We start from the raw sequence: 52,549 nt of genomic DNA, 5'->3' as shown, positions 1-52,549 counted from the left end.
GTCGACCCACCCGGACGGAACAGGACGACCAACGACGACGTCGCCGGGCCCCGGCCGACACGTTTCCCGGGTCAGTGGCCGCCTCCNGGGACGGCCGCACTCCGCACCCCGTACGGCGGCGGGACCACCGACTCCGCCGCCGCGCCGCGCGGGGACGCGAGCCGTCCGTCGTCCTGGGACGCGGGCCGCCGAGCTGTCCAGGGGCGCGGGCCGCCGCGCTGTCCAGGGGCGCGGGCCGTCCGTCGTCCTGGGACGCGGGCCGCCGCGCTGTCCAGGGACGCGAGCCGTCCGTCGTCCAGGGACGCGGGCCGCCGCGCCGCGCGGGGACGCGAGCCGCCGGGTCGGCCGCCGAGGGGGCTGACAGCGTTGTCGTCCGCGCGCCGGCGCCCCCGCGCGTCGTTTGTCCGGACAACAGAACTTCACGACTTCCCGTCATGTGCTCATCCGGATACCCTCGGCCCGTGGCTATGGAGGAAGAAGACTCTTCGGGCGGGGCGGAGGCGCTCCAGCTGAGTGTCGACCGCAGCAGTCCGGTCCCGCTGTACTTCCAGCTGTCCCAGCAGCTCGAGGCGGCGATCGAGCAGGGGCGGCTGGCGCCCGGGAGCCTGCTCGGCAATGAGATCGAGCTGGCCGGACGGCTCGGACTGTCCCGCCCCACCGTCCGCCAGGCCATCCAGTCACTGGTCGACAAGGGGCTGCTGGTGCGCCGCCGGGGCGTGGGCACCCAGGTGGTGCACAGCCAGGTCAAGCGTCCGCTGGAGCTGAGCAGTCTCTACGACGATCTGGAGGCGGCCGGTCAGCGCCCCGCCACCCGGGTGCTGCGGAACACCACCGAGCCCGCGACCGCCGAGGTCGCCGCCGCGCTCGGCGTCGCCGAGGGCGCCGAGGTGGCGCTGATCGAGCGGCTGCGGCTGGCGCACGGCGAGCCCATGGCCCATCTGCGCAACCACCTCCCGGTGGGCCTGCTCGCGCTGGACAGCGCCGAGCTGGAGGGCACCGGGCTCTACCGGCTGATGCGCGCGGCCGGGATCACCCTGCACAGCGCCCGCCAGGCGGTCGGCGCCCGTGCGGCCACGGCCGAGGAGGGGGAGCGGCTCGGCGAGCCGGCGGGGGCGCCGCTGCTGACCATGGAGCGTACGACCTTCGACGACACCGGCCGGGCGGTGGAGTTCGGCTCGCACACCTACCGGGCCTCGCGCTACGCCTTCGAGTTCCAGCTGCTGGTGCGGCCCTGAGCGGCTGCCCCGGACCCCCGTGAGCGGGCGGGGCCGGAAGCGTCGCCGGGCGGGCGACGGCGGCAGCCGTCCCCGCCACCCGCTTGACGTGGCCCGCGCCCCCGGCTACAAGTCCCCCAGCCGCCATGGGGCGGCCGGGAGGGGAGGCGGACCCAGCTGAGTCCGGCACCTTCGGCACCTCCGGCCCGAACGCCGGAGGGCGGCCGGCCGGCGCACCCGGCCCGCCGGCACCCGCCGACCACCCGGGACGTCCCGGCGGTGACCGGTGACGGATACTTGGCGGCGGCCGGGCCCGATCTTGCGGTGCCCGGCCGCGAAGGTGACAGCGGGACGAACACACAGTGAGAAGGGCGGGTCTTCGTGGCGAAGGTGCGGAGAGGAGCACGCGCGATGACCGCGGCCGTGCTCGCGGCGGTGCTGGGTACGGCCCTGGCCGGCTGCAGCAGTACGGGCGGCAAGCGTGCCGAGGAACGGGCCGCCCGGGAGGCGGCCGCCGGCGGCCGGGCGGCGGTCAACACCCCGAAGTGGACCTTCGCCATGGTCACCCACTCCGGCGACGGTGACACCTTCTGGGACATCGTGCAGAGCGGCGCCAAGCAGGCCGCCGTCAAGGACAACATCCGGTTCCTCTACGCCCACAACGAGGAGGGCAAGGAGCAGGCCCAGCTGGTCCAGTCCTACCTCGACCAGAAGGTGGACGGCCTGATCGTCACCCTCGCCAAGCCGGACGCGATGAAGGCCGTGATGAAGAAGGCCCGGAAGGCCGGGATACCGGTGATCACCGTGAACTCCGGCTCCGAGGAGTCCAAGGCGTTCGGCGCGCTCACCCACGTCGGCCAGGACGAGACGATCGCGGGCGAGGCCGTCGGCGACGAGCTGAACAAGCGGGGCCGCAAGAAGGCCCTGTGCGTGCTCCACGAACAGGGCAACGTCGGCCACGAGCAGCGCTGCGACGGTGCGGCCAAGACCTTCGACGGCAAGCTGGAGAAGATCTACGTCGAGGGCACCAACATGCCCGATGTGCAGTCCTCGATCGAGGCCAAGCTCCAGTCGGACAAGGACATCGACACCGTGCTCACCCTCGGCGCGCCCTTCGCGGACACCGCCGTCAAGGCGGCCGGCCAGGCGGGCAGCAAGGCCGAGATCGACACCTTCGACCTCAACGCCAAGGTCGCCGCCGGGCTCCAGAGCGGCACCCTCGGCTTCGCCGTGGACCAGCAGCCGTACCTCCAGGGCTACGAGGCCGTGGACCTGCTGTGGCTCAACCGCTACAACGCCGATGTGCTCGGTGGCGGCAAGCCGGTGCTGACCGGGCCGCAGATCGTCACCAAGGACGACGCCGCCGAGCTGGCGGCGTACACCAAGCGGGGGACCCGATGAGCGCACAGGCACCACCCGCCGGCGAGGACCTCACGGCCGGCCGGCCGGTGCGCGGCTCGCTGCCGCGCCGGCTCGCCGGCCGGCCGGAGCTGGGCGCGGTCGTCGGCGCCGTCGCCGTCTTCGTCTTCTTCTCGGTCGTCGCCGACGCCTTCCTCCAGTGGTCGAGCTTCAGCACCGTGCTGTACGCCTCCTCGACCATCGGGATCATGGCGGTGCCGGTCGCGCTGCTGATGATCGGCGGGGAGTTCGACCTGTCGACCGGGGTCCTGGTGACCAGCTCGGCGCTGATCTCCTCGATGTTCTCGTACCAGATGACGGCGAATGTCTGGGTCGGCGTCGGGGTGTCCCTGCTGGCCACCCTCGCGATCGGCTTCTTCAACGGCTATCTGCTGGTCCGTACCAACCTGCCGAGCTTCATCATCACGCTCGGCACCTTCCTGATCCTCCAGGGCTGCAACCTGGGCTTCACCAAGCTGATCAGCGACACGGTCTCCACCAAGAGCATCTCCGACATGGAGGGCTTCCCCTCCGCGCGCAAGGTCTTCGCCTCGCATCTGACCATCGGCGACGTCGAGGTGCAGATCACCGTTGTGTGGTGGTTCGCCCTGATCGCGCTCGCCACCTGGATCCTGCTGCGCACCCGCGCCGGGAACTGGATCTTCGCGGTGGGCGGTGCCAAGGAGGCGGCGCGGGCGGTCGGCGTACCGGTGGAGCGCACCAAGATCGGCCTCTATATGGGGGTCGCGCTGGCCGCCTGGATCTCCGGACAGCATCTGCTGTTCAACTACGACGTCGTCCAGTCCGGCGAGGGCGTGGGCAATGAGCTGCTCTACATCATCGCGGCCGTCATCGGCGGCTGTCTGCTGACCGGCGGCTACGGTTCGGCGGTCGGCGCGGCCGTCGGCGCGTTCATCTTCGGCATGACCAACAAGGGCATCGTGTACGCGCAGTGGGGCGCCGACTGGTTCAAGTTCTTCCTCGGGGCGATGCTGCTGCTCGCCACGCTGCTCAACTGGTGGGTCCGCAAGCGGGCGGAGGAGAGCAAATGAGCGAGAACCAGGCATCCCAGGAATCCCAGGAATCCCAGGAATCCCAGGTGTCCGAGGCGTCCCCGGCGTCCGAGGCATCCCCGGCGTCCCGGACGGCCCTGGTCGCGCTGCGCGAGATCAGCAAGTACTACGGCAACGTCAAGGCCCTGGACGGCGTCTCCCTCGAGGTGCACGCCGGGGAGATCACCTGCGTCCTCGGGGACAACGGCGCGGGCAAGTCCACCCTCATCAAGATCGTCGCGGGGCTGCACCAGCACGACGGCGGCACCTTCACCATCGAGGGGGAGGAGACCCGGCTCGGCTCCCCGCGCGAGGCCCTCGACCGGGGTATCGCCACGGTCTACCAGGACCTCGCCGTGGTCCCGCTGATGCCGGTGTGGCGGAACTTCTTCCTCGGCTCCGAACTCCACAAGGGCCGCGGACCGCTCCGGCGCCTGGACGTGGAGACGATGCGCGCCACGACCCACCGGGAACTGCTGCGCATGGGCATCGACCTGCGCGATGTCGACCAGCCCATCGGCACCCTCTCCGGCGGTCAGCGCCAGTGCGTGGCCATCGCCCGCGCGGTCCACTTCGGCGCGAAGGTGCTCATCCTGGACGAGCCGACCGCCGCGCTGGGCGTCAAGCAGTCGGGCGTGGTGCTCAAGTACGTCGCGGCCGCCCGGGACGCGGGCCTCGGCGTGGTGCTCATCACCCACAACCCGCACCACGCCTATCTCGTCGGCGACCGCTTCGTGCTGCTCAAGCGCGGCACCATGGCGGGCAGCCACGCCAAGGACGAGATCGCCCTGGAGGAGCTGACCCGGCAGATGGCGGGCGGCAGCGAGCTGGAACAGCTCAGCCACGAGCTGGCCCGCACCCCCGCCCCCGACCTGTCGGAAGGTGTCGCCAAGGGCTGACCGGCCGGGTCCGCGGCCGCGTCCGGTGTCTCCCCGCGGGCCGGGCGCCGTAGGCTCGCCATGCGGCGTGAGGCACGGGTGAGGCACAATCGCACGGCGGGCCACACCCGCCACGACCGACGCACCCGAGGCCCCGGCCTCCCGAGACCCCCGCAGGGACGACGAACTCTTGCGAGCACGCACCCGCAGCGACCGCACCCCCCACACCGGCGAGGGGGCCGGCCGATGAGCATCTACCGCGAACGAGTGCACCGGGGCTCGGCCCGGGCCACCGTGCTGCGGACCGTGGGCACCCGCGAGCGCCGCTCGCACCTCACCGCGCCCCGGGTGCCCACGGTCGGTATCGACATCGGCGGCACCAAGGTGATGGCCGGGGTGGTCGACGCCGACGGCAACATCCTGGAGAAGCGGCGCGCCGAGACACCGGACAAGTCCAAGAGCCCCAAGGTCGTCGAGGACACCATCACCGAACTGGTCCTGGACCTCTCCGACCGGCACGATGTGCACGCCGTGGGCATCGGCGCCGCGGGCTGGGTGGACGCCGACCGCAACCGCGTGCTGTTCGCGCCGCATCTGTCCTGGCGCAACGAGCCGCTGCGCGACCGGCTCGCGGCGCGGCTCGCCGTCCCGGTCATGGTGGACAACGACGCCAACGCCGCCGCGTGGGCGGAGTGGCGGTTCGGCGCCGGACGCGGCGAGGACCATCTGGTCATGATCACCCTGGGCACCGGGATCGGCGGTGCGATCCTGGAGGACGGCCAGGTCAAGCGGGGCAAGTACGGGGTCGCGGGGGAGTTCGGCCATATGCAGGTCGTCCCGGCCGGGCACCGCTGCCCCTGCGGCAACCGCGGCTGCTGGGAGCAGTACAGCTCCGGCAACGCCCTGGTCCGCGAGGCGCGCGAACTGGCCGCCGCCGAATCGCCGGTGGCGTACGGGATCACCGACCGGGTCGGCGGCAACATCCAGGAGATCACCGGACCGCTGATCACCGAGCTGGCCCGGCAGGGCGACGCCATGTGCGTCGAACTGCTCCAGGACATCGGCCAGTGGCTCGGCGTCGGCATCGCCAACCTGGCCGCCGCCCTCGACCCCTCCTGCTTCGTCATCGGCGGCGGCGTCAGCGCCGCCGACGACCTGCTGATCGGCCCCGCCCGGGACGCCTTCCGGCGCACCCTCACCGGCCGCGGCTACCGCCCGGAGGCCCGGATCGTCAAGGCGCAGCTCGGCCCGGAGGCCGGGATGGTCGGCGCCGCCGACCTCGCCCGGCTCGTCGCCCGCCGCTTCCGCCGCGCCAACCGCCGCCGCGTCGAGCGGTACGAGCGCGCCGGGTCCTCCTCCCCGCTGCGGCTGGCGCCGCGCAGCCAGGCAGGCCGCGAATGACCGCCGCCGAGCAGCGCCCCGCGCCGGGCGCCGTCCCGCCGGACCGCGGCAGCGGCGCCGCCGAGCGCCCCGGACCGGCCGGCGGCGCGGGGGGACGTGCGCCCCGCCGCTGGCTCAAGGCCCTGGCGATCTTCCTGCTGATCACGATCCCGGCGGGCTATCTGGTGATCTCCGCCATCCAGAGCCGCAACGGCGGTGAGGACAAGGCGGAGGCGGCGTCGGCCAAGGGGCTCACCGAGGGCTGGCCCACCAGGGTGCAGCGGCGCATCTACGACGTACCGATCCCGGCCTACTCGGCGGACGTGGCCTTCTACGAGACCAACTCCTGGGACACCAGCCGGCTGTATGTGCAGTTCATCACCTCCCGCGACGGCCTCGGCCGGTTCCTGGACCGGATCGGCACCGAGCCGTCCGCCCTGCGGGACGGTGAGGTGACCATCGGCGTCAAGCAGGCCGAAAAGGTCGGCTGGCGGCTGGGCTCCGGACAGGACTGGTCAGGAATGGTCTTCAAACAGAAGGAGCCCCAGCCCGAGCTGGCGATCACGGTCAACCGCGATAACCCAGCGCATCCGAAGGTGTACGTCGTCTCCACGGTGACGCCGTAGCCCACGCGCCTCGGTCGCCCGCGAGGCGACCCGTGTGCGCCACTCCGTACCTCGCCTCCCGCCTCACACGCCGGCGGGAACCGGTTCGGGGACCGACGAGTGGAGGACCACGTCGACGCGCCGGCCGAGAGGCCACTGGTCAACGCGGACCTCATGGGCCAGGCACCCGACGATGGCCATCCCCCGGCCGTGCTCCTCCAGGTCGGCGGCCCGGGGACGGGACGAGCCGGCCGGGGCGCCGGAGTCGGTTACGGAGATCCGCAGCACCCCGGGGAGCACACACAGGTGGACGGTCATCTCGCGGCGGCCGTGCTGAGCGGCGTTCGCGGCGAGTTCGGCGACGATGAGTTCCGCGGCTTCCCGGTCGTCGGCGGGCAGCCGCCACTGGGCCAGGATCGCCCGGACGCAGTGGCGCGCCACCGGCACCCATGAGATCTCGGCGGGCAGCGCCAGGACGGCCCGGCCACCGGAGGTGGCGCGGGAGCCGCCGGTAACAGGGGCCGGCGGTGCCTGCTCACCGAAGCCGGCGGGCGGGGAAGCGGGCCGGACCGCCGGGTGGGGCCTGGCGGCGCGATCCCCGGTGGACCAGTGTTCGCGTCCGCGGGGACCGGTGATGGTCACGGGGAGGAGGGAAGTGTTCATGATCGGTCCTGGGACAGGCTGGAAGCGATATGGCGTGCGTGGCCTGATCGCTGCCTCCCACGCTATGCGGGGCGGGCGCGCTCCGTAGCTAGGCGTCGGGGCACCAGCCACCCCTCCTTTCGGAGGGGGAGACCCTGGTGCCGAAGCACGGGCGAGGGGCCGGACACCAGGTGACGCCGTTGGCAGGTGCCCGGCCCCGCTGCCACCACCCCCTGTGCCGGCGCGGTGGCCGTCGCGCCCTCGGTGTGCCCCCGGCGCGCCGCCCCGCCGGGTCACCCCGCGATGTCCGCCCCGGTCGGCAGGGGCGGCTCCGCCAGGACGCGTTCCCATTCCTCGTCGGTGAGGACCCGGGACCGGAGCAGGAAGCGCACGCCCTCGGGGGCTTCGAGGGAGAAGCCGCTGCCCCGGCCGGGCACCACGTCGATGGTGAGGTGGGTGTGCCGCCAGTAGGCGTACTGATCGGCGCTCATCCAGAACGGTGTGTCCCCGGCGACCTCGCCCAGCAGGACGTCCGCGGCGCCGACCCGGAACTCGCCGCGCGGGTAGCACATGGGGGCGCTGCCGTCACAGCAGCCGCCGGACTGGTGGAACATCAACGGGCCGTGACGTGCGGTCAGGAGCCGCACCAAGGTCTGGGCGGCATCGGTCAGGGCCACTCGCGTCACCCGGGTGCCCATCAGAACAGGCCGAGCTTCCGCTCCGAGTAACTGACCAGGAGGTTCTTGGTCTGCTGGTAGTGGTCGAGCATCATCTTGTGGGTCTCGCGGCCGATACCGGAGCCCTTGTAGCCGCCGAAGGCCGCGTGGGCCGGGTAGGCGTGGTAGCAGTTGGTCCACACCCGGCCGGCCTTGATCTCACGGCCGAGGCGGTAGGCGTGGTTGCCGTTGCGGGACCAGACGCCGGCACCGAGGCCGTAGAGCGTGTCGTTGGCGATCTTGATGGCCTCTTCGGGGGAGTCGAAGGTGGTGACCGAGACCACCGGGCCGAAGATCTCCTCCTGGAAGATCCGCATGTCGTTGGTGCCCCTGAAGACGGTCGGCTCGACGTAGAAGCCGCCCTCCAGGCCGGGCACGCTGCGCGGCGTGCCGCCGGTGAGGAGTTCGGCCCCCTCCTTCTTGCCGATGTCGATGTAGGACAGGATCTTCTCGAACTGGTCGTTGCTGGCCTGGGCGCCGATCATGGTTTGCGGATCGAGCGGGTCACCGCCCTTGATGGCCTTGGTGCGCTCCAGAGCGCGGGACATGAACTCGTCGTAGATGGAGGAGGCGATCAGGGCCCGGGAAGGGCAGGTGCATACCTCGCCCTGGTTCACCGCGAACATCACGAAGCCCTCGACGGCCTTGTCCAGATAGCTGTCGTCGGCGGCCAGCACGTCGGGCAGGAAGATGTTCGGGCTCTTGCCGCCCAGTTCCAGGGTGACCGGGATGATGTTCTCGGACGCGTACTGCATGATCAGCCGGCCGGTGGTGGTCTCACCGGTGAAGGCGATCTTGGCGATCCGCGGGCTGGAGGCGAGCGGCTTGCCGGCCTCGACGCCGAAGCCGTTGACCACGTTGACCACGCCCGGCGGAAGCAGGTCGGCGATCAGCTCGATGACCTTCAGCAGGCTGACCGGGGTCTGCTCGGCCGGCTTGATCACCACGCAGTTGCCGGCCGCCAGGGCGGGGGCGAGTTTCCACGCCGCCATCAGGATCGGGAAGTTCCACGGGATGATCTGTCCGACCACGCCGAGGGGCTCGTGAAAGTGGTAGGCGACGGTGTCCTCGTCGATTTGGCCGACGGTGCCCTCCTGGCCGCGCACCACGCCCGCGAAGTAGCGGAAATGATCGGCGGCGAGTGGGATGTCGACGTTCAGGGTCTCCCGGACGGGCTTGCCGTTCTCCCAGGTCTCGGCAACGGCGATCTTCTCCAGGTTCTCTTCGATGCGGTCCGCGATCCGGTTGAGGACGCCGGCCCGCTCGGCGACGGAGGTACGGCCCCAGCGGTCGGCCGCGGCGTGGGCGGCGTCCAGCGCGAGTTCGACATCGGCGGCCGAGGAACGGGCGACCTCGCAGAAGACCTTGCCGTCCACCGGCGACGGGTTCTCGAAGTAGCGGCCCTCCACGGGAGCGACCCAGTCTCCTCCGATGAAGTTGTCGTAGCGGCGGGCGAAGTCGACGATGCTGCCCGCTGTTCCCGGCTGCGCGTACACCATGGCGGCTCTCCTCGGAGGTGGGTGCGAGTGTGGTGGTGCGAACGGCCCGCGCCGCCCGCGCCGGCGCTCACTGTGGCCCCCGGGGGTTGGCACGAGGTTGGCACGGCCGTCCCGGCACGCTGGTTGCGCGGCTCACCGCGGTGACCGCGCCGCCGACCGCCGCATACGATCACCGGTGACCGAGCCGGACGCGAGCCCCGGCCGGCGGCAGGCGCCGCGGATCAGTCGCGCAGCGCCGTGCTCAGCCGCCCGGCCGCGATCGCGCGGCGTGTGTCACCCCGGCCGAGCATGCGCAGCGCGTGCTCGTGCACCTCCGCGTCGTACGGGGCACGCTCGCCGTAGCGCAGGGCGTGCTCCGGGCGGGTGCTCGCCAGCACCGCCTCTCGTACGGCCACTTCCAGGTGCGTACGCCACTCCTCGATACCCGGCGCCGCCGAGCGCGGAAGCAGCGGGCCGCGGTAGAGGCGCAGAGCGGTCTCCACGTCACCGTTCTCCAGGGCGCGCAACACGTCCACGGCATCGCAGGACACGGGCGTGGTCAGCGCGTAGCGGCGGGTGGCGATGCCGCCTCCGAGGGCCCGGCGCAGGTGGGAGATCTCCGCCTTGAACGTGGAGGCGCTGACGGGTCGCTCACCGTACAGGGCCTCGCGCAGCCGCTCCGGCGGGAATCCGTCCGGTTCGAGGGCGAGCAGGGTCAGGATCTCCAACTGCCTGGGCCGCACCCGAAGGGGCCGGCCATCACACCGGGCCTGCTCCGCACCCAGGCAGGTCAGGCGTACCTGGTCCGGAGTGCCGTGGGTCCGGCGGGGCGGCTCGGCGTGGAGCCGGGCCTCGATGGCGGACACCAGCGAGCGCACGGTGGACATGGCCAGGGGGTTCGAGCGGTCCCATGTGGTGGACATGTCCAGAACACCGAGGACGCGACCGTCCGGCCCGTGGACGGGGGCGCAGTAGCAGACCCAGCCGTGCAGGGCCGTCACCAGGTGTTCGGCGGAGAAGACGGAGCTGGGACGACCGGTGCGCAGGGCGAGGGAGAGCGCGTTCGTACCCATGGCCTGCTCGTGCCACCATCCGCCGGGCGCGAAGTTGACACGCTCGGCCCGGTGGCGCATGGTCCGGCCGCCGCATGTCCACAGGATGGTGCCGGACTCGTCGGTGACCGCGGTGACGAACCCGGCGTCGTCGGCGACACCGCGCAGTTCGTCGGCGAGATCGTGGACCGGCTCGCGCAGCGGCGAGTTGGCCCAACGGTGCGCCACCGTGCCGCCGTCGGTGACCGGGGCGCTGTCACGGCCGGGGTCCACGCTGCTGAGCGAGCGCGCCCAGGACTCGGTCACCTCATGGCGCAACGCGTCGGCGCCGCCCGGCGCCGGCCCGGCGGTCCTCAGCCGCGGTACCAGGCGGGACCACTCGCTCTCCAGCGCGGCCCGGCGCTGCCGGAGGTCACTGCGGTGTGACATGGGTGTTTCCCCTGTCGTCGAACGGGGACTGTCGGCATATTCTCCGCGAGAACTCCGTCGGCGCACCTCTCCGGTCGGACGGTTTTCCCTGTGCCGACGGACAGGTGCCCTGCCCGGACAGCCGCGCCTACCTTGGCCTTCTTGTCCGACGAGAGTGTTATGGGGCCGTCGAGTGTTAGGGTTCACATGGAGTCTGCGTTGGGGTTGGAGCGTCCCTGGGAGGCAGTATGTCGCTCGCGTCCAGCGCTGTGAGGGTCGGCAACAGTGATTGCAGCGCCGATTGGAGCACGGCCGAGCGCCACGGTGAGCTGCTGGGGCCCCAGGAGACGAACACCGATGTGGCGCCCCGGACCACCCGGCTGGCCAAGTTCCACGTTCCCGAGATCGTATTCGGGCCCGGATCGCTCGCTGAGCTGGGGCACTGTACGCAGCGTCTCGGCAGCCGCCGCCCGTTTCTGGTCACCGACCCCGGACTGATCGAGGCCGGCTGGACGGACGAGGCGGTCGGACATCTGCGGCGGGTGGGCTTGCGGCCCGTCGTCTGGTCCGGCCTCACTCCCAACCCCAAGGACCACGAGGTCCAGGCCGCCTTCGAGCGGTATGCGGAGAGCGGCTGCGACGTGATCGTCGGGGTGGGCGGTGGCTCGGTCATCGATGCCGCCAAGGGCGTGGCCATCCTGTCCGGCAACGGCGGGCACATTCTCGACTACGCGGGTGTGGACCAGGTCGTGCAGCCCATCCCGCCGACCGTGATGGTGCCGTCCACGTCCGGCACCGGGGCGGACGTGTCACAGTTCGCCATCGTCACCGACACCACCCAGCACATCAAGATCAGTATCGTCAGCCGCACGCTGGTTCCGGACATCTCGGTGATCGATCCGCGTCTGCTGACCACCATGCCGGAGTGGCTCAACGCGGCGACCGGTCTGGACGCCCTGACCCACGCCATCGAGGCGTTCGTGTCCCGGGCGCACAACCCCCTGACGGACAACCACGCCCTCTACGCGGTGAAGCTGATCACCGGCAACCTGATACGGACCCAGGTACAGCCGAAGAACGTCGCCGCCCGGCTGGCCATGGCCCAGGCCGCCCTGGAGGCCGGCATGGCCTTCACCAACGCGATCCTGGGCGCGACCCATGCCATGAGCCACCAGGTCGGCGGACTGCTGGACGCCCCGCACGGCGTGGTCAACGGCGTCCTGCTGCCCCATGTCATCCGGTTCAACGCCGAGGCGTGGCCGGAACGGTTCGTGGCGCTGGGCGCGGCGGCCGGCCTGCCGACCGCCGGTGTTCCCCCGCGCGAGGTGGCCGGGCAGCTCGCGGACCTGGTGCGCGCGCTCGCGGACGACCTCGGCGTTCCGAAGAGTCTGGCGAGCCTGGGGGTCGCCGGAGGCGACGTGCCCGTGCTGGCCCGCACCACGTTGAAGGACGCCTGCATGGCCACCAATCCCCGGGATGTCGGCCTGCGGGACGTCGAGCAACTGTTCCGCGAAGCCCTGTGAGGCGATCCGAGTGAGCCTCCCCGAAAGGTCCTCCCAGGACGCCGACCTGGGGGTGCTCACCGGACTGCGGTCCGGTAAGCGGTCGTTCTACCCGGCGTACGTCCGCTCGGCCGAGCGGCTGGAGCGGACGGTGGAGGCGCTCGACGGGATCTCCCGGGCCCTGGTGCGCACCGCGGAGGGCCCGCGTGCCCTGGTCGAGGCGGTCGTACGGACGGCGGCCGAGCACCTGCAGGCCCGCTGGCTGCTGCTGGCGGTCGCGGACGGGGCGTTGCGCGCGGCCCGCCCGCGGTTCCTGCTCTACGCCGACGACGTGCTGATCGACAACGAGACCCGGATGCCCGCCGAGGTGCGGGAGCATCTGGTCGTGCTGCGCAGCCGCCCCTGGGAGGCCGGCACACCGGACCGGGGCCGGGACTGGGTACGTGCGCCGATGACCCTCGACGACGAGCCGGTCGGCGGGATCGCGGCGGTGCCCGGCCCCGGTGTCGAGGTGGCCGACACCGATCTGGCGATCCTGCGGGTGCTGGCCAACCAGGCCGCGGTGGCGCTGCACCACACCTTTCTGTTCCACGCGGCGACCACCCTGCGGGGGCGGGCGGAGGAGTTGTCCGAGGCGGCCGAGAGGCAGGCCCGGGACCTGGCCGCGCGCAGCGCCGAGCTGGCCGAGACACAGGCACGGCTGCTGGACGTGCTGCAACGACAGGCGCTCGACGACGAGCGGCGCCGCATCGCCCGCGAACTGCACGACAGCGTCTCCCAGTACGTCCTCAGCGCGGGGATGACCGTCGAGGTGTGCCGGGCGGAGCTGGAGGCGCTGGGCGGACCGGCCGCGGACATCGCCGAGCGGCTGGTCGGCGCCAAAGACCTCAACCGGCAGGCCGTGGAGCGGCTGCGCGCCGCGATCTACGCCCTCCAGCACACGTCGCAGGAGCCCACCGGGCCCCTCCCGGTGATGCTGGAGCACCTGTCGACGGTCCATCTGACCACGGATCTCGATGTGCGGGTACAGGTGACGGGCACCCCGGTGCCGTTGCCGCCGGAGGCGGAGCAGTCGGTCCTGCGGATGACCGGAGAGGCCCTGTTCAACTCCGCCACGCACGGCAAGGCCGGGCGGGCCCGGGTGCGGCTGCGGTATCTGTCCGAGGCCCTCGTGCTGACCGTGTCCGACGACGGCTGCGGCGATCCGGCCCAACTGCGCCGGGCGCTGCGGCTGTCCAGGGCCACCGATCTGGCCGGCCGGCACCGGGGACTGGCGAACATGGTCGCCAGAGCGGAGCAGCTCGGCGGCAGACTGTCCATCCGCCGGTCGGGCATGGGCGGCGTGCTGCTGCGGGTCGACATCCCGCTGCCGGCGAACCATTCTCAGGAGGCAGTGGATGACCACTGAACAGCGAGCCACGGTGCCCACACAGGTCCAGCGGATCGTCCTGGTGGACGACCACGCGATCGTCCGGCAGGGCCTGAGGACGATTCTGGAGCGAGAGGACGACCTGGAGGTGGTCGGGGAGGCGAGCACGGCCACCGAGGCGGCAGCCGTCATCGAGCGGACCGGCCCGTCGATCGTGCTGCTCGACCTGAAACTGTCCACGGCCGCCGACACCGAGGGCCTGGACCTGTGCGCCCGGCTCACCCAGCGGCACCCGGGCCTGGCGGTGCTGGTGCTCACCACGTTCCTCGACGACTCCCTGGTGGTGGAGGCGATCCAGCACGGTGCGCGCGGATACGTCGTCAAGGACGTGGACACCACCGAGCTGCTGCGCTCCATCCGCGCGGTCGCCCGTAACGAGAGTGCCTTCGACTCGCACGCGGCGGCGGCGATGGTGCGGTCGATGCGCGTGCAGCCGGACCGGCCGAAGTTCACCGAACGGGAGCTCAAGGTGGTGCGGCTGCTCGCCCACGGGCTGAGCAACCGGGCGATCGGCGCGGAGCTGTACATATCCGAGACCACGGTGAAGTTCCATGTGCGCAACATCATGCGAAAGACGGAGGCGGGCAGCCGCGCGGAAGTGGTCTACGAGGCCAGCAAGCTGGGCGTGATCTGAGACGGGCAAGGAGGGGGCCGGAACCGGTCCGGGCCGGTCCCGGCCCCCTTGACCGGGCAGGGCCCGGGTCAGCTCACGTCGAGGACCAGCCAGCCGCCGTGGCAGGAGGCGACGGAGAAGCGGTGGCCGGTGCGGCGGCCCAGCGCCGCGAGCCGGCCGGGGTCGAAACACCGCACATGCCCGTACGCGGCCGTGGGCTCGTCCTCGTACGGCACGGCCACCACCACGCGCTGCCGGGCGAGGCGCAGGGCCTCCGTCACGAGGGCGTCGCCGTGTCGGGGCTCGAGGTGCTCCAGGACGTGGATGACGGTGACGACGTCCACCGAACCGTCCGGCAGGGGCACCCGCGCCGCGTCGCAGACCAGCGTGTCCAGGGGGAGACCCCGTGCGCGGGCCACGGTGTCCAGCAGCCGCATGGTGCCCTGTGCCAGGTCCGACGCGATCACCGAGTGCGGGCGCCTTTCCCGGGCTCGGTCCGGGCGGACCCCCGTCTCGCCCCGCTCGGCGAGCAGCAGGGGCAGGAAGCCGAAGCAGGAGCCCATGTCCAGGACCGTGCCCGGGACGATGAGGTCCAGCGTGTGGCGGTAGACGGGAGCGAACCCCGCGATCGACGAGTGACCGGCCGGCTTCGGAGTCCGCCAGCACTCCCGGATGCGGGCCAGTGTGTTGTCGTAGAACGTGGTCCAGGCGGGCAGCGCTCCGTCCACGCAGGAGCGCACGACCCCGGTGAAGACCCGCTCGAAGATGTCGTTGCCCGACAGCCAGCCGGGGGCGAACAACTCCTCGGCGAGCAGGCCGGCCAGGTCGTTGTCCAGCTGCTTGGGGCGCAGCGAGTGGCCCAGCTCGACGCGGCGGCCGCGGCGGCGCAGGGTGAAGTGTTCGGTGCGGACGATCGGCCGGGGTGTGGCGTCGCCGGTCCGGGGGCTGTCGCGGATCACTCGGACCAGATGGTCGGCGTACGCGCCGTTCGGGCACGGTGCCAAGGGGTCGATGCGGCGCGCGGCGATGGCGCTCCGGAGGCCGGTGACGCTCATGAAGACGCCCCCCGGCGCCTGCGCGGGTCCGTGTTCATCGTCCGGTCACCTCCGTGGCCATGCGGTGAGCGGTCCGCTCCAGACCTGCGAGGTCGGCGACGATCTGGACACGGTCGCAGTACTCGGCATAGCGCGGCAGGTCGCAGGCGCCCAGGCCCCAGGAGAACCGGGGTTCGGGGGTCAGCCAGATCGTCTCCCGCACCCTGCGGGTGATTTCCTCGAAGGCGGACAGCCCAGGGGGGGTGCCATTGCCGCGTCCGTCGCCCAGGACCAGCAGGGTGGTGCGGCGGCCCAAGGCGGGGGCGTGCTCCGCGAGCAACAGCTCGAACGTCCGGCCGTAGTCGGAGTTCGCGTCCACATCGAGCAGGCCGCCGGCCGGGAGGCCGTCGAAGACCAGGCCCAGCGCCCGTTCCAGGGGGTGCGCGCTGAACAGCTCGGTGATCTCGGTCGGTTCGTCGACGAAGGCGAAGGAACGGACCTGCCCGAACAGCGACTGCAGCCCGTGCGCCAGGTGCAGGGTGAAGCGGGCGGTGGCCCGCACCGACAGCGAGACGTCGGTCAGGATCACCAGGCGGGGCCGGTCCTCGGCCCGGGTGACGGTGACCGGCCGGAACGGTACGCCGTCGTAGCGCATGTTGCGGCGCATGGTGCGGCCCGCGTGGACGTGCCCGCGCGGGGTCTCGCGCCGGCGGCTGGTCGGGGCGCCGTGCAGGGAGCGGCCGATCCGGCGAAGGGCCTCCTCCAGTTGGGCGCGTTCGTCCTCGTCGACGGTTTCCGCGCGAGCGCGGGCGGCGATCTGCGCGGATTCCACTGCCACGGACCGGAGTCGGGCGAGGCGGTCCAGGTGGCGTTTCAGCAACTCGGGCAGGTTGTCCACGACGCCTGCCGACTGCTGCCGGACCGGCCCGCGTTCGGGTTCGTCGAACCGGTCGGAGCCGTGCGCGAGGCCCAGCAGGGCGTCCTGCTGGGCGACGGTCAGTGTGGTGTCGATCGGGCGTCCGGCCGCGACCGCCAGCTGCCCGGGGATACCGGCGCCGTGCAGCCGTTCGGTTTCCAGCTGGACGGACGGGGCGCCGGCGGCGCCGGTGCCGCCGTCCTCGGACAGCACGATCTCGTCGGTCATCGAGGCCAGGTCGAGCTTGTTGGCCTCCTGGTGGAGGTTGTACCGCTGGGCCAGGTCCTGCTGGTCGAACAGGTCGCGGATGTCGTCCGGCTCGCCGTGGCTGTGTCCCTGCTGCGGGGTCTCGGACGGCTCGTCGGAGACGGTGTACGACCGCAGGTCGCCGGTGTCCGCCAGGCCGTCGTGCTCGTGGCCGTGACCGTGTCCATCGGCCGCGTCGGTCACCGGACGCAGCGAGAAGAACGCGGCGAACAGCTCGTCGAACAGCTCGTCGTCGCGGCGGTCCTTCACCAGCGTCATGCGCAGGGCCTCACACAGCGTTTCGCGCCCGCCGAGCACCCCGGGCTGGGAGGCCGCGCGCATGGCGTCCATGGCCTCCGACACGGACACCCGCAGCCCGAACAGCCGCAGTACCCGGACGAATCGGTGCACACCGGTTTCCATTCCGCCTCCTGTGGTCCGTGTCAGACCGCGCGGCGGCGGGCCATGGCGGCGAAGGCGCGGGCACCCTGGCCGGCACCGGGTGCGGTGCGGCGCGTGGGGCCGGGGCCCGGCGCGCCGTAGTAGCCCTTGTCGTGACGGCCCTGCCGGTCCATGGCCGTCCTGAGCGCGCGCCCGTCCGCCTCGTGACGGTCGTCGTGGTGGTGACGGTCGTGGTGGTGACGGTCGTCGTGGTCGTGGTCGTCGTGGTGGTGGTGAGGGTGGCCGTGGCCGTCGTGGTGGTGCCCCGGCTCGGGAAGCGTGCGGTTGGGGTCGACGAGGCGTGGCAGGACGTCCAGGGCGCGGCCCAGGTCGCGCTCGTACTTGAGGACGACGTTGACGGTGTCGGCGAGCACCTCGGGACCGAGCTCCTCGACCCCCAGCACGGCCAGGGTGCGGGCCCAGTCGACCGTTTCGGAGATGCTGGGATTCTTGCGCAGCCGCAGCTCGCGCAGACCCCGCACCACCTCGACCAGATGGCGGGCGGTGGCTTCGGGCAGCCCGGTGTCCTTGGAGCGCAGGATCTCCAGCTCGCGCTCGGCATCGGGGTAGCCGAGGGAGAGATGCAGGCAGCGGCGCTTGAGCGCGGCGGACAGATCGCGGGAGTTGTTGGAGGTCAGGACGATGTACGGCGGAGTCTTCGCGGTGTACGTGCCGATCTCGGGGACCGATACCTGGTACTCGGCGAGGCACTCCAGGAGTACGGCCTCCAGCGCCTCGTCGGCCCGGTCGACCTCGTCGATCAGCAGCACCGAGGGCTCCTCGCCGCGGACCGCCTCCAGCAGCGGGCGCGGCGCGAGGAACCGGTCCGAGAAGAACACGCTGTCCTGCTCCTCGATCCTCCGGACGGCCGAGACCAGATCGGGGGCGCCGGCGGTCAGCTCGCCGATCTTGTCCCGCAGCATCTGCGTGTACAGCAGCTGCTTGCCGTAGTCCCACTCGTACAGGGCGCGGCTCTCGTCCTGGCCCTCGTAGCACTGCAGGCGCAGCAGCCTGCGTCCCGTGGTGGCGGCGAGTGTTTTGGCCAGCTCGGTCTTGCCGACGCCGGCCGGCCCCTCCAGCAGCACCGGCTTGTCGAGCCTGGTCAGCAGGAACACGGTCGTGGCGAGCCGGCGGTCGGCGATGTAGCCGTGGGCGGCGAAGCGTTCGGTGACGTCCTCGACCGAGGTGAACTCGGCGGGATGGGCGGGTGTGGCGGGCACGGGTCCTCCGTCGGGGCGAGGAGAGGCAGGGGGAGACGGGGAGGGGCGGCGGGGCGGGGGACGGTGAGGGTCGTCCGTCCCCCGCCCCGGTCCGGGAGCGCTCGACGGAAGCGGATCAGCCGAGCAGATCGTCCAGGTCGCCGTTCATGCAGTGCTCCACGACGGGCCGGACGGTGTCGAACGTGCACTCCTTGGCGTTGCCCGGGGTGCAGGCGTCACCGAGGACGTGGTGTGTGATGCGGTCGACGTCGGCGGCGTCGCCCTTGATCACGTCGGACTGCTGGTAGTACCTGGTCGGGCCCTGACCGAGCCGGTTCTTCGCGTACGAGTCCTGGTGGACATCGGTGAACTTCTCCGGGATACCGACGTCGCGCAGCAGCCGGATGCCCGCGGCCAGGGCCGCCTCGGCCGCCTGGACCTTCGTCATGCCGTGCGTGTCCACGCCCATCGCCTCGGCGATGTCCGCGAACCGCTCGTACCGCGCCGGCATGTTGAACGCCCACACCCGGGGCAGCGCGATGGCGTTGTTGAGCCCGTGGTGCGTGTCGTAGAACGCGCTGACCGCGTGCGAGATGGAATGGATGATGCCCAGGCCACCGGAGTTGAACGCCTGTGCCGCGATGTACTGCGCGTACATCATGCCCTCGCGCCCGGCCAGGTCCTGGCCGTTCCACACCGCCTGCCGCAGGTGGCGGGCCGTCAGCCGGACGGCGTGCAGGGCGTTGCCCAGCGACGGCTGGAAGTCGAGCCGGGAGACATAGGGCTCGGAGGCGTGCGCCAGCACGTCGAAACCGCACTGCGCGGTGTAGTCGAGCGGGCAGTCGTAGTACAGCGTCGGGTCGTCGATGGCGAGGGAGGCCACCGAGGCATCGTCGAAGGCGACGTACTTGTGGGGGTTGTCGGGATCGGTGGTGGTGTCGGTGACGACGTACGCCCACGATGTCTCCGAGCCCGTGCCCGCCGTCGTCGACACCGCGATATGCGGCGGGTTCTCGGGGTTCTCGGACTTGTTGAAGCCCTCGAAGTCGTTGACGGTGCGGCCGTCGTGGGCCACCGAGATGCGGGCGCCCTTGCACGCGTCGTGCGAGGAGCCGCCGCCGATGGAGACGAAGGAGTCGCACGTGTTCTCCTGGTACAGCGCCACGGCGTCCATGACGTTGTAGTCCTTGGGGTTGGACTCGACCTTGTCGTACACCACGACTTCCAGGCCGTGGTACTTCATCGACTCGACGATCTTGTGAACGGTGTCGCTGCCCCGCAGCCCCGTGGTCATCACCAGTGTGCGCCTGAACCCGAGTTTCCTGGCCTCGGGACCGATCAGCTCGTGGGCTCCCGGGCCCATCAGCGCCCGCGGGAAGGGGTGGGATTCCTTGATCGGGAACGGCTTGAGAAGTTCTTCGACCTGCATGATCGCGACTTTCCTCTCCGCGCGGTGGACCGCGCGTGCTGCGTCGGCTGCTCCGTCGCCGGCGGCCCAGATGTCCGGGTGGAGCACGGACGTGCCGAACCATTGCGGCGTTGCTCACCCTCCGCCGAACGCGCGGCGGCGCGATACCGGCCACTCGGACGGCGGCTGGGCGCGGAAGGAGGGGATGCGCCCTGCCCGATCGGCAGGGCGAGCGCCGCTGACCAGCGGCGGACGGGTCGTACCTGTCCGACCGGGCAGGGCGAGGAGGGCCGGAAGCAGGGCGAGACGCGGGGCCGCCCGGCCTAGCGTCGAGTGGTGTCCGGACCGGGTGCCGTGGTCCGGATTCCCTCCCTTGCCCTCATCGCCTTTTGCTCCAGGAGGAGTGCCATGCACGCAGTGCAGGACGAACCCCGTTCCGTCCACCGGGAAGCCGAGGCCGCCGAGGCCGTCGCCACCGCGGTGGACGATGTGGCCGAGGAGGTCCTCGTCGAGGAGGTCTCCATCGACGGCATGTGCGGCGTCTACTGAGTGGCCGTCATGCCCGCCCCACTCGACCCGGCCCGGCCCTACCGGCTCAGCCCTGGTGTGGCGTTGCGCCCCGAACCGTTCGGGGCGCTGGCCTACCACTTCGGCAACCGTCGGCTGTCGTTCCTCAAGGCACCCGAACTCGTCCACCTCGTCGTCGAGCTGGACCAGTACGCCAGCGTCCATCAGGCGCTGGCCGGAGTGTCCGAGCGACACCGGGACGCCTTCCGGCGCGCACTGGCCACGCTGGCCGCCGCCGACATGATCATCCCTCAGTGACTTCAGCGAAGCGGAGCCGCAGCCGTGACCGACACCCGCGAAGCCGCGCCCGTACCCGCCCTCGTCGAGCAGTTCAAGGGCGGGTTGCACGCCCCGATCTGCCTGACGTGGGAGTGGACGTACGCGTGCAACCTCTCCTGTGTGCACTGCCTGTCCTCCTCCGGACGGCGCGATCCGGCGGAGCTTTCGACGGACGAGATCAGGTCCGTGATCGACGAGTTGCAGCGTCTCCAGGTCTTCTACGTCAACGTCGGCGGCGGCGAGCCCACAGTCCGCCCCGACTTCTGGGAGCTGCTGGACTACGCGATCGCCCACCAGGTCGGGGTGAAGTTCTCCACCAACGGGCTGCGGCTGACCAGGGAGCGGGCGCGGCGGCTGGCCGCCACCGACTACGTCGACGTCCAGATCTCCCTCGACGGCGCCACCCGCGAGGTGAACGACGCGGTGCGCGGCCGGGGATCGTACGACATGGCGGTGCGGGCGATGGAGAACCTGGCCGCCGCGGGCCTGGCCGGCTTCAAGGTGTCGGTCGTGATGACCCGGCAGAACGTCGCGCAGCTGGATGACTTCGCGGCCCTGGCCGACCGCTACGGAGCACAGCTGCGCATCACGCGGCTCCGGCCCTCCGGCCGCGGCGCCGACGTCTGGGACGACCTGCACCCCACCGCCCATCAGCAGCGCGAGCTGTATGCCTGGCTCCTCGGCCACGGCGAGAAGGTGCTGACCGGTGACTCCTTCTTCCACCTCAACGCACTGGGATCGGATCCCCTGCCCGGCCTGAACCTGTGCGGAGCCGGGCGTGTGGTCTGCCTGATCGACCCGGTGGGTGACGTGTACGCCTGCCCGTTCGCCATCCACGACGCCTTCAAGGCGGGCAACGTGCGTACCCCGGGCGGTTTCGAGCGGGTGTGGCGCGACTCCGAGCTCTTCGCCGAGCTGCGCCGGCCCGCCTCCGGCGGTGCCTGCTCGGGCTGTTCGGCGTACGACGCCTGCCAGGGCGGCTGCATGGCCGCGAAGTTCTTCACCGGCCTGCCGCTGGACGGCCCGGACCCCGAATGCGTCAAGGGCCATGGCGTCACCGCGCTCGCGGCCACCGATCGTTCCGCGCCTCCGCCCCAGGGCAACGACCACTCGCACCGCACCGTGCCGCTGGGCATGCCCGCCGTCCGGACTCACCGCCCCGACCGCTTCTGCGACGTCAGTCCGCTGGCCGGCGCCGACCTGGGCGGTGCCCGCGCCGTACCCGACGAGAGAGGAACGTCATGAGCAAGTGGATCGAGACGGTCGCCGAGGCACAGCGGCTGGCGAGGAAGCGGCTGCCGAAGTCCGTCTACAGCGCGCTGCTCGCCGGCTCGGAGAAGGGCGTCTCCTATGACGACAACACCGCCGCCTTCGCCGAGCTGGGCTTCGCCCCGCACGTGGCCGGACTGTCGGCCAAGCGCGACCTGGCGACGACCGTCATGGGACAGCAGATCGCACTGCCGGTGATCATCTCCCCGACGGGCGTACAGGCCGTCCACCCGGACGGAGAGGTGGCCGTCGCCCGTGCCGCGGCGGCGCGCGGCACCGCGATCGGGCTCAGCTCCTTCGCCAGCAAGCCGCTGTCCGAGGTCGTGGCCGCCAATCCGCGGACGTTCTTCCAGATGTACTGGATGGGCTCCAAGGACGCGATGCGGCGGAGGGTCGACTACGCCCGCGAGGCCGGGGCCAAGGGGCTCATCGTCACCCTGGACTGGTCCTTCTCCTACGGACGCGACTGGGGCAGCCCGAAGATACCCGAGCGGCTGAACCTGAAGGCCATGGCGCAGTTCGCACCCGAGGCGCTGACTCGTCCACGCTGGCTGTGGGAATTCGCCAGGTCCCGCAGCCTTCCGGATCTGACCACCCCGAACCTCGCCGAGTCCGGCCACGACGCGCCCACGTTCTTCGGCGCGTACGGCGCGTGGATGCAGACTCCGCCACCCTCCTGGGACGATGTGCGCTGGCTGCGCGAGCAGTGGGACGGGCCGTTCCTCCTCAAGGGCGTCTGCCGGGTGGACGACGCCCGGCGCGCGGTCGACGCCGGGGTCACCGCGATCTCGGTGTCCAACCACGGCGGCAACAACCTCGACGCCACCCCGGCGCCGATCCGGGCCCTGCCCGCCATCGCGGACGCGGTCGGCGACCAGGTCGAACTGCTGCTGGACGGCGGTGTCCGGCGCGGCAGCGACGTGGTCAAGGCCCTGGCACTGGGCGCCAGGGCCGTGATGATCGGCCGCGCCTACCTGTGGGGCCTGGCGGCGGGCGGCCAGGCCGGCGTGGAGAACGTCCTCGACATCCTCAGCCGCGGCATCGACTCCGCCCTGCTCGGCCTCGGACGCTCCTCCGTCCACGAACCGACCCGGGACGACCTGGTGGTGCCGCCCGGGTTCACTCGCACCCTGGGCGCGGTCTGACATGGCGCCCCCTCCCGCCCCGGCAGCCAGGGCATGGCCGCGGCACCGGACGGCGGCCCGGCTCGCCGACCTGACCTGGCCGGACCTGGACGACCGTCGCCCCCTGGTGCTGCTGCCGCTCGGCTCCTGCGAACAGCACGGTCCGCATCTCCCGCTCGACACCGACACGGCGGTGGCCACCGCCGTCGCCGAGCGAGCCGCCACCCGGCTGCACGGCACCCTGGACGTGCTGGTCGCGCCCGCGCAGCCGTACGCGGCCAGCGGCGAGCACGAGGGGTTCCCCGGTACCGTGTCCATCGGGCACACCGCGCTGAGCCTGCTGGTCACGGAGATCGGCCGTTCGATACTGCGCTGGGCCGGACGCCTGCTCGTGGTCAACGGACATGGATCCAACCTGACCAGCCTCTCCACGGCGGTGGCCGGACTGCGCGCAGAGGAACGGGACGTGGCCTGGTGGCCGTGCGCCCCGAAGAACTCCGACGCCCACGCCGGCCGTACCGAGACCTCCCTGATGCTGCGGCTGCGGCACTCGGCCGTCCGCGGTGAGCGGGCCGTCGCGGGGCCCACCGACCCCGTCCATCTGCTGATGGACCGCCTCGTCGCCGAGTCCGTCCGCGGGGTCAGCCCGTCCGGTGTCCTGGGCGACCCGTCCGGAGCCCGCGCGAGCGAGGGCGAACGGCTCCTGGACCGCATGGCGGACCGCCTCGCCGAGGACATCCGTGCTTGGCGGGTCTCGGAGCGGGGCCGGCTCGGCCTGCCCGAACGGCGGCCGGTCATCGCCCCTGCGGGGGGTGGACGATGACCGGCCGCCGGGTCGCCCTGGTCACCGGCGCGGCCCGGGGCATAGGAGCCGCGACCGTACGGCGCCTGGCACGCACCGGCTGGGCGGTGGTCGCCATGGACCGCTGCGCCGACGATCCCGACGTGCCCTACCCGCTGGCCGGAACCGGCCAACTGGACGCCCTGGCAGCGGAGTTCCCCCTGGTGCGTACCGTCCGGGCGGACGTGAGGGACACGGCCGCGACCCGCGGCGCCGTGGAACTCGCCGAGGGCGAGTTCGGCGGGCTCGACGCCGCCGTGGCCGCGGCGGCGGTCATGCTCGGCGGCGGCCCGGTGTGGGAGCAGACCGACGCGCAGTGGCGGACGCTGCTCGACGTGGACGTGCTGGGGGTGGCCAACCTCGCCCGTGCCGCGGTGCCCGCCCTGCTGCGCCGGCCGCGGCCCCGCGGCGGCCGGTTCGTCGCCCTCGCCTCGGCCGCCGCGCACCGCGGGCTGTGGGGTCTGGGCGCCTACTGCGCCGCCAAGCACGCCGTGGTCGGTCTGGTCCGCGGCCTCGCCTGTGATCTTCGGGACACCGGCGTGAACGCGGTCGCCGTGTCGCCCGGTTCCACCCGCACGGACATGCTGCGGGCCACGGCCGACCTCTACGCGCTGCCCGAGGTCGACAAGCTCGCCGAGCAGCAGCTGTCCGGGCGCCCTCTGGAGCCGGAGGAGGTGGCCGCGGTGGTGGCCTGGGCGTGCTCGGCCGACTCCTTCGCCGTCACCGGTTCGGTACTCCACGCCGACGGGGGGTTCACCGCATGACAGGGTTCCCGGGGGACGCGGACACCTCCCGTTCCGGACGGCACATGAGGCTCTTCCGGCTCCTGCCGCAGGTGGGCGGCATCCTGTTCGGCGGGCCCGGGGGCACGTTCCGGTTCGCCGGGCACGCGGGCCCGCCACCGCGGCCCGCCCCGCTGCCGTCCCCGCCCCGGGACCGGCTCCCCGACGGGTTCGCGGTCGAACTCGCCGCCACCACCCACCGGTCCCGGGACGGTCACCTCATGCTCGGCGGCTCCCCTCCGCGGCTGCTGCGCCTCGGTGCCGCTGCCGTCCGGCTGCTGGAGGACGGCGGATTCGTGGTGACGGACGCCGCGAGCGCCGCGCTGGCCCGCCGGCTCCTGGACGCGGGCCTGGCCCACCCCCGCCCCCCGATGCCCCCGGTCCACGACACCACGGTCGCCATTCCGATCCGTGACCGGGCCGACCAGCTCGACGCACTGCTGACCGCGTTGCGCGCCGACCCGCCCACCTCCCCCCTGCCGGTCCTGGTGGTGGACGACGGCTCCCAGGACCCGGACGCCCTCGCCCGCGTGGCCCGGCGGCACGGCGCCCGGCTGCTCGCGCACCCGCGCAACCTCGGCCCGGCCGCCGCCCGCAACACCGCACTGCGCGAGGCGGAGACGGCGTACGTGGCGTTCTGCGACTCCGACGTCATCCCCGAACCCGGCTGGCTCGCCGGGCTGCTGGCGCACTTCGGCGACCCCGCGGTGGCTCTCGTCGCCCCCCGGATCGTCGCCCTGCCCCCTGCCGTCCCCCGGCCGCTGGACCGCTATGAGCAGGTCCGCTCGCCGCTGGACATGGGGTCGCGGGAGGGGCCGGTCGTACCGGTGTCGATGCTCTCCTACGTGCCGAGCGCGACCATCGTGGTCCGCCGGTCCGCCGTCGGCGCCGGGTTCGCCCCCGGGATGCGGGTGGGAGAGGACGTGGACCTGTGCATGCGGCTGCACGAGGCGGGCTGGCGACTGCGCTACGTCCCCTCGGTGCGCGTGGCCCACCGGCACCGCACCGACCTGCGCCGCTGGCTCGCCCAGCGGGCCGGATACGGCACCGGCGCGGCCGACCTGTCCCTGCGTCACCCCGGCCGGGTGCCGCCGCTGTACGCCGCCCCCTGGTCGCTCGCCGCCTGCGCCCTGCTCCTGCGCGGCAGGCCGGCCCCGGCGGTCACGGCGCTGGCCCTGACCGCGATGACCGCGGTGAAGGTGGCCCGGCGGATGCCGGACGCCGATCACCCCCAACGGGCCGGGGCCCTGCTGTCGCTGGCCGCGCTGCGGGGCACCGCCGAGCAGCTGCTGCGCTGCGCCACCCGGCACCACTGGCCGATCGCCGTGGCTGCCGCCGCCGTCAGTCGCCGTGCCCGCTACACCCTTGCGACGGCGGCCCTTGCCGAGGGGCTGGTCGACCACTACCGCTCCCGCACCCCACTCGATCCGCTCACCTACACGGCGATCCGCCGTCTGGACGACCTCGCCTACGGCTGGGGTGTGTGGCAGGGCGCGCTCCGCCGCCGTACCGCGGCACCGCTGCTGCCCCGCCTTGCCCTGCCCGTACGCGGTGGCGCCGCGAAGCGCCCCTGGGAGCCCCGCCCCCTCACGCCAACCTCGCACCAACCCGCCACGGCCACCGTGGAGACCTGGTGACGGGCGTGTCGTCCGGCTCGCCGAGAGCCGCCCGCCACCGACCACCCGCACCCGCAGGAGGAATCAGCATGACCCCGCGCTCCGATCTCCGCCCCGCGCCCGGCAGCCCGTTCGCGGGAGCGGAGGGGACGCCGTCCCGCCCATCCGAGCCGACGGCGGCCGACCGCCTGGCGTTCTGGGCGCGGGAGGCCGAACACCTGGACTGGGAGACCCCGTGGTCCCAGGTCCTGGACTGGACGGACGCGCCCTTCGCCCGCTGGTTCACCGGCGGGCGCCTGAACGTCGCCTACAACTGCGTCGACCGCCACGTCGAGGCCGGTCACGGCGATCAGGTCGCCTTCCACTGGGAGGGCGAGCCGGGTGACACCCGGACCATCACCTACGCGGACCTGAAGCGCGAGGTGTGCAGGACGGCCAACGCCCTGCTCTCGCTGGGGCTCTCGGCCGGCGACCGGGTCGCCATCCAGCTGCCGATGATCCCCGAGGCCGTGTTCGCCATGTTGGCCTGCGCCCGGCTCGGGCTGCCGCACAGCGTGGTCTTCGGCGGCTTCTCGCCGGCCGCCCTGCAGTCCCGCATCGAGGACGCCGAGGCCCGTCTCCTGATCACATCGGACGGCCAGTACCGCCGGGGCCGGGCCGAGCCCATGAAGGCGAACACCGACGAGGCGACCCGGCACACTCCGAGCGTCGAACACGTCCTGGTGGTCCGCCGCACCGGAATCGAGGTGCCCTGGACCGAGGGCCGCGACCTGTGGTGGCACGACCTGGTCGATGCCCGGCCGGACGAGCACAGGCCGGAGTCCTTCGACGCCGAGCACCCGCTGTTCATCCTCTACACCTCCGGTACGACCGGAAAACCGAAGGGCATCCTGCACACCTCCGGCGGCTACCTCACCCAGGTCGCGTACACCCACCGCACCGCCTTCGACCTCGCCCCGGACACCGACGTCTACTGGTGCACCGCCGACATCGGATGGATCACCGGTCACTCCTACATCGTCTACGGGCCGCTCGCCAACCGCGCCACCTCGGTGATGTACGAGGGCACGCCCAACACCCCGCACCAGGGACGGCACTTCGAGATCATCCAGCGGTTCGGGGTGTCGGTCTATTACACCGCTCCCACCCTCATCCGCACGTTCATGAAGTGGGGCGAGCACATCCCGGCCCGCTACGACCTGTCATCGATCCGTGTGCTCGGCAGCGTCGGTGAACCGATCAACCCGGAGGCGTGGCGCTGGTACCGCACGCACCTCGGCGCCGAGCGGGCGCCGGTCGTGGACACGTGGTGGCAGACCGAGACCGGCGCGGTCATGATCGCTCCCGTGCCGGGAGCCGCCCCCGCCAAGCCGGGCTCGGCGCAGCAACCGGTGCCGGGTATCTCGGCCAAGGTGGTCGACGACCAGGGCGATGAGGTCGGCCGGGGGGAGAGCGGCTACCTGGTGCTCGATCAGCCCTGGCCGTCCATGCTGCGCGGCATCTGGGGCGACGACGAGCGGTATCGCGAGACCTACTGGTCGCGCTTCGCCCATCTCGGCTACTACTTCGCCGGCGACGGCGCCCGCTACGACGAGGACGGCGACATCTGGCTGCTGGGGCGCGTGGACGATGTCATGAACGTCTCCGGGCACCGCATCTCCACCGCCGAGGTCGAGTCGGCACTCGTGTCCTGCCCCGCGGTCGCCGAGGCCGCGGTGGTGGGGGCGTCGGACACGACGACCGGGCAGGCCATCGTCGCCTTCGTGATCCTGCGTGGCGGCACGGCCGGTGCGGCGGAGGACGTGACCGCGGCCCTGCGCGAGCACGTGGCCCGGGAGATAGGCCCCATCGCCAAGCCCCGCCAGATCATGGTGGTCCCCGAACTGCCCAAGACCCGGTCCGGGAAGATCATGCGGCGGCTGCTGCGCGATGTCGCGGAGAGGCGTGAGGTCGGCGACGTCACGACGCTCGCCGACGCCTCGGTGATGGATCTCATCGACGCCGGGCTCGCCGGCAGCCTCCCGCGGGCCGACTGACCGCGGACCGTGGCACACGGAGGAAGGGGACGTGGATATGGAACGCAGTGGTCCGCTGTCCGGCCGGGCCGTGCTTCTCACCGGGGCGGACGGCCCCGGCGAAGCGGTGACCCGAGGGCTCCTCGCCCAGGGTGCCCGCGTCGCGGTGGCGGGCCCCACCGCCGGAGCCGGACTCCGGGTGCTCGCCCTGGGGTGCGACCCCGACGACCCGGTCGATCTCAGCCGGGCGGTCGACACGGTCGTCCGCCGGTTCGGCCGGCTCGACCACGTGGTGAACCTGATGGCCGTCCGGCCTTCGGCGCATCCGCTCATGGAACTGGACCCCCTGGCCCTGCGGGGCTCCCTGCAACACCACCTGGTCACCCCCCTGGCCTGGATCCAGCGGAGCTACTGGCGCTGGATGGCCGAGCACGGCGGAACAGTCGTCAACGTGGTGGCCGATGTGGTCCGGGAGGGGGCGCAGGGCGCGGCACTGGCCGCACTCACCGAGCTCACCGAGTGGCTGTCGGCCGAACTCGCGCCCCGCGTCGACGTCTGCTCCGTCGTACCCAGCCCACTGCTCGGCGCGGTCAGGTACCGCGCGATGCTCCCCGATGTGCTGACCGGCCTCCTGGCCCGGCCCGGGTGCTCCGGCGAAGCGGGGGCATGCCCGGACCTCGTGCACGGTCCGGTACTCGTCCTGACCGATCAGTCCGCAGGACCGCGCCGTGCCGCCTGACCCCCGGGCGGGGCCAACCGGCACGGCCCCCGTCCCTCGACGCAACTCATCACTCCGCCCCGCACACGGCAACGACTGGAAAGGCGTACCCCCTGATGCGACTCGTCCTCATCGGCCCTCCCGGGGCGGGCAAGGGCACTCAGGCCACCCTTCTCGGCGACCGGTTCGGCATCCCGCACATCTCCACCGGCGATCTGTTCAGGGAGCACGTGACCCGCGGGACGCGACTGGGGCAGGAGGCCCGGCGATACCTGGACGCGGGCGAGCTCGTGCCCGACCACGTCACCGGCGGCATGGTCCGCCGGCGCCTGGAGGAACCGGATGCCCGGCCTGGCTTCCTGCTCGACGGCTTCCCCCGCACCATCGAGCAGGCGCGGGCGCTCGCCACCATCCTGGCCCGTACCGGAGCGGACCTGGACGCCGTCCTGGAGCTGGACGCCCCCGAAGACGTCGTGGTGGAACGTCTGCGCGGCCGAGGCCGGTCCGACGACACCGAGGAGATCATCCGGCACCGCCAGCGGGTCTACCGCCGGCAGACGGCCGCTCTCCTCGCCCATTACGCGGACATCGTGGTGACCGTACGCGCCGTCGGGACCGTCGAGGAGGTCGCCGACAGGGCCCTGGCGGCTCTCGCGAAGCTGTCCGGAGCGGCGTGAGGCCGAGTTGCCCGACGCCGGCTTGCGACCCGGCCCCGCTCCGCCATGAGGGGTACCGAGCAGGGGCATCCCCGGGAGCGGTGCAGGAATCCTGCCTGAGCAACCGACCCGCCGCACGACGGCACGCCCCGGTGCGAAATACTCTCCCGATGAGTTCACGCACTTCCCCGACCGGCCAGCCGATCACGATACGGAGGGCCGTCGCGCGGGATGTCAAACGGCTCACGCGGCTCGTGCGTGGCTCAGGCGCCTACGAGGGTAAGTACGCAGCCGCAGTCGCGGGCTACCGGGTCGGTCCTGATTACATCGAGGCCCACCGCGCCTTTGTGGCCGTCGGCGCCGACGAGCATGGAGGCCGGGTCCTCGGGTTCTACTCGCTCGTCCTCGCTCCACCGGAGCTCGACCTGCTGTTCGTCGCTGACGAAGCGCAAGGACGGGGTATTGGACGGCTGCTCGTCGCGCACATGCAGTCCGAGGCCCGTGCCGCCGGGCTCGACCGTGTCAAGGTCGTGTCGCATCTTCCCGCCGAGGGCTTCTACCACCGCGCTGGTGCAGTGCGGACCGGGACCGCGTACGCGAACCCGCCCGCCGTGCCGTGGGACCGTCCCGAATTCGAGTTTCGCGTTACTTCGGAATGACGCGGTGTGCCGGTTCGCAGACTGCCCGAGGCCGCGTGCCTCGGGCAGCAGTAGACGCGCCCGCTCGGCACCGACCCGGAACAGGTTCCGCAGCGCGGACTGCCAAAAGAAACGTCCCAATGGGTCGTGCGTCGCGAAACCTCAGCGGCAGGGCCACAGCGGCCTCTACCCTTACGCTGGGCGCGCCCCCGAAGCTTCCCGAAACGTTGCGCTCCGGCTGGGGCAAAATCTGTTCCCGCGAGCTGAGGTTTCAACGGTACAGGCAGACAGATTCTCTACCGCATTAAGTGGGGTGGGATTCTTCACCCTACACAGGCCGCTTCGGCGTGCTACTGTCGATCTCAGTTGCAGTTGTGGTTCCCAAAACTTCAAGTGCTCTCCGGGCGGCGCCTGTGCCACTGGAAGCGCTTTTGTTATCCGGTCTTTTTCCGGCGGGGTGCTCATCGCGGCTACACGGGGTCCGTGCAGTGCGGATCCCGATGCACTGCCTCAAAGGAGAAATGATATGGCTGCTGGTACTGTGAAGTGGTTCAACGCGGAAAAGGGCTTCGGCTTCATCGAGCAGGACGGTGGCGGCGCTGATGTGTTCGCCCACTACTCGAACATTGCCGCCCAGGGCTTCCGTGAGCTGCTGGAAGGCCAGAAGGTGACCTTCGACATCGCGCAGGGCCAGAAGGGCCCGACGGCCGAGAACATCGTTCTCGCCTGACGCTGACTGTCGCGTAGTTGTAGCTGGGGCCCGCGTCCTTCGGGGTGCGGGCCCCAGCTACTCACATTTTTCCGCAGTGGTTTCGCCTGCGGACGACAACCAGGAAACCCGTAGGCTCACCGCATACGGGGCATCCTTCGGGGGTGCACGCATCCCTTTCGTAGCTTCATCGCGGCGGACGCCCGAACATTGCGTCCCGCTTTGCGCCACTCATTCCAGCTTCTGCGCCGCACGGATTTTTCGTCGGTCAGATTCGCTTTCGCATTCCACCGGCCCATTCTTGCAATTCTCTGTGCTGCTGATCGCTGCGGGAATTCCTTGATATGTGCCGCATCGAGGAAGGTTCCGCATGAACCGCACACGCACGAACGACCGCTTCACCCGCACCCGTAACGGCAGTGCCGAATCCGGAAGGGGTGGCAGCCGAGTCGGTTCGTCGGCCAGGAGCCGCTCCGCCGGGTCGAGCCGTTCCGGTGGTTACGGCCGCAGGCGCGCCGCGCTCCAGGGGGAGTTCGAGCTGCCCAGGACGATCACTCCCGCGCTCCCCGCCGTGGAGGGCTTCGCCGATCTCGACATGCCCGCGGCGCTGCTGGGCGCACTCAGTTCGCAAGGCGTGACCGTACCCTTCCCGATCCAGGCCGCGACCCTGCCGAATTCCCTCGCCGGCCGGGACGTACTGGGCCGTGGCCGCACCGGCTCCGGCAAGACCCTCGCCTTCGGGCTGGCGCTGCTGGCCCGTACGGCCGGGCAGCGCGCCGAGGCGAGGCAGCCGCTGGGGCTGATCCTCGTACCCACGCGTGAGCTGGCGCAGCAGGTCACAGACGCGCTCGCCCCGTACGCCCGCTCCGTGAGGCTGCGGCTGGCCACGGTGGTGGGCGGAATGCCGATCGGCCGACAGGCGAGCGCGCTGCGCGCTGGCGCCGAGATCGTCGTCGCCACGCCGGGACGCCTCAAAGACCTCATCGACCGTGGCGACTGCCGACTGAACCAGGTTTCCATCACTGTCCTCGACGAGGCCGACCAGATGGCCGACATGGGCTTCATGCCGCAGGTCACCGCCCTCCTCGACCAGGTCCGCCCCGAAGGCCAGCGCATGCTGTTCTCCGCCACTCTCGACCGCAACGTCGACCTGCTCGTGCGCCGCTACCTCAGCGATCCCGTCGTGCACTCCGTCGACCCCTCGGCCGGCGCGGTCACGACGATGGAGCACCACGTGCTCCACATTCACGGTGCCGACAAGCACACGGCAACCACCCAGATCGCCGCACGCGACGGCCGCGTGATCATGTTCCTCGACACCAAGCACGCCGTCGACGGCCTCACCGAACACCTCCTGAACAGCGGGGTACGGGCCGCCGCCCTGCACGGCGGGAAGTCACAGCCACAGCGCACCCGCACGCTGGCACAGTTCAAGACCGGACACGTCAACGTGCTGGTAGCGACCAACGTCGCGGCGCGCGGCATCCACGTCGACAACCTCGACCTCGTCGTCAACGTCGACCCGCCGACCGACCACAAGGACTACCTCCACCGCGGCGGCCGTACCGCCCGCGCAGGAGAGTCCGGCAGCGTCGTCACCCTGGTCACCCCCAACCAGCGCCGCGGCATGACCCGCCTCATGGCAGCGGCCGGCATCGTCCCGCAGACCACCCAGGTCCGCGTCGGCGAAGAGGCCCTGCACCGCATCACCGGCGCCCAGGCCCCCTCTGGCATCCCGGTCGTCATCACCGCACCGGTGGTCGAACGCCCCAAGAAGCGCGGCGCCACGTCACGTGGCCGACGCCGCCCCGTCTCGGCGGCCCGCCGCGCGCTCGTACGGCAGTCCACCGCCGGTGCGGCGGCATAGAACCTTCGTGTCAGGAAGCCCGCCCAACTTCGCAGGAGGCACCCTTTGACGCTGGACCAGACGCCGTTCCGCTCAACACGTACCAACGCCGTGCAGACGACGGCCGATCCCGCGGACGCGGCCGGACCGCAGGTCTGGGAGGACATGACCGTGGAGGTGGCACTGTCCGTGATGGCCGCCGCCCGTACAGGTCAGGTGGTCGTCCGCGACGAGGACGGTATGTGCACCGGCCTGGTCACCCGGGACCGGCTCACGGCTCGCTGAGCCGTCTCGAGACGGCCTCGCCCATCGGCCCCCAGGTACCCAGGTGGTAGACGGCGCTCGTCCCGAACAGCAGCCAGGCACTCGCCGAGTCCGACCACCTCCCTGACCTCAAAACACAGGTCATCGGCGAACTTTGGCTCCGGGACCTGGAACTCACCGCCTGGCGCGTCCTTCATGCGGAGCACAAGTCGCCCGATGCGGCCGGACGTAACGCCTTCATCGAAGCATGGACGAGTGTCTGACCCCGGCCGAGCCGGCTGGCACTGCTGTACACCGAGCGGCCCAGCGGCGAGGCGCACCAGGAGGCCGCGGAGGCCGGCCACCACGACAGGGGCACGAGATCTTCGCCGGCACCACCGGGCTCACGGCTGACCCACCGAAGGCGGTCCGGCCTTGACCCCTCCCTGCCCGGCCGCCGGCGTCATCGGATCGTCGCCGGACACCCGTTGTGGTGCCCCGACCCTGTCGGGAGGAGGGTAATGGATCACCCTCCCGCTCTCCGGGTACCGTCAGGGTATGAGTCATCCGCACCCCGAGCTGAAAGCCGCACCACCCCTTCCCGAAGGAGGGCTGCGGGTCATCGCCCTGGGCGGCCTGGGTGAGATCGGCCGCAACATGACCGTCTTCGAGCACGCGGGCAAGCTGCTCATCGTCGACTGCGGCGTACTGTTCCCCGAGGAGACCCAGCCCGGCGTGGACGTGATCCTGCCGGACTTCACCTCGATCCGGGACCGGCTGGACGACATCGTGGCCGTGGTACTCACCCACGGCCACGAGGACCACATCGGCGGCGTGCCCTACCTGCTGCGCGAGCGGTCCGACATCCCCGTCGTCGGCTCCAAGCTGACGCTGGCGTTCCTGGAGGCCAAGCTCAAGGAACACGGCATCCGGCCGCGCACGGTGCGGGTGCGGGAGGGCGACCGGCGTGGCTTCGGGCCCTTCGACTGCGAGTTCGTAGCGGTCAACCACTCCATCCCCGACAGCCTCGCGGTCGCGATCCGCACCCGGGCCGGGATGGTGCTGCACACCGGCGACTTCAAGATGGACCAGTTCCCTCTCGACGACCGCATCACCGATCTGCGCGCCTTCGCCCGCCTCGGCGAGGAGGGCGTGGACCTGTTCCTCACCGACTCCACCAACGCCGAAGTACCCGGCTTCACCACCTCCGAGCGAGAGCTGAACCCGGCGATCGAGCAGGTGATGCGCACCGCGCCGCGCCGGGTCATCGTCTCCAGCTTCGCCAGCCACGTGCACCGCATCCAGCAGGTCCTGGACGCCGCCCACCAGCACGGCCGCAAGGTCGCCTTCGTCGGCCGGTCGATGGTCCGCAACATGGGCATCGCCCGTGACCTGGGCTATCTGAAGGTCCCCTCCGGGCTGGTCGTGAGCACGAAGGAGCTGGAGAAGCTTCCGGACCACAAGATCACTCTGGTGTGCACCGGCTCCCAGGGCGAACCGATGGCCGCGCTGTCACGGATGGCCAACCGCGACCACCTGATCCGCATCGGCAAGGGCGACACCGTCCTGCTCGCCAGCTCCCTCATCCCCGGCAACGAGAACGCCATCTACCGGGTGATCAACGGACTGACCCGGTGGGGCGCCCACGTGGTCCACAAGGGCAACGCCAAGGTGCACGTCTCCGGGCACGCCAGCGCCGGCGAACTCGTCTACTGCTACAACATCGTCAAGCCCCGCAGCGTCATGCCGGTGCACGGCGAGTGGCGCCATCTGCGGGCCAACGGCGACCTCGCCATCCGTACCGGTGTCGACCCCGACCGGGTCGTCATCGCCGAGGACGGCGTCGTCGTCGACCTGGTCGACGGGCGCGCGTCCATCACCGGCAAGGTCCCCGCCGGCAACGTCTACGTGGACGGCATGGAAGTCGGCGGCGCCACCGAAGCCTCCCTCAAGGACCGCCTCACCCTCGCCGCCGAAGGCGTGGTGACGGTGGTGGCGATCGTCGACGCGGACACCGGCGCCCTCGCCGAGGCCCCCGACTTCCTGGCCCGGGGCTTCGTCCACGACGACGCCACCTTCGAGCCGGTCATCCCCGTCATCGAGAAGACCCTGGCCGCCGCGGCCGAGGAAGGCGTCGGGGACGCGCGCCAACTCGAACAGCTCCTCGCCCGGGCCGTCGCCAACTGGGCGTTCCGCACCCACCGCCGCAAGCCCCTCATCATCCCCGTCATCATCGACGCCTGAACCACACCCGGGCAGGCGTCCGGGGGCGGACGCCGATGTGCACGAGGTGAAACTGGCGAGCGCTGCGCCGGGCATCCCGCAGCGCCTCCGATGTGAATCGGTTCGACCGGGCCGACCGCCGTCAGCGCGGCAGGTCGGACCCGCTTGATGCCGAGAACGCAGCCCGGGCGGTGCTGAGCGGGCGGGCGCGCGCCCAGGCCACGGCGGGCGATGGGCCTGCGTTATAGGGGCAGTCGTGAGACGTGAGAGGGTCTGAGACGTGAGTGAGAAACCGTCGAACACCCTGCAATACTGCTTTGACGGGCCAGAAGAGGCTCCCGTCCTGATCTTGGGTCCCTCCCTGGGCACCACCTGGCACATGTGGGACCGCCAGATACCCGAGCTGTCCCGCCACTGGCGCGTCCTCCGCTTCGACCTCCCCGGCCACGGCGGCGCGCCCGCCCATCCGGCGTCCTCCGTGGCCGACCTCGCCGACCGGCTGCTGGCCACCCTCGACCAGCTCGGCATCGAGCGCTTCGGCTACGCGGGCTGCTCGATCGGCGGGGCCGTCGGCGCCGAACTGGCCCTCCGGCACCCGCACAGAGTGGGCTCGCTCGCCCTCGTCTCCTCCTCCCCGCGCTTCGGCACCGCCGACTCCTTCCGGCAGCGCGGCGTCGTGGTCCGCACCAACGGCCTCGACCCGATCGCCCGCGCCACCCCCGAGCGCTGGTTCACCCCCGCCTTCGCCGCCGCCCAGCCCGCCATCGTCGACTGGGCCGTCCAGATGGTCCGCACCACCGACCCCGGCTGCTACATCGCCGCCTGCGAGGCGCTCGCCGCCTTCGACATCCGCCCCGAGCTCGGCCGGATCGGCGTCCCCACCCTCGTGGTGGCCGGTGCCGACGACCAGGTCACCCCGGCCGCCGACGCCCGCGTCCTGGTCGCCGGCATCGCCGACGCACGGCTCGCGCTCGTCCCCGGCGCCTCCCATATGGCCCCCGTCGAGCAGCCGATGGCCGTCACCGATCTGCTGGTGCGCCACTTCTCCAGCTCCTGGCAGTCCTCCGACCAGCCGACCGGGATGACCCCGAGCGGGATGACCCTGACCGGAATGACCTCGACCGGGGCGACCGCGGCCCCCGTGCCCCCGCTCAGACCCGTGGGCGCCACCCCAGCGTCCGGCTCCGAGGCCGCCGGGTTCGCCGAGAGCGTGCCCGAGCCGTTGCTGGACGCCCGCGCCGACGCCTACGACCAGGGCATCAAGGTGCGCCGCGAGGTGCTCGGCGACGCCCATGTGGACCACGCGCAGTCCCTGGCCGACGAGTTCACCGGCGACTTCCAGGACTTCCTCACCCGCTACGCCTGGGGCGAGGTGTGGACCCGGCCCGGTATCGACCGGCGCACCCGCAGCGTCGTCACCCTCACCGCCCTCGCCGCCCGCGGCCACCTCGACGAACTCGCCTCCCACACCCGGGCCGCGCTGCGCAACGGACTGACCCCCACCGAGATCAAGGAGGTGCTGCTGCACACCGGCGTCTACTGCGGGGTGGCGGCGGCGAACTCCGCCTTCGCCGTGGCCCAGCGGATCATCCGCGAGGAGACCAGCCCGGAGGGGTAGTGCGGTCGCCGGGGGTCGCGGTAGCACAATGATCTCCATGGAACTCACCAAGAAGGGCCACGCCTGCGTCCGGATCGAGAAGGACGGGCAGACGCTCGTCATCGACCCGGGGACCTTCAGCGAAGCGGACGCCGCGGTCGGCGCGGACGCGATCCTGGTCACCCATGAGCACTTCGACCACTTCAACGAGGAGCGGCTGCGCACGGCGCTCGACGCGAACCCCGCCGCCCACATCTGGACCCTCTCCAGCGTCTCCGGCCAGATCTCGGCGGCGTTCCCCGGGCGGGTGCACACCATCGGGGAGGGCGACACCTTCACCGCGGCGGGGTTCGAGATCGAGGTGCACGGCCAGCTGCACGCCGTCATCCACCCCGACATCCCGCGGATCACCAACGTCGGCTATCTGGTGGACGGCGCCGTCTTCCACCCCGGTGACGCGTTCACCGTGCCCGCCGGACGGCGGGTGGACACGCTGCTGCTGCCGGTGCACGCCCCCTGGAACAAGTTCGCCGAGGTCCTCGACTACGTCCGCGCGGTCGCCCCGCGCCGGGCCGTCGACGTCCACGACGCCCTGCTGTCGGACCTGGCGCACACGGTCTACGGCCGGATGCTCGGACCCGACGGCCCCGGTACGGCCGGCGGCGAGCACCTGCGGCTGACCCCGGGGGAGTCCCTCACCCTGTAGGGCCGGTGCGGGCCCGGACCGGCTGTCACCGCCGGGATGTAGGTTGTCCCTCATGCGCATCGCGACCTGGAACGTCAATTCGATCACCGCCCGGCTGCCCCGGCTGCTCGCCTGGCTGGAGAGCAGCGGTACGGACGTCCTGTGCGTCCAGGAGACCAAGTGCGCCGAGTCCGCCTTCCCGTACGAGCCGCTGCGCGAGCTGGGCTACGAGGCCGCGGTCAACGCCACCGGCCGGTGGAACGGGGTGGCGCTGCTCTCCCGGGCCGGCCTCACGGACGTCACCGTCGGCCTCCCCGGCGGCCCGGACTACGACGGCGGCCAGGAGCCGCGGGCGATAGGCGCCACCTGCGGTCCGGTCCGCCTCTGGTCGGTGTACGTGCCCAACGGCCGGGAGATCGGCCACCCCCACTACACGTACAAGCTGCGCTGGCTGGAGGCGCTGCGCACCGCCGTCGCCGACGACGCGGCCGGTGAGCGCCCCTTCGCGGTCCTCGGCGACTTCAACGTGGCGCCGACCGACGAGGACGTCTGGGACCGCGCCCGTTTCGAGGGGCTGACGCATGTGACGGACCTGGAGCGCGACGCCCTGGCGGCGCTGCGGAAGGCGGGGCTGTCGGACGTGGTGCCGCGGCCGCTGAAGTACGACCGCCCGTTCACCTACTGGGACTACCGCGAGCTGTGCTTCCCCAAGAACCGCGGTATGCGCATCGACCTGGTCTACGGCAACGAGGGGTTCGCCAAGGCCGTGGGCGACGCGTACGTGGACCGCGAGGAGCGCAAGGGCAAGGGCGCGTCCGACCACGCCCCGGTCGTCGTCGACCTGGAGGTGTGACGCCCGCGGCGGCGCGTCCTCACCCGGGGGAGCCCCCGGCTCCCCCTACCCGACCAGCTTCCGCAGCTCGATCGACTCCGCCAGCGCCGCCAGCCCCGCGTCCCCCGGATGAAGATGGTCCCCGCTGTCGTAGGCGGGCAGGATCCGCGCCGCGTGCCCGGGGTCCCGGACCACCGCGTCGAAGTCCAGCACGGCGTCGAACACCCCGCCGCTGTCCCGGATGAAGGCGTTGACGGCCGAGCGCCGCGCGTCCGCGTCCGCCGTGCACAGCGACTCGCCCTCGCACGGGGCGATCGTCGCGCCGACCACCCGCAGCCCGCGCTCCCGCGCCCGCGCCGCGAGGGACCGCAGCCCCGCGATCACCTCCTCGGCCGGGCTGCCCCACCGCAGATCGTTGACGCCCTGGAAGACGACGACCGTACGGGCCCCGGTCTGGGCCAGGACGTCCCGCTCCAGCCGGTGCTGGGCGCTCACCCCGCCGGTGTCCGTGCTGACGCCCTCGCCCGGATAGCGGTCGGCGACCACGCGGTTGGCGGAGATGCCCGCGTTGAGCACGCCGTACGCCGGGACCTCCCGCTGGCCGCGCAGCCGCCGGGAGAGCACATCGGGCCAGCGGCGGTTGGCGTCCTGGGTGGACTTGGTGCCGTCGGTGATCGAGTCGCCGAGCGCCACCACCGAACCCGGCCCGCCCCGCACATCCACCCCGGTCAGGAACGGCCAGGTGGTGAGGGTGCCGGTGAAGGACCCGGCCCCCGGCTCCCCGGTCCGGTCACCGCTGCCGGCCGCGCTCAGATACGACCGCTGGGTGGCCTGGCTGTGCACCGGCACCGCCTCCACCGCTCCCGGCAGGTGCATGCTCACCAGCAGATTGGCGTCCGCCGGAACCGGGAAGTCCACCGGATCGCTGAACACCTGCGCGCCCGCGGGGATCGAGGTCCCCGGCCGCCCGCCGAAGGCCAGCGGCACCGGCGCGCCGCGCGCCGCCGCCCCGCTCGCCTGGAGCGCGACACTCGCCCCGCCGATCTCCACGGGCGTCGCCGCGAAGGTGTTCGCCAGCCGCACCCGGACCCGCGGCCCGCCCGCGCTGGTGTGCACCACCAGTCGCAGCGTCTGATCGGTCCACGGCCCGACCTTGGTGTATCCGGCGGTGCTCGCCGCCCAGCTCCCGGTCCAGCCGTACCCGGGCCGCCGCGGCGATACGGCGAAGACATGGAGGTCGGCGGCCGGGCCCGGGTCCTTCGGCAGCACCACCGACGCGATCTCCCGGCCGCGCTCCACCGGCACCGTCACCGCGTACAGCCGGGCCGTCTCCCGCCGCTGTCCGGCGGGGGTGTTGAGGTGGGGGAGGGCGACGGCCCGGGTGGCGGCGGGGCCCGCCCGCCAGTCCGGCGCGCTCAGGGCGTACGGAGTGCTCGACCCGTCCCGGTAGCGCACCGTCCCGACCCCGCTCGCCCCGGCGCCGGGGCCGCCCGGTGAACTGCCCGCCACCAGGAAGGTCAGCGCCCCGGCCCGCCCGCGCAGCCGCACGGCCTGCCCGTCGGCGAGCACGTTGTCGGGCCGTGACCCCGCGCTCCTCGGCCAGGTCAGCCGCGCCGCGTCCAGGGCGATGTCCCGCCCCGGAGTCCAGCCGGCGGCCCGCAGGTCCCGCACCGAGAGCGAGGCGCCCGCACCGTCGAAGTCGGCGTCACCCGGCCGGGTGTCGTCGCTGACCGCCCGGTTGTCGAAAAGCCGCTCCAGGGGGAGCGGCTGGTGGGTCGGCGTGACGGCCGGTGCGGGGACGGCGGGGGCCAGGAGTGCGAGACCGACACCTCCCGCGACGATCCCGGCCGCTGTCCACGGTCTCGCGACGCGCATACGCGTTGTCCCCTCTCGCAACCAACCCGACCGCTGATCCGACAGGTGCGGGAAGAACGTACGGAGGCGGGTGGGTGGCGTCAAGACGAGCATCGGGCCACAGCCCGCACCGCGCGCCCTGTGGTGCGCCGGTGGCCTGGGTGCCACGCTGAGTGGTATGAACATCCCCTTCTTGGACAACCTGCGCAAGCGACGTGTCCCCGATTCGGGTACGGCCCTGATGAGCGCACAGGAGGAGGATCCCCAGGGCATCGCCCAACTGCTCTCCGAATGCGAACTGCTGCGTGCGCGGGCCGCGGCCGCCGGCATCGGACTCGACGACTCGACGGCCTCCCTGGAGGCGCTGGACCAGATGGCGCCGCGCTGGCGGGACGACCCGGAGGAGATCCCCTGGCTCGGCAACGACGCCGGTCTCTACCTGGGCACGGTCATCGTCCGCACCGTCCCCGGCGCCGTCTGGCAGGTGTGGCCCGACGGCCGGCCCGTGGTCAGGCTCGCCTCGGGCCGGGAGGTCGATGTCGTGGCGGCCGGTCAGCAGTGGGCCGCCGATGGTGCCCCCGAACTCTCCCGGCACTATGCCGAGGTCGCTGAGGGCTGAGGCGTGCGGGGCCGGAGTCCGCCCGGTGTGTCGTCTGCCGGTGTCGTCCCGGTGCGGGGGTGCTCAGCCGTGCCCAGTCCCGACGGAGGCGGGGGCGGGGGCGCCCGCGCGCTCCATGGCCCGTCCCATGACATCGGTGATCACGCCGTAGACCGCGACCCAGGCGGCCTCCGTCTCGGGCGTCCAGGCCGTTCCGGCGAAGTGCTTCAGGGCGGCGAGCAGACTGGCGCCGACGGCCGGGAGGTGTGCCGGGGTGGCGCCGTAGCCGACGTGCCGGGTGCCCAGGCCGTCCAGCATCCGGGTCACGGCCTCGGTGTCCTCCACCTTGCCCACCAGGGCCCGGAGGGCCTGCCACAGCCGGTCCCGCTGTTCCCCCATGTGCTCGGCGAACAGCGGGCGCACCTCGGGGTGGTGCTCGAAGAGGTGGTCGTAGAAGTACTCCGTCACCTGTGTTCCGTACGGCTCCACCGCGGCGAAGCTGCTCTTCACGAGTTCGGTTTGCGAAGTCATGGGCGAAACGCTAGGAAGCGTCTGTTTCGGGTGAAGCCTTCGTCGGTGACCCCGTGGCAAGTTCTCGCTCACGGCAACGCGGCGTTCGCCGTGAGGAGTTGGCGGGTTGCCGTCGGATGGTGTGAAGCTCCTGTGCGGATCGAGCCTCCTGTGCGGATCGAGCCTCCTGCGCCCGAACTGCGCTCGCAGGGGTGTTATCCGCCTCTTGATGCGTGTCTTGGGTGAAGTGTCGCTTTCGCATGGATAGCTTGCGCTGACCGGGACACAGCGGAAAGTGGGTGGGGCCGGGTATGGCCGTCGGTGAGCCGTTGATCGAGCTGCGCGACGTCAACAAGCACTTCGGCGCCCTGCACGTTCTGCGGGACATCGACCTGACCGTCGGGCGCGGCGAGGTGGTCGTGATCATCGGCCCCTCGGGCGGCGGGAAGTCCACCCTGATCCGGACCATCAACCGGCTGGAAACCGTCCAGTCCGGTTCCATCGTCGTCGACGGCCGGCCGCTGCCGGAGGAGGGCAAGGAGCTGGCGCGGCTGCGGGCCGAGGTCGGCATGGTCTTCCAGTCGTTCAACCTCTTCGCCCACCGGACCGTGCTGGCCAATGTGACGCTCGCGCAGACCAAGGTCCGCCGGCGCGGCAAGCAGGACGCCGAGCGGCGCGCCCGGGAACTGCTGGGCCGGGTGGGACTCGCCGACCAGGCCGGGAAGTACCCCGCCCAGCTCTCCGGCGGCCAGCAGCAGCGGGTGGCGATCGCCCGCGCGCTGGCGATGGATCCGCAGGTGATGCTCTTCGACGAGCCGACCTCCGCGCTCGACCCGGAGATGATCAACGAGGTGCTGGAGGTCATGCAGCAGCTCGCCCGGGACGGCATGACGATGGTCGTCGTCACCCATGAGATGGGCTTCGCCCGCTCGGCCGCCAACCGGGTGGTCTTCATGGCCGACGGCCGGATCGTCGAGGACCGTCCGCCGGAGGAGTTCTTCCGGGCCCCGGAGAGCGAACGGGCCCGGGACTTCCTGTCCAAGATCCTCAAGCACTGAGCCGGGTGATGACGGACATGAGGTGTCTGCGCCGCACGACCGCCGCCCTCGCGCTGGCCCTGGCCCTGCTGCTCACGGCCGGCTGCGGCAAGGAGGGCAGCCCGCCCGCCAAGGGCCCCCGGGCGGGGCAGCTGCCCACCTACGAGGTGGCCACCGGCTTCCGGCTGCCGGCGTCCGCCACCTGGCGCAGGGCCGAGCGCCGCGGCTACCTCACCGTCGGGGTCAAGGAGGACCAGCCCTATCTGGGCGAGCGGGATCCGGCCACCGGCCGCTACTCGGGCTTCGACATCGAGATCGCCCGCATGATGTCCGCCTCCCTCGGCTTCGACCCGAAGACCATCCGCTTCCGGACCATCGCCTCCGCCAACCGCGAGACCGCGCTCCAGAGCGGCCAGATCGACTACTACGTCGGCACCTACACCATCAATCCGCTGCGCAAACGGCTGGTCGGCTTCGCCGGACCGTACTTCATGGCCGGGCAGTCGCTGCTGGTGCGCGCCGACGAGAAGGACATCCGCGGCCCCGCCGACCTCGCGGGCAGAACGGTCTGCTCGGTGGCCGGTTCGACCCCGCTGCAGCGCATCCAGGCCGACTACCCCAAGGCCCGCGCGGTCGCCTACGACACGTACTCGGTGTGCGTGGACAACCTGCTCAGCTACCAGGTGGACGCGGTGACCACGGACAACACCATCCTGCTCGGCTACGCGGCCAAGGCCCCCCAGGAGCTGAAGGTGGTGGGCCGGCCCTTCTCCCGGGAGCCGTACGGCATCGGCGTGCCCAAGCGGGACAACGCGCTGCGCTTCGCGCTGGACGACGCGATCCGGGCCCGCGAGCGCAACGGCGACTGGAAGAAGGCGTACGAAGCGACCCTCGGCCTGTCCGGTGTGCCCGCCCCCAAACCGCCCCCCGTCGACCGCTACCGCACCGGCTGAAGGCCATCCCATGGACGTGCTCACCCAGAACTTCTCGCTCTACGGCAAGGGCTTCCTCGGCACCGTGCAGCTGACCGTCTACGCCTCGCTGCTCGCCCTCGCGCTCGGCATCCTGATGGCCGCCTTCCGGGTGGCGCCGGTCGCCTCGCTGCGGGCGTTCGGCACCGCATGGGTGACGGTGCTCCGCAACACCCCGCTGACGCTGCTGTTCTTCGCGGTGATGCTGGGGCTGCCGCGGTTCGGCCTGGTGCTGCCGTTCACCGTCTTCGCGGTGATCGCGCTGGGCTGCTACACCTCGGCCTTCATCTGCGAGGCGGTCCGCTCGGGCATCAACACGGTGCCGGTGGGACAGGGCGAGGCGGCCCGCAGCCTGGGCATGACCTTCGACCAGACGCTGAGCGCGGTGGTGCTGCCGCAGGCGTTCCGCTCGGTCATCCCGCCGATCGGATCGACCCTCATCGCGCTCGCCAAGAACTCGGCCATCGCCGGGTCGTTCAGCGTCACCGAACTGCTCGGCACCTACAAACCCCTCAATGAGATGGGCTACAGCATCGTCTGGTCCTTCGTCTGGATCGCCGCCGGATACCTGATCATCACGCTCGCCATCAGCGCGGTCTTCTCCTTCCTGGAGCGGCGCTGGGGGGTGCCGCGATGACCGCCCCCTCGACCACCGCCCTCTACGACGTCCCCGGGCCCCGCACCCGCCGCCGCCACCGGGTCTACGCCCTGGCCGCCGTGGTCGTGCTGCTGGCCCTGCTCGGCTGGGTGGTCCACCTTCTGATCGACACCGGCCAGTTCGCCTACCGCAAATGGATGCCGTTCGAGTACAAGGGCATCCAGCAGCTGCTGCTGAACGGGCTGGCGGGCACCCTCAAGGCGTTCGGGATGGCCGCGGTCCTCTCCCTCGCGCTCGGCGGGCTGCTCGCCGCCGGGCGGCTCTCCGACCACCGCCCGGCGCGCTGGGTGGCCACACTGGTGGTGGAGTTCTTCCGGGCGATGCCCGTCCTGGTGATGATCTTCTTCGTCTTCGTGGCGCTGAAGGTCCAGCCGCTGCCCGCGCTGGTCACCGGGCTGACGCTCTACAACGGCTCGGTGCTGGCCGAGGTCTTCCGCGCCGGGGTGAACTCGGTGGACCGCGGCCAGCGCGAGGCCGCCTACTCGCTCGGGCTGCGGAAGACCCAGGTCATGATGTCCGTCCTGGTGCCGCAGGGGGTGCGGGCGATGCTGCCGGCCATCATCAGCCAGCTGGTGGTGGCCCTGAAGGACACCTCGCTCGGCTTCCTCATCACCTACGAGGAGTTCCTGCACGCCGGAAAGCTGATCGCGTCCAATCTCGACTACGACCTGCCGTTCATCCCGGTGGTCATGGTGATCTCGCCGATCTACATCGGGATGTGCATGCTGCTGTCGTGGTTCGCCACCTGGGTGGCCAAGCGGGAGCGGCGCAGTGTGAAGACCCGCCAGGCCGAGGTCGCCGCCCCCGAACCGGCCGCCCCGATGCCGGGGGACACCCGCGACTGAGCCGGGGCGGCGGCCGGGGCGGCCGGACGTCTCTCAGCCGCGCAGCGGGATCGTGAGGTACGACGGGTCGGCGTCCGGGGACGAGAAGGTGAGATGGGCGCCGTCCGGGTTGTGCTCGATGTAGAGCGGGTCGACGGTGTCGACGACCAGCGCCAGGCGGTGCCCGGCCGGCACGTCGTACGCCGTGGAGAACAGCTCCAGATCCACTCCGAAGGGCGTGCCCGGGGCGCGGTCGTGGAAGGTGAACGGGGCGTGGGTGATGAGCTTGCCGACGCCCAGCGGGCCCACGTCGTAGAGGTACGCGACCGCCGTGCCGTCGGAGCGGTCGCTGGTCACGGTGGTGTGCAGCTTCACCGTGCCGCGCACCCGCTGCTCGCTCGCGTACGGTCCGGTCTGCCATACGGCCGCGTAGGAACGCGGCAGCAGCGGGATCGAGGCGAGCGGCGGGATCTTCAGGAACTGGTCGAGGGCGCCGCTCAGCAGCACGGTACCGGCGTTGGCGCCCGAGTCGTGGTTGGCGGTGATCTTCTCGGTGGTCTTCAGCGGGATCCGGCGCTGCTCCGAGGGGACGGCCGACCAGCTGGGGTAGCCCTCGTAGTCGTCGCCGTTCGCCGTACGGGACATCAGCTGCACCGGCGCTTGGGTGTCGATGCCGTTGCGCTCGCCCTTGAGATAGCGGTCGAGCCACTTCCGGGTGTGGTCCCAGGTGGCGTTGGGCAGTCCGAGCAGCCCGGTGAGCTCCCCGGTGGCGTGGTCACCGGGCCGCAGCTCCAGCCGCTTGGGGCCGGTCAGCTTCTCGAAGAAGTCGGCGTAGGTGTTGGGCGGGAAGATCGAGTCGCCCCAGGAGTTGCCCAGCATGATGGCCGCGCCGCCCGCGTTGATCCGGTCGAGGAAGGCGGCAGGGGACCGCTTCTCGCCCCAGGCGATCAGCTCCGGTTCCCTGGCGAGGTTGGAGCCGAGGAAGTCGTCGAGGATCCGCCGGAGTTCCTCGCTGGGCCGGCCGGTCAGCTCCCCGGCCCCGCCGAGCAGCCCGGCGGCCTGGGCGTGCTGGGTACGGCCGCTGTAGATCGAGCCGACCAGGTCCGCCCAGCCGCTCATGGCCACCACGGCCTTGATCCGCTGGTCGGCACCGGCCGCGAGCAGGCTGATCCCGGCGCCGTAGGAGACCCCGGCCATGCCGATGTGGCCGGGGTCGGCGGGGGTGTTGGCCAGCGCCCAGTCGATGACCTTGGAGGCGTCGGCGACATCGGGCGGCCCGGCCGTCTCGATCTTCCCGCCGGACTGCCAGAAGCCCCGGGAGTTGTAGGTGAGCACCACATAGCCGGACGCGGCGAGCTTCCTGGCCTGGGCGAGATATTCGACCTGGGGCAGGGACCAGCTGGTGGGCAGCACGACGAGGGGAAGGCGGTGGGAGCCGTCGGCGTCGGCGGGGGCGACGACGTTGGCGGCGAGACGGACGCCGCCGTCGCCGGGGATGTCGACGAACCGGACGGAGATGTCCGAGGCGGTGGTGGCGGTGGCGGTGGCGGTGGCGCCAGCGGTTTTGGCGGCGGTTTCGGAGGTGGCCGGAGCGGGCGCCGCGGCCTGGGCGGAGGGGGCGAGGCCGAATGCCGCACCGGCCAGGAGGGTCACCGAAACGGCGGCGGCCGTCATGGGGCGTGGGGCGTTACGGGCAGGGGTCACTGTGGCTCCTGGTGGGGATGCCGTGGGGGCAGAGGGAGCACCGGTGCTGGTGACTTGACGGTAACTCGGCCGTTTACCGGCGGTAATAGAGCGGTAAGTTACGCCTGGGTAACGATAGGGGCCGTGGTTGGCTCCCGGGGCCGGTCCGGCCCCGCCCGTGCGGCCTCGCCCGCCGTGGGCCCGCCTGAACCTGGGGCCCGGCTGTCGCCGTGGTGGTGCCTGGGCCCGGAGGCCCGGGCGTCCCTGCGAGGTTGCTTGTCCCCCTGGGCCGGGCGTCGCCGTGGTGGTGGGCCTGTTCCCGGGGGCCCAGCTGCCGCCGTGGTCCGGTCGGCGGCTCAGCGCCGCTTGCCCTTGCGGCGGATCTTGATGTCCCGCATGTCCGTCACCCCGACCCGCAGGACCCGATGGGGATACCCGTGCGCGGCCAGCGCCCTGACGGCCCGTTCGGTCGCCTCGGCTTCCCCGTCGTCCGGCCCCGCGGGCACCTGGCAGCGGAAGGTGAACGCCGAAAGGCTCCGGTCGCAGGTGAAGGTGCCCGCCTCGGTGAAGGCCACCTGGAAGGAGTCGATCGAGGTGCGCAGGGCCGCGCGGTCGTCCTCGTCCAGTCCCTCGAAAGCACCGCGGATCGTCACTCGGAACACGGTCGCTCCTCCCGTACGGCGTAGCCGAGCATCGGCGCGCCGAGCATCTCCTCGATGGCGTCGAGGAGTTCCGTCACGGCCTTGGCGATGGCGTCGGGGCGCTCGCCCGCCGCGACGCGCCGCCCGATCTCCCCGAAGATCAGTGAGTGATAGCCGCTGATCTGGGCGGCCACCACGCGCGGCAGCGGATCCTCCGGCGCGGCGCCGGTCTCCTCGGCGAGTACGGCGGCCAGTTCGTCGTTCATCTGGTGGGCGAGGTCCTCCAGCCGGGCGACCAGCGTGGGGGCGGCCCGCATCATGGCGAAGAACGGGCCGAAGCCCTCGGTCAGCCCCAGCGCGCGATCGCGGCGGTCCACCTCCTCGCGCAGCCGGTCCAGCACCGCCTGGGCGGCGGACCGGCCAGGCGGGCGCTCGCTCACGATGTCGGCGAGCCGCCGCGGGGACGCCTGGTCGGGCGGCAGGACCAGATCCTCCTTGGCCGGGAAGTAGTTGTAGACGGTGTTGACGGACACCTCCGCGGCCTCGGCGACCTCGGCGACCGTGACCCGGTCGAAGCCCCGCTCCATGAACAGGCCGGTGGCCACGTCCGCGATCCGCCGGCGCGTACGGCGCTTGTGCCGTTCCCGCAGTCCTTCGCTCATGGCCGTATTGTAGCCCGCCCCAAGTTCGGATCCGGATGCAAGTTTGCTTCTCGCCCCAACCTTGCTGCTACGCTCAATCTTTAAGTCGATTGCAAGTTTGGGGTGCGTTGTGCTCTGATCGGGGCATGTCCTCATCCGTCATCCACCTCCGCGGCCTGACCCGGACGTTCTCGCTGAGCAGCGGCCCCGTGCACGCCGTCCGGGGGATCGATCTCACCGTCGGCCGCGGCGAGATCCTCGGCTTCCTGGGCCCCAACGGAGCCGGTAAGACCACGACCCTGCGCATGCTCACCACCCTGCTGCCGCCCAGTGGGGGCGCGGCCGAGATCGCCGGCCACGACCTGCTCCGCGATCCGGCGGGGGTACGCCGGCGGATCGGCTATGTGGCCCAGTCGGGCGGTCTGGACCCGGCGTGCTCCGTACGCGAGGAGCTGGTCACGCAGGGCCGGCTGCATCTGATGTCCAAGGCGGCGGCGGCCGGGCGCGCCGATGAACTCGCCGGTGAGCTGGGCCTGTCGGGGCTCATGGAGCGCCCGACCGCCGCCCTCTCCGGCGGTCAGCGCCGCCGGGTGGAGATCGCGCTGGGCCTGGTCAACCGGCCCGAGGTGCTCTTCCTCGACGAGCCCACCACCGGCCTCGACCCCGGAAGCCGGGCCGAGCTGTGGGACCTGGTGCGGCGCGTCCGCGCCGAGCACGGCACCACGGTCTTCCTCACCACCCACTATCTGGACGAGGCCGACGCGCTCGCCGACCGGATCGTGGTGGTGGACGCCGGGCGGATCGTCGCCGAGGGCACCCCCGCCGAGCTCAAGCGCCGCTACGCGGGCGACCCGGACGCCAGCCTCCAGGACGCCTTCCTCGCCATCACCGGCCGGACCACGGCCGACGAACCCCTCGCCATCTGAGCACTCGAGGCCCTCTTATGACTCTGCTCGCCCACACGGGCATCATCTTCGGCCGCTGCCTGCGCTCGACGCTCCGCTCGAAGACCAATCTCCTCTTCGGGATGTTGCAGCCGCTGCTCTTCCTCGCCCTCTTCGGCCCGCTGCTGACCCAGCTCGACATGGGCGTCAGCGGAACGTCCTGGCAGACCCTGGTCCCGGGGGTGCTCGTCCAGCTCGCCCTGCTCGGCGGGTCCTACGTCGGGCTCGGGCTGCTGATGGACCGCAACCTCGGTGTTCTGGACCGGATGCGGGCCACCCCGGTCAGCCCGCTGGCGCTGCTGCTCGGCCGTACCCTGCGCGATGTCGTCCAGCTGGTGGCCCAGTCGGTGCTGCTGGTGCTGCTCGGCCTGGTCTTCGGACTGCGCGCCCCGCTCCTGGGCGTGCTGATCGGGCTGCTGTTCGTGGCCGTGCTCGCGGCGGCCCTGTCCGCGCTCTCCTACGGGCTGGCCATGAACGTCAGGACGCCCCCGGAGTTCGCCGCCATCGCCAATACGGCGGCCATGCCGCTGATGCTGCTCTCCGGTCTGCTGCTGCCGATGACCCTGGCCCCGGGATGGCTGGAGGGCGTCTCGCGGGCCGTGCCGTTCCGTTACACGGTCGACGCGGTGCGCCAGGTGTTCCTGGGGCACTACGTCACCACCACGGTCGCCGTGGGCGCGGCCGTCACCTCGGCCCTGGCGGTGCTGTGCCTGGTGGGCGGGGCCCGGCTCTTCCGCCGCCGCTGACCCGGCCGGGCCTGCTCAGCCGCGTTCACCGGGCCGTGCTCGTTCAGCCGTGCTCGCCCGGCCGTGCTCGCCTGGCCGGGGCTGTTCAGCCGTGCTCACCCGGCCGGGGCTGCTCAGCCGCGCTGACCCGGCCGTGCTCACCCGGACGCGCTCGCCCAGCCGCGCTCGTTCAACGGCGCTTGCCGAGTGGCGCTCGTTCCGTCGCGTCCGTTCAGCCGTGCTCGCTCAGCCGTCCTTCGCGGCGGCCTTCGCGGCGGCGCGGGGCCCGGCCGGGGAGGTCGCGGGCTTGGTCACATCCGCGACCAGCTCCACCACGTCCGGGCCGTACGCCTGGGAGTTGACCACCTTCAGCAGCAGGCAGAAGGAGCCCTGGGCGCCGTACTTCCGGGCCAGCCGGGCGCGGTTGCGGACGAGGTGGCGAACCGCGGCGCGATGGGTGACCGGCCGCTGCCCGGCCGCCAGGAAGACGGGCCGGCTGTCGTCACCCGCCGTCAGCCGGGCCAGCAGCACATGTTCGACCGCGCCCGGCTCGGGGCGGTAGTGCGTACCGGCTATGGTGAACGTCCCCCGGTCCGCACCGGACTCGTCGCCCGGGTGCACGGTGACGCCCGGCAGCAGACTGGCCAGATGGGCGGCGAGCCGGCGGTGCGCGGTCGGATCGCCGACGCAGAACTCGGTGCGCGCCCCGACGCCCTGGAGCCCGGTGTCATGCGGGGCGACCTCGGCATGTGCCCCGCAGTTCTCCACGACGGACGCGAGCCCCAGCAGGGCCAGCGCGTCATGGCGGGGGATGCTCCAGTGGGCCGTGGTGCTGTCCCGGTGGGTGACCAGCACACACTCCGAACCGTCCGGCAGCCCGAAGAAGCGCTGCTCGCGGGCGCGCTTGTGGCGTCCGACCGCCGAGTGCACGGCCCAGCCGGCGGCCAGGCCCACGATCAGGGCCGCCGCGGAGGCGATCAGGTCCTGCAGGGTGTCTGTCATGGCCGCGCATCGTAGCGGCCGCATGGGCCGGAGGGACCGTCGCCGGGAAGTCGCCGGGGAGAGGGGAGCGTGCGCAGGCCGCGCGGCGCTTGTCGCCGTGCGAGTGGCAGGGGCCACGGCCGGCTGCCGACGGGTACCGAAGCGCCCCAGGACGGTCCGGACGTAACCGGGTACACATTGCGGCGTAGCGGCGCACGGACACATGAACGGATAAACGGCCGGAACGGTGATCGGCCCTGTCGTGAGCATGAGGCTCGCGGGTAGGCTCCGGCCCCTGTCGTCCACTTGGAGGTCACGGATGGGGCACGCCGCACGACCAGCCATATCGTCCATCACGTCCACCACCACCGCCGCGGCCGTCCGGCGCAGGCTGCCCGCGCTGGCCGCCGCGGCCGGAATGGTCGCGGTCCTGGGCGTCGCCCCGGCCGGTGCCGCCACCCAGGACGGCGCCGCGCGTGCGGCGGGCGCCACCCCCCACAAGACGCCCGTGGCCGTTGGCTACGGCGGCGCGGTCTCCAGCGTGGACGCCGACGCCTCGGCCGCCGGGATCGACGTGCTGCGGCACGGGGGCAACGCGGTGGACGCGGCGGTGGCCACCGCCGCCGCGCTCGGGGTCACCGAACCGTACTCGGCGGGGGTCGGCGGCGGTGGTTACTTCGTCTACTACGACGCCAAGCACCACAAGGTCCATACGCTCGACGGCCGCGAGACCGCGCCCCACAGCGCGGACGAGGACCTGTTCCTCGGCAAGGACGGCACACCGCTGCCGTTCGCCGACGCGGTCACCAGCGGGCTGAGCGTCGGCACCCCCGGCACCCCGGCCACCTGGAACGACGCCCTGGGCGCCTGGGGCACCCGATCGCTGGGGCAGGTGCTGAAGCCCGCCGAGCGGCTGGCCCGCGACGGGTTCGAGGTGGACGCCACCTTCCGCCAGCAGACCGCCGACAACCAGGACCGGTTCAAGGACTTCCCGGCCACCGCCAAGCTCTTCCTGCCCGGCGGCGAGCTACCGGCGGTCGGCTCGACCTTCCGCAACCCCGATCTGGCCCGTACCTACGCGCTGCTGGCCAAGAAGGGCGTCGGCGCCGTCTACAAGGGCGAGCTGGGCCGGGACATCGTCGACACGGTGCGCAAGCCGCCGGTCGACCCGAAGGCGCGGCGCGTCGTGCGGGCCGGTGATCTGACCACCGAGGACCTGCGGACCTACAAGACCAAGCGGCAGGCCCCGACCCGGACCTCCTACCGGGGTCTGGACGTGTACGGCATGGCGCCCTCGTCCTCCGGCGGAACGAGCGTCGCCGAGGCGCTCAACATCCTGGAGCGGACCGACCTCTCCAAGCTCAGCGAGCGCGACTATCTGCACCGCTACATCGAGGCCAGCCGGATCGCCTTCGCCGACCGGGGGCGCTGGGTTGGCGACCCCGCCGCCGAGGACGTCCCCACCAAGGGGCTCACCTCGCAGCGGTTCGCCGACTCCCGGGCCTGTCTGATCAAGGACGACGCGGTGCTCACGAGCCCCGTACCGCCCGGTGACCCGAACCGGCCGTCCGCGCCCGGCTCCTGCGACACCCGCGGCCACGCGGCCCCGACCACGTACGAGGGCGAGAACACCACGCATCTCACGGTGGCCGACAAGTGGGGCAACGTGGTGGCCTACACCCTCACCATCGAGCAGACCGGCGGCAGCGGGATCACCGTCCCCGGCCGGGGCTTCCTGCTCAACAACGAGCTGACCGACTTCTCCTTCGCGCCCGCCGACCCCGCCGTCCACGACCCGAACCTGCCGGGCCCGGGGAAGCGGCCGCGCTCGTCCATGTCGCCGACGATCGTGCTGGACGGCCACAAGCCGGTGCTGGCGCTGGGCTCCCCGGGCGGGGCGACCATCATCACCACCGTGCTGCAGACCCTGCTGAACCATCTCGACCGGGGCATGCCGCTGGTCGACGCGATCGCCGCACCGCGCGCCAGCCAGCGCAACGCCGCCCGGACGGAGCTGGAACCGGGGCTGTGGAACGGACCGGAGCGCGCCGAACTGGAGGCGCTCGGCCACTCCTTCAAGCAGAACCCCGAGATCGGCGCGGCCACCGGTGTGCAGCGGCTGTCCGGCGGACGGTGGCTGGCGGCGGCCGAGACGGAACGGCGGGGCGGCGGCTCGGCGATGGTGGTCAGCCCGAAGCGCTGACCCGGCCCGCCGGCCGGCCAGCAGGGCC

Annotated in this window: 48 protein-coding genes and 2 pseudogenes; 35 read left to right on the top strand and 15 right to left on the bottom strand. The window is 71.9% G+C overall.

The features are described 5' to 3' along the window. The first annotated feature begins 467 nt into the window (after window positions 1-467). The 6 genes from AXW62_RS19880 (at window position 468) to AXW62_RS19855 (ending at window position 6,548) form a co-directional block, all read left to right on the top strand. Window positions 468-1,235 carry a GntR family transcriptional regulator gene (locus AXW62_RS19880; RefSeq protein ID WP_030832759.1) on the top strand — a complete coding sequence of 256 codons (768 nt, stop codon included), beginning with the start codon at window positions 468-470 and terminating at the stop codon, window positions 1,233-1,235. 390 nt (window positions 1,236-1,625) lie between these two features. Beyond that, window positions 1,626-2,615 carry a sugar ABC transporter substrate-binding protein gene (locus AXW62_RS19875; RefSeq protein ID WP_030832757.1) on the top strand — a complete coding sequence of 330 codons (990 nt, stop codon included), beginning with the start codon at window positions 1,626-1,628 and terminating at the stop codon, window positions 2,613-2,615. Further along, window positions 2,612-3,664, top strand: coding sequence for an ABC transporter permease (locus tag AXW62_RS19870; RefSeq protein WP_030832754.1), 1,053 nt, complete (start codon window positions 2,612-2,614; stop codon window positions 3,662-3,664). The genes AXW62_RS19875 and AXW62_RS19870 overlap by 4 nt, the downstream gene beginning before the upstream one ends. Beyond that, the gene (locus AXW62_RS19865; RefSeq protein ID WP_244503351.1) at window positions 3,661-4,563 is read left to right on the top strand and encodes an ATP-binding cassette domain-containing protein; all 903 of its coding nucleotides are present in this window, start codon (window positions 3,661-3,663) and stop codon (window positions 4,561-4,563) included. Before AXW62_RS19870 ends, AXW62_RS19865 begins: the two co-directional genes overlap by 4 nt. A 225-nt stretch (window positions 4,564-4,788) precedes the next feature. Further along, entirely contained in the window at window positions 4,789-5,943 is a 1,155-nt protein-coding gene (locus AXW62_RS19860; RefSeq protein WP_060945711.1) for an ROK family glucokinase, read from the top strand. Continuing rightward, the gene (locus AXW62_RS19855) at window positions 5,940-6,548 is read left to right on the top strand and encodes a hypothetical protein (RefSeq protein WP_060945710.1); all 609 of its coding nucleotides are present in this window, start codon (window positions 5,940-5,942) and stop codon (window positions 6,546-6,548) included. Before AXW62_RS19860 ends, AXW62_RS19855 begins: the two co-directional genes overlap by 4 nt. Window positions 6,549-6,611: 63 nt before the next feature. Here the strand turns inward: AXW62_RS19855 and AXW62_RS41160 are convergent, their stop codons facing one another. From AXW62_RS41160 to AXW62_RS19835, 4 genes are all read right to left on the bottom strand, one after another. Further along, window positions 6,612-7,190, bottom strand: a complete 579-nt coding sequence (locus AXW62_RS41160; RefSeq protein ID WP_079115699.1) for an ATP-binding protein — start codon at window positions 7,188-7,190, stop codon at window positions 6,612-6,614. 272 nt (window positions 7,191-7,462) lie between these two features. Next, on the bottom strand, window positions 7,463-7,867 hold the full coding sequence (locus tag AXW62_RS19845; protein WP_060945709.1) for a DUF779 domain-containing protein: 405 nt from the start codon (window positions 7,865-7,867) through the stop codon (window positions 7,463-7,465). Further along, on the bottom strand, window positions 7,867-9,384 hold the full coding sequence (gene exaC, locus AXW62_RS19840) for an acetaldehyde dehydrogenase ExaC (RefSeq protein WP_060945708.1): 1,518 nt from the start codon (window positions 9,382-9,384) through the stop codon (window positions 7,867-7,869). Before exaC ends, AXW62_RS19845 begins: the two co-directional genes overlap by 1 nt. A gap of 221 nt (window positions 9,385-9,605) precedes the next feature. Then, entirely contained in the window at window positions 9,606-10,844 is a 1,239-nt protein-coding gene (locus AXW62_RS19835; RefSeq protein ID WP_060945707.1) for a helix-turn-helix domain-containing protein, read from the bottom strand. Between the two features lie 227 nt (window positions 10,845-11,071). On the opposite strand from AXW62_RS19835, the gene AXW62_RS19830 reads away from it, so the two are divergent. Genes AXW62_RS19830 through AXW62_RS19820 form a run of 3 tightly spaced genes read left to right on the top strand, consistent with a single transcriptional unit; the run spans window position 11,072 to window position 14,388 of the window. After that, complete coding sequence (locus tag AXW62_RS19830; protein WP_060945706.1) at window positions 11,072-12,346, top strand: iron-containing alcohol dehydrogenase; 1,275 nt, start codon at window positions 11,072-11,074, stop codon at window positions 12,344-12,346. Window positions 12,347-12,356: 10 nt separating this feature from the next. Continuing rightward, a complete protein-coding gene (locus tag AXW62_RS19825; RefSeq protein ID WP_060945705.1) occupies window positions 12,357-13,733 on the top strand; it encodes a MadS family sensor histidine kinase in 1,377 nt (458 codons plus the stop codon). Next, window positions 13,723-14,388, top strand: a complete 666-nt coding sequence (locus AXW62_RS19820) for a MadR family response regulator transcription factor (RefSeq protein ID WP_060945704.1) — start codon at window positions 13,723-13,725, stop codon at window positions 14,386-14,388. The genes AXW62_RS19825 and AXW62_RS19820 overlap by 11 nt, the downstream gene beginning before the upstream one ends. 68 nt (window positions 14,389-14,456) lie before the next feature. Here the strand turns inward: AXW62_RS19820 and mftM are convergent, their stop codons facing one another. The 4 genes from mftM to mdo form a co-directional block, all read right to left on the bottom strand. Then, window positions 14,457-15,422 (bottom strand): mycofactocin oligosaccharide methyltransferase MftM, encoded by a 966-nt coding sequence (gene mftM, locus AXW62_RS19815; RefSeq protein ID WP_060945703.1) that lies wholly within the window; start codon window positions 15,420-15,422, stop codon window positions 14,457-14,459. Window positions 15,423-15,456: 34 nt separating this feature from the next. After that, window positions 15,457-16,986, bottom strand: a complete 1,530-nt coding sequence (locus AXW62_RS19810; RefSeq protein ID WP_060945702.1) for a VWA domain-containing protein — start codon at window positions 16,984-16,986, stop codon at window positions 15,457-15,459. A gap of 20 nt (window positions 16,987-17,006) precedes the next feature. After that, complete coding sequence (locus tag AXW62_RS19805) at window positions 17,007-18,224, bottom strand: AAA family ATPase (RefSeq protein WP_060945701.1); 1,218 nt, start codon at window positions 18,222-18,224, stop codon at window positions 17,007-17,009. A gap of 115 nt (window positions 18,225-18,339) precedes the next feature. After that, window positions 18,340-19,632, bottom strand: coding sequence for an NDMA-dependent methanol dehydrogenase (gene mdo / locus AXW62_RS19800; protein WP_060945716.1), 1,293 nt, complete (start codon window positions 19,630-19,632; stop codon window positions 18,340-18,342). Between the two features lie 387 nt (window positions 19,633-20,019). On the opposite strand from mdo, the gene mftA reads away from it, so the two are divergent. The 14 genes and pseudogenes from mftA to AXW62_RS46935 form a co-directional block, all read left to right on the top strand. After that, on the top strand, window positions 20,020-20,160 hold the full coding sequence (gene mftA / locus AXW62_RS39895) for a mycofactocin precursor MftA (protein ID WP_063817619.1): 141 nt from the start codon (window positions 20,020-20,022) through the stop codon (window positions 20,158-20,160). Between the two features lie 9 nt (window positions 20,161-20,169). Further along, window positions 20,170-20,436, top strand: coding sequence for a mycofactocin biosynthesis chaperone MftB (gene mftB / locus AXW62_RS19795; RefSeq protein WP_060945715.1), 267 nt, complete (start codon window positions 20,170-20,172; stop codon window positions 20,434-20,436). A 24-nt stretch (window positions 20,437-20,460) separates the two neighbouring features. Next, window positions 20,461-21,702, top strand: coding sequence for a mycofactocin radical SAM maturase (gene mftC / locus AXW62_RS19790; protein ID WP_060945700.1), 1,242 nt, complete (start codon window positions 20,461-20,463; stop codon window positions 21,700-21,702). Next, window positions 21,699-22,871 (top strand): pre-mycofactocin synthase MftD, encoded by a 1,173-nt coding sequence (gene mftD / locus AXW62_RS19785; RefSeq protein ID WP_060945699.1) that lies wholly within the window; start codon window positions 21,699-21,701, stop codon window positions 22,869-22,871. Before mftC ends, mftD begins: the two co-directional genes overlap by 4 nt. Before the next feature lies 1 nt (window position 22,872). Continuing rightward, on the top strand, window positions 22,873-23,673 hold the full coding sequence (gene mftE / locus AXW62_RS19780; RefSeq protein WP_060945698.1) for a mycofactocin biosynthesis peptidyl-dipeptidase MftE: 801 nt from the start codon (window positions 22,873-22,875) through the stop codon (window positions 23,671-23,673). Continuing rightward, window positions 23,670-24,455 (top strand): mycofactocin-coupled SDR family oxidoreductase, encoded by a 786-nt coding sequence (locus AXW62_RS19775; RefSeq protein WP_060945697.1) that lies wholly within the window; start codon window positions 23,670-23,672, stop codon window positions 24,453-24,455. The genes mftE and AXW62_RS19775 overlap by 4 nt, the downstream gene beginning before the upstream one ends. Then, window positions 24,452-26,110, top strand: a complete 1,659-nt coding sequence (gene mftF / locus AXW62_RS19770) for a mycofactocin biosynthesis glycosyltransferase MftF (protein ID WP_252368655.1) — start codon at window positions 24,452-24,454, stop codon at window positions 26,108-26,110. The genes AXW62_RS19775 and mftF overlap by 4 nt, the downstream gene beginning before the upstream one ends. A gap of 68 nt (window positions 26,111-26,178) precedes the next feature. Then, window positions 26,179-28,125, top strand: coding sequence for an acetate--CoA ligase (gene acs / locus AXW62_RS19765; RefSeq protein WP_060945696.1), 1,947 nt, complete (start codon window positions 26,179-26,181; stop codon window positions 28,123-28,125). 37 nt (window positions 28,126-28,162) lie between these two features. After that, window positions 28,163-28,843 carry an SDR family NAD(P)-dependent oxidoreductase gene (locus AXW62_RS19760; protein ID WP_060945695.1) on the top strand — a complete coding sequence of 227 codons (681 nt, stop codon included), beginning with the start codon at window positions 28,163-28,165 and terminating at the stop codon, window positions 28,841-28,843. A gap of 95 nt (window positions 28,844-28,938) precedes the next feature. Then, on the top strand, window positions 28,939-29,499 hold the full coding sequence (locus tag AXW62_RS19755) for an adenylate kinase (RefSeq protein ID WP_102885078.1): 561 nt from the start codon (window positions 28,939-28,941) through the stop codon (window positions 29,497-29,499). A gap of 149 nt (window positions 29,500-29,648) precedes the next feature. After that, the gene (locus AXW62_RS41155; RefSeq protein WP_079115697.1) at window positions 29,649-30,137 is read left to right on the top strand and encodes a GNAT family N-acetyltransferase; all 489 of its coding nucleotides are present in this window, start codon (window positions 29,649-29,651) and stop codon (window positions 30,135-30,137) included. Window positions 30,138-30,642: 505 nt separating this feature from the next. After that, window positions 30,643-30,846: a cold-shock protein gene (locus AXW62_RS19745; protein ID WP_014145516.1), complete on the top strand. Its 204-nt coding sequence runs from the start codon at window positions 30,643-30,645 to the stop codon at window positions 30,844-30,846. Between the two features lie 349 nt (window positions 30,847-31,195). After that, window positions 31,196-32,692 (top strand): DEAD/DEAH box helicase, encoded by a 1,497-nt coding sequence (locus AXW62_RS19740; protein ID WP_060945693.1) that lies wholly within the window; start codon window positions 31,196-31,198, stop codon window positions 32,690-32,692. A gap of 45 nt (window positions 32,693-32,737) precedes the next feature. Further along, a pseudogene (locus AXW62_RS46935) lies at window positions 32,738-32,950 on the top strand (CBS domain-containing protein); the annotation flags it as partial. Between the two features lie 4 nt (window positions 32,951-32,954). Here the strand turns inward: AXW62_RS46935 and AXW62_RS45905 are convergent. Then, a pseudogene (locus AXW62_RS45905) lies at window positions 32,955-33,044 on the bottom strand (PAQR family membrane homeostasis protein TrhA); the annotation flags it as partial. A 428-nt stretch (window positions 33,045-33,472) separates the two neighbouring features. On the opposite strand from AXW62_RS45905, the gene AXW62_RS19730 reads away from it, so the two are divergent. The 4 genes from AXW62_RS19730 (at window position 33,473) to AXW62_RS19715 (ending at window position 38,272) form a co-directional block, all read left to right on the top strand. Continuing rightward, on the top strand, window positions 33,473-35,158 hold the full coding sequence (locus tag AXW62_RS19730) for a ribonuclease J (RefSeq protein ID WP_060945692.1): 1,686 nt from the start codon (window positions 33,473-33,475) through the stop codon (window positions 35,156-35,158). A gap of 259 nt (window positions 35,159-35,417) precedes the next feature. Next, a complete protein-coding gene (gene pcaDC / locus AXW62_RS19725; RefSeq protein WP_060945691.1) occupies window positions 35,418-36,755 on the top strand; it encodes a bifunctional 3-oxoadipate enol-lactonase/4-carboxymuconolactone decarboxylase PcaDC in 1,338 nt (445 codons plus the stop codon). 37 nt (window positions 36,756-36,792) lie between these two features. Then, entirely contained in the window at window positions 36,793-37,440 is a 648-nt protein-coding gene (locus AXW62_RS19720) for an MBL fold metallo-hydrolase (RefSeq protein WP_060945713.1), read from the top strand. A gap of 52 nt (window positions 37,441-37,492) precedes the next feature. Next, a complete protein-coding gene (locus AXW62_RS19715) occupies window positions 37,493-38,272 on the top strand; it encodes an exodeoxyribonuclease III (protein ID WP_060945690.1) in 780 nt (259 codons plus the stop codon). A 45-nt stretch (window positions 38,273-38,317) separates the two neighbouring features. On the opposite strand, the gene AXW62_RS19710 is transcribed toward AXW62_RS19715, so the two are convergent. Then, the gene (locus AXW62_RS19710; RefSeq protein ID WP_060945689.1) at window positions 38,318-40,126 is read right to left on the bottom strand and encodes an SGNH/GDSL hydrolase family protein; all 1,809 of its coding nucleotides are present in this window, start codon (window positions 40,124-40,126) and stop codon (window positions 38,318-38,320) included. 157 nt (window positions 40,127-40,283) lie between these two features. Here AXW62_RS19710 and AXW62_RS19705 point away from each other — a divergent pair, with 157 nt between their 5' ends. Beyond that, a complete protein-coding gene (locus AXW62_RS19705; protein ID WP_060945688.1) occupies window positions 40,284-40,724 on the top strand; it encodes a DUF6278 family protein in 441 nt (146 codons plus the stop codon). 63 nt (window positions 40,725-40,787) lie between these two features. On the opposite strand, the gene AXW62_RS19700 is transcribed toward AXW62_RS19705, so the two are convergent. Continuing rightward, complete coding sequence (locus tag AXW62_RS19700; RefSeq protein WP_063817618.1) at window positions 40,788-41,234, bottom strand: globin domain-containing protein; 447 nt, start codon at window positions 41,232-41,234, stop codon at window positions 40,788-40,790. 290 nt (window positions 41,235-41,524) lie between these two features. Here AXW62_RS19700 and AXW62_RS19695 point away from each other — a divergent pair, with 290 nt between their 5' ends. Genes AXW62_RS19695 through AXW62_RS19680 form a run of 4 tightly spaced genes read left to right on the top strand, consistent with a single transcriptional unit; the run spans window position 41,525 to window position 44,724 of the window. Then, a complete protein-coding gene (locus AXW62_RS19695) occupies window positions 41,525-42,271 on the top strand; it encodes an amino acid ABC transporter ATP-binding protein (RefSeq protein WP_030832717.1) in 747 nt (248 codons plus the stop codon). Between the two features lie 8 nt (window positions 42,272-42,279). Beyond that, window positions 42,280-43,203, top strand: a complete 924-nt coding sequence (locus AXW62_RS19690; protein ID WP_494485898.1) for a transporter substrate-binding domain-containing protein — start codon at window positions 42,280-42,282, stop codon at window positions 43,201-43,203. A gap of 10 nt (window positions 43,204-43,213) precedes the next feature. Then, window positions 43,214-43,858: an amino acid ABC transporter permease gene (locus AXW62_RS19685; RefSeq protein WP_060945686.1), complete on the top strand. Its 645-nt coding sequence runs from the start codon at window positions 43,214-43,216 to the stop codon at window positions 43,856-43,858. Then, on the top strand, window positions 43,855-44,724 hold the full coding sequence (locus AXW62_RS19680) for an amino acid ABC transporter permease (RefSeq protein WP_060945685.1): 870 nt from the start codon (window positions 43,855-43,857) through the stop codon (window positions 44,722-44,724). Before AXW62_RS19685 ends, AXW62_RS19680 begins: the two co-directional genes overlap by 4 nt. 33 nt (window positions 44,725-44,757) lie before the next feature. Here AXW62_RS19680 and AXW62_RS19675 read toward each other — a convergent pair whose 3' ends face one another. From AXW62_RS19675 to AXW62_RS19665, 3 genes are all read right to left on the bottom strand, one after another. Then, window positions 44,758-46,377 carry an alpha/beta fold hydrolase gene (locus AXW62_RS19675; RefSeq protein ID WP_060945684.1) on the bottom strand — a complete coding sequence of 540 codons (1,620 nt, stop codon included), beginning with the start codon at window positions 46,375-46,377 and terminating at the stop codon, window positions 44,758-44,760. 365 nt (window positions 46,378-46,742) lie between these two features. Continuing rightward, window positions 46,743-47,048 carry a DUF6204 family protein gene (locus tag AXW62_RS19670; protein WP_060945683.1) on the bottom strand — a complete coding sequence of 102 codons (306 nt, stop codon included), beginning with the start codon at window positions 47,046-47,048 and terminating at the stop codon, window positions 46,743-46,745. Next, window positions 47,036-47,689, bottom strand: a complete 654-nt coding sequence (locus AXW62_RS19665; RefSeq protein ID WP_060945682.1) for a TetR/AcrR family transcriptional regulator — start codon at window positions 47,687-47,689, stop codon at window positions 47,036-47,038. Before AXW62_RS19665 ends, AXW62_RS19670 begins: the two co-directional genes overlap by 13 nt. Before the next feature lie 125 nt (window positions 47,690-47,814). On the opposite strand from AXW62_RS19665, the gene AXW62_RS19660 reads away from it, so the two are divergent. Both AXW62_RS19660 and AXW62_RS19655 read left to right on the top strand, forming a co-directional pair. Then, window positions 47,815-48,594, top strand: coding sequence for an ABC transporter ATP-binding protein (locus AXW62_RS19660; protein WP_060945681.1), 780 nt, complete (start codon window positions 47,815-47,817; stop codon window positions 48,592-48,594). Window positions 48,595-48,611: 17 nt separating this feature from the next. After that, window positions 48,612-49,358 carry an ABC transporter permease gene (locus tag AXW62_RS19655; RefSeq protein ID WP_060945680.1) on the top strand — a complete coding sequence of 249 codons (747 nt, stop codon included), beginning with the start codon at window positions 48,612-48,614 and terminating at the stop codon, window positions 49,356-49,358. 225 nt (window positions 49,359-49,583) lie between these two features. Here AXW62_RS19655 and AXW62_RS19650 read toward each other — a convergent pair whose 3' ends face one another. Continuing rightward, a complete protein-coding gene (locus tag AXW62_RS19650; RefSeq protein ID WP_060945679.1) occupies window positions 49,584-50,339 on the bottom strand; it encodes a hypothetical protein in 756 nt (251 codons plus the stop codon). Between the two features lie 298 nt (window positions 50,340-50,637). Between AXW62_RS19650 and ggt the strand changes: the two genes are divergently transcribed. Continuing rightward, on the top strand, window positions 50,638-52,521 hold the full coding sequence (gene ggt, locus AXW62_RS19645) for a gamma-glutamyltransferase (RefSeq protein ID WP_060945678.1): 1,884 nt from the start codon (window positions 50,638-50,640) through the stop codon (window positions 52,519-52,521). The last annotated feature ends 28 nt before the right edge of the window (window positions 52,522-52,549 follow it).

Origin of the sequence: Streptomyces hygroscopicus subsp. hygroscopicus, assembly GCF_001553455.1 — a bacterium.
Classification (GTDB): domain Bacteria; phylum Actinomycetota; class Actinomycetes; order Streptomycetales; family Streptomycetaceae; genus Streptomyces; species Streptomyces hygroscopicus.
This window is presented reverse-complemented; position numbering and strand designations above follow the sequence as displayed.

What these genes read in the sequence shown, in the direction of transcription:
- AXW62_RS19880 (WP_030832759.1), top strand. Translation starts at nt 468, where the DNA reads ATGGAGGAAGAAGACTCTTCGGGCGGGGCGGAGGCGCTCCAGCTGAGT.
- AXW62_RS19875 (WP_030832757.1), top strand. Translation starts at nt 1,626, where the DNA reads ATGACCGCGGCCGTGCTCGCGGCGGTGCTGGGTACGGCCCTGGCCGGC.
- AXW62_RS19870 (WP_030832754.1), top strand. Translation starts at nt 2,612, where the DNA reads ATGAGCGCACAGGCACCACCCGCCGGCGAGGACCTCACGGCCGGCCGG.
- AXW62_RS19865 (WP_244503351.1), top strand. Translation starts at nt 3,661, where the DNA reads ATGAGCGAGAACCAGGCATCCCAGGAATCCCAGGAATCCCAGGAATCC.
- AXW62_RS19860 (WP_060945711.1), top strand. Translation starts at nt 4,789, where the DNA reads ATGAGCATCTACCGCGAACGAGTGCACCGGGGCTCGGCCCGGGCCACC.
- AXW62_RS19855 (WP_060945710.1), top strand. Translation starts at nt 5,940, where the DNA reads ATGACCGCCGCCGAGCAGCGCCCCGCGCCGGGCGCCGTCCCGCCGGAC.
- AXW62_RS41160 (WP_079115699.1), bottom strand. Translation starts at nt 7,190, where the DNA reads ATGAACACTTCCCTCCTCCCCGTGACCATCACCGGTCCCCGCGGACGC.
- AXW62_RS19845 (WP_060945709.1), bottom strand. Translation starts at nt 7,867, where the DNA reads ATGGGCACCCGGGTGACGCGAGTGGCCCTGACCGATGCCGCCCAGACC.
- exaC (WP_060945708.1), bottom strand. Translation starts at nt 9,384, where the DNA reads ATGGTGTACGCGCAGCCGGGAACAGCGGGCAGCATCGTCGACTTCGCC.
- AXW62_RS19835 (WP_060945707.1), bottom strand. Translation starts at nt 10,844, where the DNA reads ATGTCACACCGCAGTGACCTCCGGCAGCGCCGGGCCGCGCTGGAGAGC.
- AXW62_RS19830 (WP_060945706.1), top strand. Translation starts at nt 11,072, where the DNA reads ATGTCGCTCGCGTCCAGCGCTGTGAGGGTCGGCAACAGTGATTGCAGC.
- AXW62_RS19820 (WP_060945704.1), top strand. Translation starts at nt 13,723, where the DNA reads ATGACCACTGAACAGCGAGCCACGGTGCCCACACAGGTCCAGCGGATC.
- mftM (WP_060945703.1), bottom strand. Translation starts at nt 15,422, where the DNA reads ATGAGCGTCACCGGCCTCCGGAGCGCCATCGCCGCGCGCCGCATCGAC.
- AXW62_RS19810 (WP_060945702.1), bottom strand. Translation starts at nt 16,986, where the DNA reads ATGGAAACCGGTGTGCACCGATTCGTCCGGGTACTGCGGCTGTTCGGG.
- mdo (WP_060945716.1), bottom strand. Translation starts at nt 19,632, where the DNA reads ATGCAGGTCGAAGAACTTCTCAAGCCGTTCCCGATCAAGGAATCCCAC.
- mftA (WP_063817619.1), top strand. Translation starts at nt 20,020, where the DNA reads ATGCACGCAGTGCAGGACGAACCCCGTTCCGTCCACCGGGAAGCCGAG.
- mftB (WP_060945715.1), top strand. Translation starts at nt 20,170, where the DNA reads ATGCCCGCCCCACTCGACCCGGCCCGGCCCTACCGGCTCAGCCCTGGT.
- mftD (WP_060945699.1), top strand. Translation starts at nt 21,699, where the DNA reads ATGAGCAAGTGGATCGAGACGGTCGCCGAGGCACAGCGGCTGGCGAGG.
- mftE (WP_060945698.1), top strand. Translation starts at nt 22,873, where the DNA reads ATGGCGCCCCCTCCCGCCCCGGCAGCCAGGGCATGGCCGCGGCACCGG.
- AXW62_RS19775 (WP_060945697.1), top strand. Translation starts at nt 23,670, where the DNA reads ATGACCGGCCGCCGGGTCGCCCTGGTCACCGGCGCGGCCCGGGGCATA.
- mftF (WP_252368655.1), top strand. Translation starts at nt 24,452, where the DNA reads ATGACAGGGTTCCCGGGGGACGCGGACACCTCCCGTTCCGGACGGCAC.
- acs (WP_060945696.1), top strand. Translation starts at nt 26,179, where the DNA reads ATGACCCCGCGCTCCGATCTCCGCCCCGCGCCCGGCAGCCCGTTCGCG.
- AXW62_RS19760 (WP_060945695.1), top strand. Translation starts at nt 28,163, where the DNA reads ATGGAACGCAGTGGTCCGCTGTCCGGCCGGGCCGTGCTTCTCACCGGG.
- AXW62_RS19755 (WP_102885078.1), top strand. Translation starts at nt 28,939, where the DNA reads ATGCGACTCGTCCTCATCGGCCCTCCCGGGGCGGGCAAGGGCACTCAG.
- AXW62_RS41155 (WP_079115697.1), top strand. Translation starts at nt 29,649, where the DNA reads ATGAGTTCACGCACTTCCCCGACCGGCCAGCCGATCACGATACGGAGG.
- AXW62_RS19745 (WP_014145516.1), top strand. Translation starts at nt 30,643, where the DNA reads ATGGCTGCTGGTACTGTGAAGTGGTTCAACGCGGAAAAGGGCTTCGGC.
- AXW62_RS19740 (WP_060945693.1), top strand. Translation starts at nt 31,196, where the DNA reads ATGAACCGCACACGCACGAACGACCGCTTCACCCGCACCCGTAACGGC.
- AXW62_RS19730 (WP_060945692.1), top strand. Translation starts at nt 33,473, where the DNA reads ATGAGTCATCCGCACCCCGAGCTGAAAGCCGCACCACCCCTTCCCGAA.
- AXW62_RS19720 (WP_060945713.1), top strand. Translation starts at nt 36,793, where the DNA reads ATGGAACTCACCAAGAAGGGCCACGCCTGCGTCCGGATCGAGAAGGAC.
- AXW62_RS19715 (WP_060945690.1), top strand. Translation starts at nt 37,493, where the DNA reads ATGCGCATCGCGACCTGGAACGTCAATTCGATCACCGCCCGGCTGCCC.
- AXW62_RS19710 (WP_060945689.1), bottom strand. Translation starts at nt 40,126, where the DNA reads ATGCGCGTCGCGAGACCGTGGACAGCGGCCGGGATCGTCGCGGGAGGT.
- AXW62_RS19705 (WP_060945688.1), top strand. Translation starts at nt 40,284, where the DNA reads ATGAACATCCCCTTCTTGGACAACCTGCGCAAGCGACGTGTCCCCGAT.
- AXW62_RS19700 (WP_063817618.1), bottom strand. Translation starts at nt 41,234, where the DNA reads ATGACTTCGCAAACCGAACTCGTGAAGAGCAGCTTCGCCGCGGTGGAG.
- AXW62_RS19695 (WP_030832717.1), top strand. Translation starts at nt 41,525, where the DNA reads ATGGCCGTCGGTGAGCCGTTGATCGAGCTGCGCGACGTCAACAAGCAC.
- AXW62_RS19690 (WP_494485898.1), top strand. Translation starts at nt 42,280, where the DNA reads ATGACGGACATGAGGTGTCTGCGCCGCACGACCGCCGCCCTCGCGCTG.
- AXW62_RS19685 (WP_060945686.1), top strand. Translation starts at nt 43,214, where the DNA reads ATGGACGTGCTCACCCAGAACTTCTCGCTCTACGGCAAGGGCTTCCTC.
- AXW62_RS19680 (WP_060945685.1), top strand. Translation starts at nt 43,855, where the DNA reads ATGACCGCCCCCTCGACCACCGCCCTCTACGACGTCCCCGGGCCCCGC.
- AXW62_RS19675 (WP_060945684.1), bottom strand. Translation starts at nt 46,377, where the DNA reads ATGACGGCCGCCGCCGTTTCGGTGACCCTCCTGGCCGGTGCGGCATTC.
- AXW62_RS19665 (WP_060945682.1), bottom strand. Translation starts at nt 47,689, where the DNA reads ATGAGCGAAGGACTGCGGGAACGGCACAAGCGCCGTACGCGCCGGCGG.
- AXW62_RS19660 (WP_060945681.1), top strand. Translation starts at nt 47,815, where the DNA reads ATGTCCTCATCCGTCATCCACCTCCGCGGCCTGACCCGGACGTTCTCG.
- AXW62_RS19655 (WP_060945680.1), top strand. Translation starts at nt 48,612, where the DNA reads ATGACTCTGCTCGCCCACACGGGCATCATCTTCGGCCGCTGCCTGCGC.
- AXW62_RS19650 (WP_060945679.1), bottom strand. Translation starts at nt 50,339, where the DNA reads ATGACAGACACCCTGCAGGACCTGATCGCCTCCGCGGCGGCCCTGATC.
- ggt (WP_060945678.1), top strand. Translation starts at nt 50,638, where the DNA reads ATGGGGCACGCCGCACGACCAGCCATATCGTCCATCACGTCCACCACC.